At 66.3% G+C, this 54496-nt stretch carries 60 protein-coding genes (2 of these 60 cut by a window edge); 27 read left to right on the top strand and 33 right to left on the bottom strand.

What is annotated here, in order from left to right:
• A protein-coding gene (locus tag WKW77_RS21825; RefSeq protein ID WP_340358981.1) for a SulP family inorganic anion transporter crosses the window boundary here: on the top strand, positions 1–503 show its 3' portion. Its footprint begins 1180 nt before the window's first position; only the last 503 of its 1683 coding nucleotides appear in the window; its start codon lies off the left edge, out of view; its stop codon occupies positions 501–503.
• Between the two features lie 4 nt (positions 504–507).
• Here the strand turns inward: WKW77_RS21825 and WKW77_RS21830 are convergent, their stop codons facing one another.
• The 4 genes from WKW77_RS21830 to WKW77_RS21845 are packed head-to-tail and all read right to left on the bottom strand — an operon-like array spanning position 508 to position 4700.
• Positions 508–1506, bottom strand: coding sequence for a Bug family tripartite tricarboxylate transporter substrate binding protein (locus WKW77_RS21830; RefSeq protein ID WP_340358982.1), 999 nt, complete (start codon positions 1504–1506; stop codon positions 508–510).
• 47 nt (positions 1507–1553) lie between these two features.
• The gene (locus WKW77_RS21835; RefSeq protein WP_340358983.1) at positions 1554–2519 is read right to left on the bottom strand and encodes a tripartite tricarboxylate transporter substrate binding protein; all 966 of its coding nucleotides are present in this window, start codon (positions 2517–2519) and stop codon (positions 1554–1556) included.
• Between the two features lie 52 nt (positions 2520–2571).
• Entirely contained in the window at positions 2572–3495 is a 924-nt protein-coding gene (locus tag WKW77_RS21840; protein ID WP_340358984.1) for a hydroxymethylglutaryl-CoA lyase, read from the bottom strand.
• Positions 3496–3503: 8 nt separating this feature from the next.
• Positions 3504–4700, bottom strand: a complete 1197-nt coding sequence (locus WKW77_RS21845) for a CaiB/BaiF CoA transferase family protein (protein ID WP_340358985.1) — start codon at positions 4698–4700, stop codon at positions 3504–3506.
• A gap of 163 nt (positions 4701–4863) precedes the next feature.
• Between WKW77_RS21845 and prpR the strand changes: the two genes are divergently transcribed.
• Positions 4864–6792, top strand: a complete 1929-nt coding sequence (gene prpR / locus WKW77_RS21850; protein WP_422823242.1) for a propionate catabolism operon regulatory protein PrpR — start codon at positions 4864–4866, stop codon at positions 6790–6792.
• Here the strand turns inward: prpR and WKW77_RS21855 are convergent.
• Positions 6789–7238: an outer membrane protein assembly factor BamE gene (locus WKW77_RS21855; RefSeq protein WP_340359196.1), complete on the bottom strand. Its 450-nt coding sequence runs from the start codon at positions 7236–7238 to the stop codon at positions 6789–6791. The genes prpR and WKW77_RS21855 overlap by 4 nt on opposite strands.
• A 99-nt stretch (positions 7239–7337) precedes the next feature.
• The gene (locus tag WKW77_RS21860; RefSeq protein WP_340358986.1) at positions 7338–8012 is read right to left on the bottom strand and encodes a hypothetical protein; all 675 of its coding nucleotides are present in this window, start codon (positions 8010–8012) and stop codon (positions 7338–7340) included.
• 105 nt (positions 8013–8117) lie between these two features.
• Here WKW77_RS21860 and WKW77_RS21865 point away from each other — a divergent pair, with 105 nt between their 5' ends.
• Positions 8118–8324: a DUF3460 family protein gene (locus WKW77_RS21865; protein ID WP_340358987.1), complete on the top strand. Its 207-nt coding sequence runs from the start codon at positions 8118–8120 to the stop codon at positions 8322–8324.
• A gap of 126 nt (positions 8325–8450) precedes the next feature.
• Positions 8451–9248, top strand: a complete 798-nt coding sequence (locus tag WKW77_RS21870; RefSeq protein ID WP_340359197.1) for a segregation and condensation protein A — start codon at positions 8451–8453, stop codon at positions 9246–9248.
• Positions 9249–9317: 69 nt separating this feature from the next.
• On the opposite strand, the gene WKW77_RS21875 is transcribed toward WKW77_RS21870, so the two are convergent.
• The 4 genes from WKW77_RS21875 to WKW77_RS21890 all read right to left on the bottom strand — a co-directional run bounded on the left by WKW77_RS21875 (position 9318) and on the right by WKW77_RS21890 (position 11597).
• Positions 9318–10319 (bottom strand): NAD(P)H-dependent glycerol-3-phosphate dehydrogenase, encoded by a 1002-nt coding sequence (locus tag WKW77_RS21875; RefSeq protein ID WP_340358988.1) that lies wholly within the window; start codon positions 10317–10319, stop codon positions 9318–9320.
• A gap of 24 nt (positions 10320–10343) precedes the next feature.
• Positions 10344–10811, bottom strand: coding sequence for a protein-export chaperone SecB (gene secB, locus WKW77_RS21880; RefSeq protein WP_093163698.1), 468 nt, complete (start codon positions 10809–10811; stop codon positions 10344–10346).
• 97 nt (positions 10812–10908) lie between these two features.
• Complete coding sequence (gene grxC / locus WKW77_RS21885) at positions 10909–11169, bottom strand: glutaredoxin 3 (protein ID WP_340358989.1); 261 nt, start codon at positions 11167–11169, stop codon at positions 10909–10911.
• Positions 11170–11189: 20 nt separating this feature from the next.
• Positions 11190–11597 carry a rhodanese-like domain-containing protein gene (locus WKW77_RS21890; RefSeq protein ID WP_340358990.1) on the bottom strand — a complete coding sequence of 136 codons (408 nt, stop codon included), beginning with the start codon at positions 11595–11597 and terminating at the stop codon, positions 11190–11192.
• Positions 11598–11669: 72 nt separating this feature from the next.
• Between WKW77_RS21890 and gpmA the strand changes: the two genes are divergently transcribed.
• The 3 genes from gpmA to WKW77_RS21905 all read left to right on the top strand — a co-directional run bounded on the left by gpmA (position 11670) and on the right by WKW77_RS21905 (position 14769).
• Complete coding sequence (gene gpmA / locus WKW77_RS21895) at positions 11670–12416, top strand: 2,3-diphosphoglycerate-dependent phosphoglycerate mutase (protein ID WP_340358991.1); 747 nt, start codon at positions 11670–11672, stop codon at positions 12414–12416.
• A 99-nt stretch (positions 12417–12515) separates the two neighbouring features.
• Positions 12516–13958 (top strand): S41 family peptidase, encoded by a 1443-nt coding sequence (locus WKW77_RS21900; protein WP_340358992.1) that lies wholly within the window; start codon positions 12516–12518, stop codon positions 13956–13958.
• Positions 13959–14010: 52 nt separating this feature from the next.
• On the top strand, positions 14011–14769 hold the full coding sequence (locus WKW77_RS21905) for a HesA/MoeB/ThiF family protein (RefSeq protein ID WP_340358993.1): 759 nt from the start codon (positions 14011–14013) through the stop codon (positions 14767–14769).
• A gap of 8 nt (positions 14770–14777) precedes the next feature.
• Here the strand turns inward: WKW77_RS21905 and WKW77_RS21910 are convergent, their stop codons facing one another.
• Positions 14778–14978 (bottom strand): hypothetical protein, encoded by a 201-nt coding sequence (locus WKW77_RS21910; protein WP_340358994.1) that lies wholly within the window; start codon positions 14976–14978, stop codon positions 14778–14780.
• A 284-nt stretch (positions 14979–15262) separates the two neighbouring features.
• On the opposite strand from WKW77_RS21910, the gene WKW77_RS21915 reads away from it, so the two are divergent.
• Complete coding sequence (locus WKW77_RS21915) at positions 15263–15667, top strand: response regulator (RefSeq protein WP_340358995.1); 405 nt, start codon at positions 15263–15265, stop codon at positions 15665–15667.
• Positions 15668–15687: 20 nt separating this feature from the next.
• On the opposite strand, the gene WKW77_RS21920 is transcribed toward WKW77_RS21915, so the two are convergent.
• On the bottom strand, positions 15688–16320 hold the full coding sequence (locus WKW77_RS21920) for a response regulator (RefSeq protein WP_028249172.1): 633 nt from the start codon (positions 16318–16320) through the stop codon (positions 15688–15690).
• Positions 16321–16427: 107 nt separating this feature from the next.
• Here WKW77_RS21920 and WKW77_RS21925 point away from each other — a divergent pair, with 107 nt between their 5' ends.
• The 6 genes from WKW77_RS21925 (at position 16428) to WKW77_RS21950 (ending at position 19967) form a co-directional block, all read left to right on the top strand.
• Positions 16428–17786 (top strand): CHASE3 domain-containing protein, encoded by a 1359-nt coding sequence (locus WKW77_RS21925; RefSeq protein ID WP_340358996.1) that lies wholly within the window; start codon positions 16428–16430, stop codon positions 17784–17786.
• A 167-nt stretch (positions 17787–17953) separates the two neighbouring features.
• Positions 17954–18118: a DUF1328 domain-containing protein gene (locus WKW77_RS21930; RefSeq protein WP_093163713.1), complete on the top strand. Its 165-nt coding sequence runs from the start codon at positions 17954–17956 to the stop codon at positions 18116–18118.
• Positions 18119–18171: 53 nt separating this feature from the next.
• Positions 18172–18546: a hypothetical protein gene (locus tag WKW77_RS21935; RefSeq protein WP_340358997.1), complete on the top strand. Its 375-nt coding sequence runs from the start codon at positions 18172–18174 to the stop codon at positions 18544–18546.
• Positions 18547–18602: 56 nt separating this feature from the next.
• A complete protein-coding gene (locus tag WKW77_RS21940) occupies positions 18603–18983 on the top strand; it encodes a hypothetical protein (RefSeq protein WP_340358998.1) in 381 nt (126 codons plus the stop codon).
• Entirely contained in the window at positions 18973–19422 is a 450-nt protein-coding gene (locus WKW77_RS21945; RefSeq protein WP_340358999.1) for a hypothetical protein, read from the top strand. Before WKW77_RS21940 ends, WKW77_RS21945 begins: the two co-directional genes overlap by 11 nt.
• Positions 19419–19967: a ferritin-like domain-containing protein gene (locus WKW77_RS21950; RefSeq protein WP_340359000.1), complete on the top strand. Its 549-nt coding sequence runs from the start codon at positions 19419–19421 to the stop codon at positions 19965–19967. The genes WKW77_RS21945 and WKW77_RS21950 overlap by 4 nt, the downstream gene beginning before the upstream one ends.
• Before the next feature lie 70 nt (positions 19968–20037).
• On the opposite strand, the gene WKW77_RS21955 is transcribed toward WKW77_RS21950, so the two are convergent.
• The 18 genes from WKW77_RS21955 to serA form a co-directional block, all read right to left on the bottom strand.
• Positions 20038–20232, bottom strand: coding sequence for a CsbD family protein (locus WKW77_RS21955; RefSeq protein WP_340359001.1), 195 nt, complete (start codon positions 20230–20232; stop codon positions 20038–20040).
• A gap of 123 nt (positions 20233–20355) precedes the next feature.
• Entirely contained in the window at positions 20356–21222 is an 867-nt protein-coding gene (locus tag WKW77_RS21960; protein ID WP_340359002.1) for a DUF429 domain-containing protein, read from the bottom strand.
• A gap of 7 nt (positions 21223–21229) precedes the next feature.
• Positions 21230–21652 carry a BLUF domain-containing protein gene (locus tag WKW77_RS21965; protein WP_340359003.1) on the bottom strand — a complete coding sequence of 141 codons (423 nt, stop codon included), beginning with the start codon at positions 21650–21652 and terminating at the stop codon, positions 21230–21232.
• 5 nt (positions 21653–21657) lie between these two features.
• Complete coding sequence (folE, locus tag WKW77_RS21970) at positions 21658–22389, bottom strand: GTP cyclohydrolase I (protein WP_340359004.1); 732 nt, start codon at positions 22387–22389, stop codon at positions 21658–21660.
• Between the two features lie 70 nt (positions 22390–22459).
• The gene (locus tag WKW77_RS21975; protein ID WP_340359005.1) at positions 22460–23218 is read right to left on the bottom strand and encodes an endonuclease/exonuclease/phosphatase family protein; all 759 of its coding nucleotides are present in this window, start codon (positions 23216–23218) and stop codon (positions 22460–22462) included.
• On the bottom strand, positions 23215–23676 hold the full coding sequence (gene nudB, locus WKW77_RS21980) for a dihydroneopterin triphosphate diphosphatase (RefSeq protein WP_340359006.1): 462 nt from the start codon (positions 23674–23676) through the stop codon (positions 23215–23217). The genes WKW77_RS21975 and nudB overlap by 4 nt, the downstream gene beginning before the upstream one ends.
• A 175-nt stretch (positions 23677–23851) precedes the next feature.
• Positions 23852–25657, bottom strand: coding sequence for an aspartate--tRNA ligase (aspS, locus tag WKW77_RS21985; RefSeq protein WP_340359007.1), 1806 nt, complete (start codon positions 25655–25657; stop codon positions 23852–23854).
• Positions 25658–25685: 28 nt separating this feature from the next.
• Entirely contained in the window at positions 25686–26306 is a 621-nt protein-coding gene (locus WKW77_RS21990) for a DUF502 domain-containing protein (protein WP_340359008.1), read from the bottom strand.
• 14 nt (positions 26307–26320) lie between these two features.
• On the bottom strand, positions 26321–26653 hold the full coding sequence (locus WKW77_RS21995) for an FmdB family zinc ribbon protein (RefSeq protein WP_340359009.1): 333 nt from the start codon (positions 26651–26653) through the stop codon (positions 26321–26323).
• 95 nt (positions 26654–26748) lie between these two features.
• A complete protein-coding gene (locus WKW77_RS22000) occupies positions 26749–28197 on the bottom strand; it encodes a high affinity choline transporter 1 (RefSeq protein WP_340359010.1) in 1449 nt (482 codons plus the stop codon).
• Positions 28198–28215: 18 nt separating this feature from the next.
• Positions 28216–29781 (bottom strand): ubiquinone biosynthesis regulatory protein kinase UbiB, encoded by a 1566-nt coding sequence (gene ubiB / locus WKW77_RS22005; protein WP_340359011.1) that lies wholly within the window; start codon positions 29779–29781, stop codon positions 28216–28218.
• Positions 29778–30332, bottom strand: coding sequence for a ubiquinone biosynthesis accessory factor UbiJ (locus WKW77_RS22010; protein ID WP_340359198.1), 555 nt, complete (start codon positions 30330–30332; stop codon positions 29778–29780). The genes ubiB and WKW77_RS22010 overlap by 4 nt, the downstream gene beginning before the upstream one ends.
• Positions 30333–30369: 37 nt before the next feature.
• The gene (locus WKW77_RS22015; protein ID WP_340359012.1) at positions 30370–31407 is read right to left on the bottom strand and encodes a Tim44 domain-containing protein; all 1038 of its coding nucleotides are present in this window, start codon (positions 31405–31407) and stop codon (positions 30370–30372) included.
• Between the two features lie 34 nt (positions 31408–31441).
• Positions 31442–32173: a bifunctional demethylmenaquinone methyltransferase/2-methoxy-6-polyprenyl-1,4-benzoquinol methylase UbiE gene (gene ubiE, locus WKW77_RS22020; RefSeq protein WP_340359013.1), complete on the bottom strand. Its 732-nt coding sequence runs from the start codon at positions 32171–32173 to the stop codon at positions 31442–31444.
• A gap of 138 nt (positions 32174–32311) precedes the next feature.
• On the bottom strand, positions 32312–32725 hold the full coding sequence (locus WKW77_RS22025; RefSeq protein WP_340359014.1) for a gamma-butyrobetaine hydroxylase family protein: 414 nt from the start codon (positions 32723–32725) through the stop codon (positions 32312–32314).
• Positions 32725–33171, bottom strand: a complete 447-nt coding sequence (locus tag WKW77_RS22030) for an HIT family protein (protein WP_340359015.1) — start codon at positions 33169–33171, stop codon at positions 32725–32727. Before WKW77_RS22030 ends, WKW77_RS22025 begins: the two co-directional genes overlap by 1 nt.
• The gene (locus WKW77_RS22035) at positions 33168–37058 is read right to left on the bottom strand and encodes a DUF3683 domain-containing protein (RefSeq protein WP_340359016.1); all 3891 of its coding nucleotides are present in this window, start codon (positions 37056–37058) and stop codon (positions 33168–33170) included. Before WKW77_RS22035 ends, WKW77_RS22030 begins: the two co-directional genes overlap by 4 nt.
• 213 nt (positions 37059–37271) lie before the next feature.
• Complete coding sequence (gene serA, locus WKW77_RS22040; protein ID WP_340359017.1) at positions 37272–38501, bottom strand: phosphoglycerate dehydrogenase; 1230 nt, start codon at positions 38499–38501, stop codon at positions 37272–37274.
• Between the two features lie 228 nt (positions 38502–38729).
• Between serA and ugpB the strand changes: the two genes are divergently transcribed.
• The 6 genes from ugpB to WKW77_RS22070 all read left to right on the top strand — a co-directional run bounded on the left by ugpB (position 38730) and on the right by WKW77_RS22070 (position 46324).
• A complete protein-coding gene (gene ugpB / locus WKW77_RS22045) occupies positions 38730–40040 on the top strand; it encodes a sn-glycerol-3-phosphate ABC transporter substrate-binding protein UgpB (protein WP_340359018.1) in 1311 nt (436 codons plus the stop codon).
• Between the two features lie 68 nt (positions 40041–40108).
• Positions 40109–40990, top strand: a complete 882-nt coding sequence (gene ugpA / locus WKW77_RS22050; RefSeq protein ID WP_340359019.1) for a sn-glycerol-3-phosphate ABC transporter permease UgpA — start codon at positions 40109–40111, stop codon at positions 40988–40990.
• Between the two features lies 1 nt (position 40991).
• The gene (gene ugpE, locus WKW77_RS22055; protein WP_340359020.1) at positions 40992–41843 is read left to right on the top strand and encodes a sn-glycerol-3-phosphate ABC transporter permease UgpE; all 852 of its coding nucleotides are present in this window, start codon (positions 40992–40994) and stop codon (positions 41841–41843) included.
• A gap of 143 nt (positions 41844–41986) precedes the next feature.
• The gene (locus WKW77_RS22060; protein WP_340359021.1) at positions 41987–42994 is read left to right on the top strand and encodes a sn-glycerol-3-phosphate import ATP-binding protein UgpC; all 1008 of its coding nucleotides are present in this window, start codon (positions 41987–41989) and stop codon (positions 42992–42994) included.
• Between the two features lie 123 nt (positions 42995–43117).
• Positions 43118–43864: a glycerophosphodiester phosphodiesterase gene (gene ugpQ / locus WKW77_RS22065; protein WP_340359022.1), complete on the top strand. Its 747-nt coding sequence runs from the start codon at positions 43118–43120 to the stop codon at positions 43862–43864.
• Between the two features lie 39 nt (positions 43865–43903).
• Complete coding sequence (locus tag WKW77_RS22070) at positions 43904–46324, top strand: DUF3772 domain-containing protein (RefSeq protein ID WP_340359023.1); 2421 nt, start codon at positions 43904–43906, stop codon at positions 46322–46324.
• Positions 46325–46328: 4 nt separating this feature from the next.
• Here WKW77_RS22070 and WKW77_RS22075 read toward each other — a convergent pair whose 3' ends face one another.
• Positions 46329–46607, bottom strand: coding sequence for a hypothetical protein (locus tag WKW77_RS22075; protein WP_340359024.1), 279 nt, complete (start codon positions 46605–46607; stop codon positions 46329–46331).
• A gap of 72 nt (positions 46608–46679) precedes the next feature.
• Between WKW77_RS22075 and hemA the strand changes: the two genes are divergently transcribed.
• The 7 genes from hemA to paeA all read left to right on the top strand — a co-directional run bounded on the left by hemA (position 46680) and on the right by paeA (position 53421).
• Positions 46680–47966, top strand: coding sequence for a glutamyl-tRNA reductase (gene hemA / locus WKW77_RS22080; RefSeq protein ID WP_340359025.1), 1287 nt, complete (start codon positions 46680–46682; stop codon positions 47964–47966).
• A gap of 90 nt (positions 47967–48056) precedes the next feature.
• Positions 48057–49145, top strand: a complete 1089-nt coding sequence (gene prfA / locus WKW77_RS22085) for a peptide chain release factor 1 (protein WP_340359026.1) — start codon at positions 48057–48059, stop codon at positions 49143–49145.
• 38 nt (positions 49146–49183) lie between these two features.
• Positions 49184–49996, top strand: a complete 813-nt coding sequence (gene prmC, locus WKW77_RS22090; RefSeq protein ID WP_340359199.1) for a peptide chain release factor N(5)-glutamine methyltransferase — start codon at positions 49184–49186, stop codon at positions 49994–49996.
• 30 nt (positions 49997–50026) lie between these two features.
• Complete coding sequence (grxD, locus tag WKW77_RS22095) at positions 50027–50350, top strand: Grx4 family monothiol glutaredoxin (RefSeq protein WP_340359027.1); 324 nt, start codon at positions 50027–50029, stop codon at positions 50348–50350.
• Between the two features lie 60 nt (positions 50351–50410).
• Positions 50411–50911, top strand: a complete 501-nt coding sequence (locus tag WKW77_RS22100; protein WP_340359028.1) for a cupin domain-containing protein — start codon at positions 50411–50413, stop codon at positions 50909–50911.
• Between the two features lie 98 nt (positions 50912–51009).
• Positions 51010–52002 (top strand): AAA family ATPase, encoded by a 993-nt coding sequence (locus tag WKW77_RS22105; RefSeq protein ID WP_340359029.1) that lies wholly within the window; start codon positions 51010–51012, stop codon positions 52000–52002.
• Between the two features lie 72 nt (positions 52003–52074).
• Positions 52075–53421, top strand: coding sequence for a polyamine export protein PaeA (gene paeA / locus WKW77_RS22110; RefSeq protein WP_340359030.1), 1347 nt, complete (start codon positions 52075–52077; stop codon positions 53419–53421).
• Here paeA and WKW77_RS22115 read toward each other — a convergent pair.
• A complete protein-coding gene (locus tag WKW77_RS22115; RefSeq protein ID WP_340359031.1) occupies positions 53399–54058 on the bottom strand; it encodes a lytic transglycosylase domain-containing protein in 660 nt (219 codons plus the stop codon). The genes paeA and WKW77_RS22115 overlap by 23 nt on opposite strands.
• Positions 54055–54496, bottom strand: partial view of a proline--tRNA ligase gene (locus tag WKW77_RS22120; protein ID WP_340359032.1) — the 3' portion only. 1307 nt of this gene lie beyond the right edge of the window; only the last 442 of its 1749 coding nucleotides appear in the window; its start codon lies beyond the right edge, outside the window; its stop codon occupies positions 54055–54057. The genes WKW77_RS22115 and WKW77_RS22120 overlap by 4 nt, the downstream gene beginning before the upstream one ends.

Below are 54496 nucleotides of genomic sequence, written 5' to 3' on the forward strand. Positions count from 1 at the left end.
GCGAATGGCGCGAGTTCTCGCCCTACATGCTGCGGCGCTTCAGCCGCCACTACCGCCTGTTGATGCTGGGCACCTTCTTCCTCACGGTGGTGTTCGATCTCACCGTCGCCGTGCAAGCGGGGATTGTGCTCGCCTGCGCGCTCTTCATCCGGCGCATGAGCGGGCTGTTCAACGTCGAGATGGTCTCGCTGGAGCCGCCGGTCCTCACCTTCAGGCTCTACGGCGCGCTGTTCTTCGGCGCCGCCGCGAAGCTGGACGAGACGGTCCAGGCGGTCGAGCGCGCACCGCGCGGCATGACGGTGGTGCTCGACGCGATGCACCTGATCTTGCTCGACGCCACCGGCCTCGACGCGCTGCGGCAGTTGCACAAGGCGGTGCTCGCGCGCGGTGGTGCGCTCAGCATCGAGTCGCTGCAGCCGCAGCCGCTGGAGACGATCGTCCGCTCCGGCTTCGCGGACGAACTCGCGTCCGGCATGCCGCGCGACGAGGCGGACGACGCCTGAACGCTCAGTCCACCTTGATGTTCGCCGTCTTCACGATCTCGGCGTAACGCTTCAGGTCGGACTGGATCTGCTGCCCGAACTCGGCGGAGGTGTTGCCCGATGCGGTGATGCCCAGCGCCGCCAGCCGCTCCTTGACTTCAGGTGTATGGACGACCGCATGGATCTCTCGCTGCAGCCTGTCGACGATCGACTGCGGCGTCCTCGCCGGCGCGAGGATGCCGATCCAAGAGCTGGATTCGAAGCCCGGAACACCCGACTCCGCGACGGTCGGCACCTTGGGCAGTGACGCGAGGCGCTGGGTGCTCGACACCGCGATGGCATTGACCTGCCCCTTCTGCACGAAGGGATAGGCCCCGGCCACCGCGGTGTAGAGCATCGGCAGCGTGCCACCCACCACATCCGCCATCGCCTGGCCGCCGCCCTTGTAGGGCACGTGAACGAAGTTGGCGCCGGTGCGCACCTTGAGGAGTTCGCCCGCAAGATGCGGCGTGCTGCCGGTGCCGGCGCTGCCGTACGACACGCCGGCCGGGTTCGACTTCGAATAGGCCACCAGCTCCTCGAAGGTCTTCGCGGGCACCGAGGGATGCGTCACGATGATGAGCGCCGCATCCCCGATCTTGCTGACGGGCACGAAGTCCTTCACCGGATCGAAGGGCACCTTGCCGTAGACATGCGGATTGATGACCAGCGTGCCGTCGAAGCCCACCACCAGCGTGTAGCCGTCCGGCGGCGCGACGGCGGCCATCTGCGTGCCGATGTTGCCGGACGCGCCGGGCCGGTTGTCGACCACCACCTGCTGCCCCAGCCGCTGGCCGAGACGGTCGGCGACCAGGCGCGCGCCCGTGTCGGTCACGCCGCCGGGCGCGAAGGGAACGATCAGGCGGATCGGCTTGGTCGGATAGTCGTCCGCCGACGCGGGCGCGGCGACGCTCGCGACGGTTGCGAACACGACCAGGGCCCGCAGGGCGAATCGCAGGGGCGTCCGTAGGTAGTGGGTTGTCATGGTTCTCTTGTCTCCGTTGTCATTGTGAAATTCGTGCGGGCCATGCGCTATTCGGGCTGGATGCCGCCGCGCTGCGCCACCAGCGACCATTTTTCGGTCTCGCCCGCGAGGAACTTGCGGAACTCGGCCGGCGGCGTGAGCACCAGTTGCGCGCCCTGCGCATCCATCTGCTTGACGACGGCCGGATCGGCAGCGACCTTGCGCAAGTCCTCGTTGATGCGGGTGACGATGGCCGCCGGCATGTTCGCCGGCCCGAACATGCCGTACCAGTTGAGCGACTCGACCTCCTTCAGCCCGGCCTCCTTGAAGGTCATCGCGTCGGGAAAGATCGCCATGCGCTGGTCTGCCGCCACGCCGACCACGCGCAGCGCGCCCGAGCGCACGTGCGGCAGTGCCGTCAGCACGCTGGTGACGCCCAGCGGCAGATGGCCACCGATGATGTCGACCATGATCGGCGCACCCCCTTTGTACGGAACGCCGCTCAGCTTCAAATGGCCGGACTGCCGGATGAGCTCGCCGGTCAGGCGCGTCTGCCCTTCGGAATAGCCGACGGCCAGTTCCTCCGAGCGGGCGGCCTTCACGACATCGTTCAGCGTCTTGTACGGGCCGTTCGCCGCCGCGACCAGCACCATCGGCGAGCTCGCGATGTTGGTCACGGGCGTGAAGGCATGCGCGGTGTCGTAGGGCATGCTCTTCATCAGCACCGGATTGATCGCATGCGAGCCGACCACCAGCAGCAGGGTGTGGCCGTCGGGCGCGGCCTTGGCGACGTAGCTCGATCCGATGACGCCGTTGGCGCCGGTGCGGTTCTCGACCACCACCGACTGGCCCCAGAGCTCGGTCAGCTTCTGCGCCATGAGCCGGCCGACGATGTCGGTGCCGCCGCCCGCCGCATAGGGCACGACGAGCGTGACGGGCTTGTGCGGGAACTTCGCGTCGTTGCCTTGCGCCCATCCGGCGGTGGCGACAAGGGCGGCGAGCGCCGCGATCGTGGCGCGGCGGGTGGAAGTCATGGGGCTGTGCATCTTGGCTTGTCTCTTTCTGTTCATGGGATGAGGTGCGTGTTCAGGCTTCCTTCGGCTGGCGCGCCTTCTCGCGCTGCCGTCGCAGCCAGGGGATGGCGCGCCCGCCGAGCGGACGCTGGAGCTGCGACTCGGCGAAGTCCACCGCGTCGATCAGGCGGTCGGTCGAGATGCCGGTCTCGAAGCCGCTCTGCGCGGCCATCAGCACGAGGTCTTCGGTGGCGACGTTGCCGGCTGCGCCCGGCGCGAAGGGACAGCCGCCGATGCCGCCCACGCTCGCATCGAAGCGGCGCACGCCGGCTTCCAGCGCCGCCCAGGCGTTGGCGACCGCCATGCCGCGCGTGTCGTGGAGATGCACCGCGAGTTTCGCCAAGGGCACCGCCTCGCGCAGCGCGGCGAAACGCGCCTTCACCTGGGCCGGCGATGCCGAGCCGATGGTGTCGGCGATCACGATCTCGTCCGCGCCGGCCTGATGCATGCGCGCGGCGAGGCGCACCACCTCGGCAAGCGGCGTCGTGCCTTCGAAGGGACAGTCGAACGCGACCGCCACGTAGGCGCGGGTGCGCAGGCCGAGGCGGTGCGCGGCGGCCAGCGTCTGCTCGCTGACCTCGGTGGCTTGCGCCAGTCCCATGTTGATGTTCTTGAGGTTCATCGTCTCGGTGGCGGAGAGCACCACCGCGATCTCCTGCGCGCCGGCCGCGTGCGCGCGCTCCAGCCCCTTGAGGTTGGGCACGAGCACCGAGCAACGCAGATCGGGCAATGCCGCCGTCAGGCGCGGCACCAGTTCGGCAGCATCGGCCATCTGCGGCACCGCCTTGGGCGAGACGAAGCTGGTCGCCTCCACGCTCTGCACGCCGGCTTCGGCGAGCAGGCGGACGAGCGCCAGCTTGGCGTCGGTCGACACCGGCACGCGCTGGTTCTGCAAGCCGTCGCGCGGTGCAACGTCGGTGATGTGGATTCGCTCCATGGCCGGCCTCAGGCGATCACGCGATCGCGGCCGAGCGCATCGATCTGTTCGGCCGAATAGCCGGCCACCTCGGCCAGCACGCTGCGCGTGTGCTCGCCGAGCGCGGGCGGCGTGGTGAAGGCCGCCGGCTTCGCTGCGGACAGCTTGATCGGGTTGCCCGGCATGCGCAGCTTCTCGCCCGACTGAAGCGGCACTTCGACCACCATGTCGCGCGCGCGCACCTGCACGTCATCGAGCGCCTGCGCGAAGTTGTTGACCGGGCCGCACGGAATGCGCGCCGCACGCAGGCGTTCCAGCCAATGGGCAGTGGAATGCTTGCGCAGTTCGGCGCCGACGATCTCGTCGATCTCGGCCTTCGCCGCCAAGCGCACCGGCTGCTGCCGGTACTCGGGCTTGCGCAGCGCGGGCAGGTCGATGAAGTCGACGAAGCGCTCGAAGAAGGCATCGCCGATGCACGCGATGATGATGTGCCCGTCCGCCGTCGGATAGCTGTTGTAGGGCACATGCACGAAGTGCCCGTTGCCGATGCCCGCCGGCACATGGCCGGACATCAGGTGCATGGTGGCCATGTAGTTGAGCAGCGAGATCTGCGCGTCGAGCATCGAGATGTCCACATGCTGGCCTCGCCCGGTGCGCTCGCGCTCGGCGAGCGCCGCCAGCACGCCCATCGCGCCGAACATGCCGCCCCCGAGGTCGCCGATCGGGATGCCGCTGCGCGTGGGGCCGGTCTCGGGCGTGCCGGTGATCGACATGCCGCCGCCCATGGCCTGTACCACCTGGTCGAAGGCGGGACGCTGGGTTTCCGGGCCGGTCTGGCCGAAGCCGGTGACGGAGCAGGTGACGATGCGCGGATTCACCTGCACGAGCGATGCGTGGTCGATGCCCAGCCGCCCGGTGACGCCGACGCTGAAATTGTCGAACACCACGTCGGCATGGCGTACGAGATCGAGGAACACCGCCTTGCCCGCCTCGCTCTTGAGATCGACGCAGACGCTCTGCTTGTTGCGATTCAGCGTGAGGTAGTAGGCGCCCATGCCGTCCCGCGCGTAGTCCGGGTCGTTTTCGAGCAGCCTGCGCGTGCCCTCACCGGTGCCGGGCGGCTCGACCTTGATGGTTCGCGCGCCGAGGTCTGCCAGGAGCATGGTGCCGTAGGGACCCGAGAGCATGTGGGTCAGGTCCAGCACGGTGATGTGTTCGAGTGCCAAGTTCGGGGTCTCCATAGAACGGTTTGACACCTATATTGCAGCGGCCGTGCCAACCTGGCTGATGGTTCGCAAACCCTTGATTTACAACGACTTTTCTATTTTGACCACGACATAATGGCGTCTTGTGAGACACTTTTGAAACATAACTCTGTTTCATTGAGACATGACCATTCCTCAAAACAGCCGCGCCCGCCTGCCGCGCCTGTGCTTCCTGAGCTACCGGCAGATCCGCGAATTCGCGATGCCCGTGGTCGCGGAGTACACCGGCCGCGCGGAGATCGAGGTGGTCGACGGCACCTTCGGCGGCGCGCTCGCGATCGCGCGCGACCGACTGGAGCGCGGCATGGTCGATGCCTTCGTCAGCGCGGGGTCGAACGCGAGCATCCTGCGCGCGGGGCTGGAGGCGCCGGTGGCGACCATCCAGCTGGGCGGCTTCGACCTGCTGCAGGCGCTCATCAAGGCGCGGCGCATCTCCAGCCGCGTGGGCGTGGTGATGTACGGGCAGACCATTCCCGAACTCGACGCTGTGAAGGACCTGCTCAACATCGAGATCACGCAATACGCCTACCAGACGCCCGACGATGCGCGGCAGCGTTTCGAGCAACTGCGGCGCGATGGGTTCGAGGTCATCGTCGGCTCCAGCCTCGTGGTCGAACTGGCCGAGGAAGCCGGGCTGCACGCCCTCCTCGCCTATTCGCTCGACAGCATCCGCAAGGGCTTCGAGGACGCGATCGAGCTTGCGCGCGTGGCACGACTGGAAGCCGGGCGCTACGAGCAGCTCAACGGCGTGCTGCACAACCTGCAGGAAGCGGTGCTGGCGGTGAACCGCGATCACCGCATCATCGCGGTCAACCCGGCGATGCAGCGGGTGCTCGACAAGCAGCGGCGCCTGCTGGGCCAGCAGCTTGAACTGGTGGAGCCCGAGCTGTCGCTGCAAGCCACGCTCGACGGCGGCGCCGAGGAGCGATCGGTCGTGCTGCGCTATGCCCGGCGCGACTGGATTGCCAATCGCACGCCGATCCGCGAACACGGCGAACTCGTGGGCGCCGCGCTCACGCTGTACGACGCGCGCCGGATCCAGGAAGCCGACACCAGTCTTCGCATGCAGCAACGCCGCCAGCAGAACAGCGCCAGGCACGGATTTGCGAGCCTCATCGGCGAGAGCCCTGGCTTCGTGCGCGCGATGGACACGGCGCGCCGGTACGCGAAGACAGACCTCGGCGTGCTGATCGCCGGCGAAAGCGGCGTCGGCAAGGAGCTTTTCGCGCAGGCCATCCACAACGACAGCACGCGGGCTGACCGCCCGTTCGTCGTGGTCAATTGCGCGTCCTTTCCCGAAACGCTGCTGGAAAGCGAGCTGTTTGGCTACGAGGAAGGCGCGTTCACCGGTTCACGGCGCGGCGGCAAGCGCGGCCTGTTCGAGGCGGCGCACACCGGCACGCTGTTCCTGGACGAGATCGGCGACATGCCGCTGTCGCTGCAGACGCGCCTGCTGCGGGTGCTGCAGGAGCGCGAGATCACCCGGCTGGGCGCGACCGCGCCCGTGCCGGTCGACGTGCGCGTGATCGCGGCCACCCACCAGCCGCTGGAAGAGATGATCGCGGCCAGGCGCTTTCGCCAGGACCTGTACTACCGCGTGAACACGCTGCGGCTCACCGTCCCGCCGCTGCGCGAACGCGGACAGGACATCGCGCTGCTCGCGCAGGCGCACGCCACGCGCTGCCTCCAGCGGCTCGGGTCCCGGCTCGACGCGGCCCGCGCACTTGCCCCGCTCCTGCCGCACTTCCTGGCCGGCGAGTGGCCCGGCAACGTCCGCGAACTGGAAAACATCTGCGAGCGCGTGGCGGTGTTCCTGCTGCAGTTCGACCGCGTGGAGGACATCCGCTACGACGACCTGCGGCATGACTGCCCCGAGCTGTTCGAACGGCATCCCGCGGGCACGCCGCCGGTGCGGGACCACGTGCTCGAAGCGATGCGGCTCGCGGGCGGCAACCGCCAGCGCGCGGCGCGGCAGCTCGGCGTCAGCCGGTCCACGCTGTGGCGCTGGCTGCGCGACCTGAACATCGCGGGAGAACGCGCGGATCCGTCCTAGTTCGCCTCGACGCCGCGGTCGGGCGAAGAGCCGGCGCTCACCACGCGCTGCGCATCATCGACGGTCACGGTGAACACCATTGGCGAATTCGGCGGCTGGACCCAGCGCCAGTCCCATTCGGTCTGCTGCTTGAGCGGATACGGCGTGCGCCTGGCGGGCTTGCCGAGCATCCGCCGCACCTCTTCCACCGGCATGCCGGGCGTGACCTTGGCGAAGTTCTCCGGCGTGAGCACCTGCCGCAGCGCGCTCATCTTGCCGTCGGCGCCGATGGTGATCATGTAGTTCTTCTGGCCCTGCGGCTGGCGGTTGTATTCGAAGACGCGGCCGGCGGGCGTGTCCCACACGTTCTCGGGCTCGCCGAATCGCGACCGCACGTCGGCCTCGGTGGAGACGCCCTCCTCCAGTTCGCTGATGCGCTTCGGGTCACAACCAAAAAGCCAGAACATGGTGGTCAGCAGCAGAAGGGGCGCGAGGCCCCGGCGGATTCTCGATGGCGCCATACCGTCCCAGGATATTGCACGGGGCGGTCAGTCTAGCCGTCGCGCTCAGTTCGCCGCGAAGCAGTACATCAGCCCTGCGCCGCCGGTCTTCCTGAACGCTTCCAGGCTGCAGCCCGGTGTGGCGTGCGAGGAGTTCCAGGACATCGCCGCCGGCGGCGCGTTCGTGCCCATGCGGTTGTGGTGGCCGACGATGGCGGAGCCCTCGCCGCTCTTGGTCCAGTTGCCGCAGGTGGTGTCCTTGCTGGTATCGGTGGAGGCACGGCCATCCGGCATCGAGCCCGTCAGGATGTCGTGGTTGTTGACGGGGTCGCCGCTCGCACTGACGATCTCGCCCTTTTCCGTCAGGCCCGTCTGCTTGTCGAGGTTGTTGGTGCCGTGCAGTTCGTCGAGGTTCTTGGCGATCGTCACGCCTTTCACGTTGACCCATGGCCCGTTGCCGATGCGATCGCGGGCATTCACCGCCGGACTGCCGGCCGTGGCGGTCGTGCTCAGGTACGCGCGCCAACTGCGACCGCCCGCGCCGACGCTTTCGGCCAGGCTCTGGCAATACCGGTCGGCGCCCGCAAGTCCGCCGAAGTCCCCGCCCTTGCCCGGGTTCGCGCTCGTGATGAAAAAGCTCATCTTGTTCTGCGGCGCGGACGAGCCGCCGGTCGTGCAGGCGGCCACCAGCGCGGCGGCGGCAAACGTCGAAGCAAGGAAGATCGTGTAGCGGCGTTTCATCGACTAGGCTCCTTGGTTGTTGGGAGCCGCCACGCTAGCGCATGCCACAGCCGGCTTCAAGGCGGAATCCACCCGGTAAAATCCGCCGCCAAAGGTTCAATCGCCATGCCCATCTTCGCCCGCCCGCACTACACCTCCGAGATCACCAACTTCATCGAAGAGATGAAGGAGAAGAAGCCGACCCTCGAAGCCGAGCAGCGCGCCGGCCGTGCGCTGCTGTGGGACAAGCACCTCGACGCCGGCCTGCAGGAAGAATTCAGCGAAGCGCGGGTGGCGCAGCAGCCCTACGTCTACCAGACCCAAGCCAAGTAAGTGACCATCCGGGCCGTACCGGCTACCGGGGGCCGCCGCCAAGGCGACGGCGCCGAAGCGGATGAGCACGCCCTTTCGACGCCCGACGCGGTCACCGCGGACGAGGGCACGGCTCCCGTGCCGCCGATGCCCGAGGTGGTCGACCAGGTCGCGCTCGCCCGCTTGTACGGCGAGCCGCTCTTCGCGCTGCCGAACGACCTGTACATCCCCCCCGAGGCGCTGCAGGTCTTCCTCGAGGCCTTCGAGGGCCCGCTGGACCTGCTGCTCTACCTGATCCGCAAGCAGAACTTCAACATCCTCGACATCCCGATGGCGGGGTTGACGCGGCAGTACCTGAGCTACGTCGACGAAATCCGCCAGACCAACCTCGAGTTGGCCGCCGAGTACCTGCTGATGGCGGCGATGCTGATCGAGATCAAGTCGCGGATGCTGCTGCCGCCCAAGAAGACGGCCGACGGCGAGGAAGCCGAGGATCCGCGCGCGGAACTGGTCCGCCGGCTGCTCGAATACGAGCAGACCAAGCTCCAGGCCGCCTCGCTGAGCGCGCTGCCGCAGGCGGGCCGCGACTTCTGGAAGGGCCAGGTCTACATCGAACAATCGCTGAAGCCGCGCTTCCCGGACGTCAACGTCGTCGACCTGCGCGAAGCCTGGGCCGACATCCTCAAGCGTGCGAAGCTGGTGCAGCACCACAAGATCTCGCGCGAGGAACTGAGCGTGCGCGAGCACATGAGCATCGTGCTGCGCCACTTGCAGGGGCGGCAGTTCGTCGAGTTCGAAAAGCTCTTCGACGTGTCGCGCGGCACGCCCGTGATGATCGTCACCTTCATCGCGATGCTCGAGCTCGCGAAGGAAACGCTGATCGACATCACCCAGGCCGAAGCCTTCGCGCCGATCTACGTGCGGCTGGCGTATACGCCGGCCTGAGCCCTCGCCGGGGCTCATTGGGTAAGCGCCGCACTGTGGTGCAAGCGCCTTCGGGCGGCCGGGCGGCGCTCAGGCAGATTCGCTGCCGGGCTCGCGCGCCATGAGTTCGGCGACGGCTTCCGCGGGCCGCACACGTCCATCGAGCAGCGCGACCACGCCGGCCGAAATCGGCATCTCGACACCCAGATGGCGCGCACGCTGCACCACGGTGCGAGCGCAATAGACGCCTTCGGCCACGTGACCGAGCGAATCGACCGCCTGGGAAAGCGTGTAGCCCTGCGCCAGCAAAAGGCCGACCTTGCGGTTACGCGACAGGTCGCCGGTGGCGGTCAGGACGAGATCGCCGAGACCGGAAAGCCCCATGAAGGTCTCGGCACGGGCGCCGAGCGCCACACCGAAGCGCGTCATCTCGGCAAGGCCCCGCGTGATGAGCGCCGCCCGGGCATTCAGGCCCAGCGACAGCCCGTCGGCCAGCCCCGTCGCGATCGCAAGGACGTTCTTGACCGCACCACCCACCTCGACGCCGACGATGTCGTCGTTCGCGTAGACCCGCAAGGCCGGGCCGTGAAAAGCGTCCACCAGCGCCTTGCGCACATCGGCATGGGGGCTCGCGGCGACAAGCGCCGTGGGCCGGCCCTGTGCCACTTCCAGCGCAAAACTGGGCCCGCTCAGGACGCCGGCGGCGAGCCGGGGCGCAACCTGGGCCTGGATTTCGTGGGCCAGCAGGCCTTCGCCCCCGGACCCGGCAAGCGCGGGCTCGACGCCCTTGCAGAGCCAGGCGACTGGACAGGACACCCCGTCGAGCAGGCCGAGTTGCTCGCGCAACGCGGCCATCGGCGTGGCGATGATGACGAGATCGGCAGACTTCGCCGCAGCGAGCGGGTCGCCGGACGTGATGGCGATGGAGGGAGGAAGTGCGACACCGGGCAGGTAGCGCGCGTTCTCGCGCGCCGCCGACATGGCCTGCACCTGGACGGCATCACGGGCCCATAGCGAGACCGCGTGACGTCCGGAAGCGTTGACCGCCAGCGCCGTACCCCAGGCGCCGGCGCCGAGCACGCAGACTTTCATCGGCGGCGCAAGCGCAGTTGCGGATTACTGCGTGATGATCGGCGAAGCCTGGTTGGCCGCTGCCTGCGCCTGCTGCTGCTCGAACATCGCCTGGAAGTTGATCTCGGCGAGGTGCACCGGCGGGAAGCCGCCGCGCTGGATCACGTCGGCGACGTTGCCGCGCAGGTAGGGATACACGATCTGCGGGCAGGCGATGCCGAGGATCGGGCCCATCTGCTCTTCGGGCAGGTTGCGGATCTCGAAAATGCCGGCCTGCTTGGCCTCGACCAGGAACACGGTCTTCTCGCCGATCTTGGTCTGCACGGTGGCCGACACGGTGATCTCGAAGATGCCGTCGGTCACGGGCTGGGCGTCTACGCCGAGCTGGATGTCGACGGTCGGCTGCTGTTGTTCGAGCAGGATGGCCGGCGAATTGGGTTGTTCGAGCGAGAGATCCTTCAGGTAGACGCGCTGGATCTGAAAGACGGGATCTTGTGCTTGCTGGTCGGCCATGGCTGAACTTTCTAGGGTCAAAACAACGCCCGCCCGGGAAAATCCCAGAGCGGGCTTCTGGATGTAGCGGGCGATTATCGCCCGTGGAAACGACGGCTCAGGCGCCGTGGAGCAACGGCATCAGTCCGCCGCGGCCATCGAGCGCAATCAGGTCGTCGCAACCGCCGACGTGCGTGTCACCGATGAAGATCTGCGGCACGGTGCGGCGCTGGGTAACGTCCATCATCGTGGCGCGCGCGTGGGGGTCGCTGTCGATGCGGATCTCTTCGATCTGCTCCACGCCTTTGGACTTGAGGATTTGCTTCGCGCGAATGCAGTATGGGCAAACGGCGGTGGTGTACATCTTGACGGCTTGCATGGGTCGTAAGTCTGGGGAGTTCAGGCTTTTTCAACCGGCAGGTTAGCCTCTTTCCAGGACTTGAGTCCGCCAGAGACCGCTTGGGCCTGCTCGTAGCCCAGCTTCTTGGCCGTTGCCACTGCGCGCTGCGCCCGTGCGCCGGAGGCACAGATCAGCAACAAAGGCAACGATTTGTTCTTCACCGCGCCGGGGAGCTTCTGTTCGAGTTCACTGAGCGGCACATTCTTGGCGCCGGTCACATGGCCTGCGGCAAACTCCTCCGGCTCCCGGACATCGACCACCACGGCACGCTCGCGATTGATCAACTGCACCGCCCCCTGCGCCGTCAGCGAGCCGCTGCTGGCCCCGCGCAGCATCGGCCAGAAGAGCATGCCTCCCGAGGCCAGTGCGATCAGGATGAGCATCCAGTTGTCGACGATGAATTTCACGGTGTTCCTTGAGTGGCAAACCCTGGATTTTAGAATGTCGGGTTTCCGACCGCGTTCCCAAAGGCTTCCCTCATGCACAAACTGGTATTGATCCGCCATGGCGAATCGACCTGGAATCTCGAAAACCGCTTTACCGGCTGGACCGACGTCGACCTGACCGCCACCGGCGTCGAACAGGCCAAACAGGCCGGCCGACTGCTCAAGGCGGAGGGCTACGACTTCGACGTGGCCTACACCAGCGTCCTGAAGCGTGCCACCCGCACCCTTTGGCACACGCTCGACGAGCTCGATCGCACCTGGCTCCCGGTCGTGCATTCATGGCGCCTGAACGAACGCCACTACGGCGCCCTCCAGGGCCTGAACAAGGCGGAAACGGCCAAGAAATACGGGGACGAGCAGGTCCTGGTCTGGCGCCGCAGCTACGGCACGCCGCCGCCACCGCTCGAGTCCAACGACCCGCGCAGCGAGCGGACGGACGTGCGCTACGCCAAGCTGTCGCCGGAACAGATTCCGCTGACGGAGTGCCTGAAGGACACGGTCGCGCGCGTGCTGCCCTTCTGGAACGAGTCCATGGCGCCGGCAATCCGCGCCGGCCGCCGCCTGGTGGTCGCCGCGCACGGCAACTCCATCCGCGCGCTCGTCAAGTACCTGGACGGGATCTCCGACGACGCGATCGTGGGCCTGAACATTCCCAACGGAATTCCTCTGGTCTACGAACTGGACGATGATCTCAAGCCGCTGCGCCACTATTACCTCGGTGATGCGGATGCCGCCGAAAAGGCCGCAGCAGCGGTCGCGGCGCAAGGCAAAAAAGGTTGAGCAAATTCCTCCAGAGTTCGAGTCATTCACGGAACCCGGACAGACAAGTAGCTTCCAAGCTGTGTATATTGATTTGACAGGCGACAAGGACTCTTACACATGGGCCAGAAACTGAAAATTGGCGGCTGGATCGCCGCAGGCGCCGTTGCCGGCGCGCTGACCACGGTGTCATTGCAAACCGTCGCGCGCGGTTCGCTGGCCCCCCTGCCTCTGGAGGAACTGCAGCAGCTCGCCGCGGTGTTCGGCATGGTCAAGACCGACTATGTCGAGCCGGTCGACGAGAAGAAGCTCATCTCGGACGCCATCTCGGGCATGGTCGCCGGACTCGATCCGCATTCTCAGTACTTCGACAAGAAGTCGTTCAAGGAATTTCGCGAAGGCACGACCGGCCGCTTCGTCGGCGTCGGCATCGAGATCTCTCAGGAAGACGGCCTCGTCAAGGTCGTCTCGCCGATCGAAGGTTCCCCGGCCTTCCGCGCCGGCCTGAAGCCGAACGATCTGATCACCAAGATCGACGACACCGCCGTGCGGGGCCTCACGCTCAACGAAGCCGTCAAGCGCATGCGCGGCGAGGCCAATACCAAGGTGCTGCTGACCATCTACCGCAAGGACGAGAACCGCACCTTCCCGGTGACGATCACGCGCGAGGAAATCCGCACCCAATCGGTGCGCGGCAAGGTCTTCGAGCCGGGCTATGCGTGGATTCGCCTGTCGCAGTTCCAGGAACGCACGGTCGACGACTTCGTCAAGAAGGTCGAGGAAATCTACAAGCAGGAGCCCAACCTCAAGGGCCTCGTGCTCGACCTGCGCAACGATCCGGGCGGCCTGCTCGACGCTGCGGTCGCGATTTCCGCCGCCTTCCTGCCCGAGAACGTGACCGTCGTTTCGACCGATGGCCAGTTGGCGGAGAGCAAGGCCGTCTACAAGGCCGCGCCCGAGTTCTACCAGCGCCGCGCCGGCAGCGACCCGCTGCGCGGCCTGCCGGCAGCGCTCAAGACCGTGCCGCTCGTGGTGCTCGTCAACGAAGGCTCCGCCTCCGCCAGCGAAATCGTCGCCGGGGCGCTGCAGGACCACAAGCGCGCCACGGTGATGGGCAGCCAGACCTTCGGCAAGGGCTCCGTGCAGACGGTTCGACCGCTCGGCCCCGACACTGGCCTCAAGATCACGACCGCCCGCTATTACACGCCGAGCGGCGCCTCGATCCAGGCCAAGGGCATCGTGCCCAATGTGCTGGTCGACGAAAGCGCCGAAGGCAGCCCGTACGCCGCCCTGCGCATGCGCGAAGCCGACCTCGAAAAGCATCTGGCCAGTGGCCAGGGCCCCGAGGTCAAGGATTCCGAGCGCGAGAAGGCACGCGACGAAGCCCGCAAGCGCCTCGAGGAAGAGGCCAAGAAGCCGCCGCAGGACCGCAAGGTTCCGGAGTTCGGCTCCGACCAGGACTTCCCGCTGGTCCAGGCGTTCAACCGCCTCAAGGGCCAGCCGGTGCTCGTGAGCAAGACGCAGGTGATCGTCGACAACAAGGAAGAGAAGAAGGAAAACTGACCCTCGGGCGGCCCGGCACCGGGCCGGGCCCCCGGGGCGTCTCGCACGGCGCATGGAAGACCAACACCTCCTGCGCTATTCGCGCCACATCCTCCTCGAAGAGTTCGGCATCGACGGGCAGGCGCGCGTCAGTGCGGCGCACGCGCTCGTCATCGGCGCCGGCGGCCTGGGATCGCCGGTCGCGCTCTATCTCGCCGCGGCGGGTGTCGGCCGCATCACGCTGGTCGACCATGACGAGCTCGACCTGACCAATCTCCAGCGGCAGATCGCACACACCACCGCGCGCGTGGGCATGTCCAAGGTCGATTCGGCGGCAGACGCGATGCGCGCCATCAACCCGGACATCGTGATCGAAGCCGTCAAGCTGCGGGCCGATGACGAACTTCTTTCCAGGCTTGTCGCCGAAGCGGACGTGGTCGTCGATTGCAGCGACAACTTCCAGACCCGCCATGCGGTCAATCGCGCCTGCGTGGCCCATGCCAAACCCCTGGTCGCGGGCGCGGCGATCCGCTTTGACGGACAGCTGAGCGTCTACGACACGCGCGATGCGGCCTCCCCCTGCTACGCCTGCATCTTTCCGCCCGACGCCGATTTCGAGGAGACGCGATGTGCGGTGCTCGGCGTTTTCGCGCCGGTGGTCGGCACCATCGGCACCTTGCAGGCCAACGAGGCGCTCAAGCTACTGGCGGGAATCGGCCCCTCTCTCGCCGGCAGCCTGCTGATGTTCGATGGCCGGCGTTCGGCTTTCGACAGCCTGCGTGTCGCGCGCGATCCGGGATGCAGCGTGTGCGGTCATCGGCCGGCCGGCTGAGCTGAACCTCAGTCGACGCCCATCGCGGCGCTCGCCGACGACAGGGCGGCTTCAGGCCCGGATAGAAGGCAGACCGCCCCGGCGACAGCGGCCCTGGTCGCGGCTTCCGCCAGCTTCAACTCCGCAGCGGCCGCCTCGCCTCCCGCGACAGTGACCGCAGCCATCAGCATCAGCACACCGAAGGCGACGTAGCTCCACAGAATCTGCATTTCAGGGCTCCCCCACACGCTCTGGTTGAATCAACGCCGCATGCGCGGCCCGTAGGAGCAGGTTATGAGGGCAGGCGCCACTGCCGCGTCGGGATCGCGCCGCAAAGCCCTGTGAGGACAGGCCTACGAATGCGGCTTCCAAGCAACACTCGTAAGAACAAGCCTACAGCGGCTGGACGCGGTTCCCTGCATCATGAGGCCCAATATTCCGTAGCATTTGCAACGGCAGCTTTCCTTGGGGCAAGCAAGTTCGTAGCCAGGCTCGCAAGGGGCAAGCGGTTCTCATGGACCCCAGATTGAAAACCTACATCGTCGAAGACAACGTCACGATCCGAGAGAATCTCGTCGGCACTCTGGAAGAGCTCACGTGCATTTCGACGATCGGCTTCGCAGAGACGGAAGCCGAGGCGACGCAATGGCTGAGCGAAAACACCGACGAGTGGGAACTTGCCATCATCGACCTGTTCCTCAAGCAGGGAAGCGGACTGGGAGTCCTCCAGGCCTGCATGTCGCGGCGCCCCGGTCAGAAGGTGGTGGTGCTGAGCAACTATGCGACGCCGGACATCCGCAAGCGGTGCGCGCAATTCGGGGTCGATGCGGTCTTCGACAAGTCGAACGAAATCGACGGGTTGATCGATTTCTGCATTGCCCAGTCCACTGCGCTGCGGCAGACGGCCAGCCGAAACTGACCGCGCCGCAAGCGGCCGATTCAGTCGATCAGCTTGTTCTTCAGCGCGTAGTAGGTGAGGTCGCTGTTGGACGAGAGATTCATCTTCTCCATCAACCGCGTGCGATACGTGCTGACGGTCTTCACCGACAGGGACAAGGTCTTCGCGATGTCCCCGGCGGTCTCTCCCTTGGCGAGCTTGAGGAACACCTGGAACTCCCGCTCCGAAAGCTGTTCGTGCGGTGCGGCGTCATCCTTGCGATCGAGCTGGCGCGCGAGCAGCTCAGCAACGGCGGGGGTGATGTAGCGGCGACCCAGCGAGATGGTGCGGATCGCGTTCACGATCTCGATCGGATCGCACTCCTTGTTGAGATACCCGCTCGCACCCTGGCGGATGAGGTTCATCGCGTAGTGCTCTTCGGGATAGCCACTGAGGATGAGGATCCCGACATCTGGTGCCTTCGCGCGGATCATCGCAAGCGCATCGATGCCGCTTTGCCCCGGCATGGAAAGGTCCATCACGAGCACATCGAGTTCGGTGGTGCGAACCAGTTCGATCGCCTCGCGCCCGCTCGCGGCTTCACCCACCACGCGCAAGTCGACATGCTCGGAAAAGAACTGCCGCAACCCGGAGCGAACGATGGCATGGTCGTCCACAATTCCAATCTTGATCATCTGTTACCTTCACTGTTGAATCGCGGCTTTTTGCGTCGCAACATGCCGGTCCCTGGCCTGTTTCGATTATTCCCGAATTTGATTTCTCGGCACCGCTCGGAGACCCCATGCGCTGGCTAGCTTTCCCGAAGATGGCGCTGAGCCTCACGCTGGCGACCCTCGCCGCGCTCGTGCTCGTGGGCATCAACGAAGCCGGCTATCGCCAATCCCGCCAGGCCCTCGAGGAAGTGAGCGATGCGCAGCGTGCACGCGTCGTGCTCAACCTCATGCTTCAGAACATCCTCGATGCAGAAACGGGCCAGCGCGGTTATCTGCTGACAGGCGAGCCCCGATATCGCGAACCTTACGACGCCGCGGTGAAGCAGGTCGACGGGCATCTTGCCGCATTGCAACTGCTCTACGCGAAACGGCCGACGCAGCTCGCGCAGCTGAATCAGCTCGCCAAGCACGTCTCGAAGAAGCTTTCCGAGATGGACGTGAGCGTGCGGCTGCGGCAGAGCGGGAACGAGGATGCCTGGAAGTTCGTCATCACGACCGATGTCGGCCGCGAAGAGATGGACGCCATCCGCAACGAGGTCGGCGACCTCGTCGCGCTCAGCAGTGACGAACTCACGCGTGGACAGCTCCAGGTCGTGAAGTCGCTGCGCTTCGCGCGCATCGGCATCGCCATCGTCGCGCTCGCCGCGCTCGTCGCGTTCTACCTCTACCTGAGACAGACCCACGCGTTGCGACAGGTCGGAGAGCGGCAGCAGCAGGCCCTCGAACTCGAGCGCAATGCGCTGGAAGACGAAGTGCGCGAGCGCACCGCGACGCTCGCCGAACTCGCGACCCACCTGCAGCAGGTGCGCGAGACCGAACGCGGCTTTCTCGCGCGCGAACTGCATGACGAGCTGGGCTCGCTGCTCACCGCCGCCAAGCTCGATGTGGCGCGGCTGAAGTCGCGCATGACCGAACTGCCCGATGCGATCCAGCGGCTACAGCACCTCAACGACCTTCTCAACAGCGGCATTGCGCTCAAGCGCCGCATCATCGAGGACCTGCGGCCTTCGTCGCTGTCCAACCTCGGGCTGGTCGCGTCGCTGGAGATCCTGGGCCGCGAATTCGCGGAGCGCTCGAACATCGAGATCGAGATGGTGCTCGAGCCGGTGGAGTTGAACGAGGCCAACCAGCTCACTGTCTACCGGATGGTGCAGGAGGGCCTGACGAACATCGTCAAGTATGCGCAGGCGACCGAGGCCAGCATCGTCATGAAGAACTACGGCAATCACGTGGTCGTCGAAGTGACCGACAACGGCAAGGGCTTCGACCCGCAGCACCATCGGCCTTCGAGCCATGGCCTTGCCGGCATGCGCCATCGCGTGGAAGCGGCCAAGGGCCGGCTCACCGTCACATCCAAGCAGGGCCAGGGCACTCGATTGAGTGCGGTCCTCCCGGCCAACCCGGTTCCATCTGCCGCCGTCGCGTGAGCCCATGGCAAGCTGCCCGCACGGGCCGCCAAGGCATTCGGCCGTCTCCTACGCCTCGCGCACGCCACTGCTGACAGGTTCGACGCGGAGCGACTCTTAACGTTGATGCAAGCGTGTTCCCGAGAGCGCGCTTTCACATCAACGCGGCCACATCAAAGGAGTCAAGCATGTTGCATTACGCAGTCGTGTTCCTGGTCATAGCCCTGATCGCAGCCATTTTCGGATTCGGCGGCATCGCAGCAAGTGCCGTGGGCATCGCCAAGATCCTCTTCATCATCTTCCTGGTCCTCGCGCTGGCAAGTTTCATCGCGGGCTTGATACGACGCGGGTAGCGTCGGTACGATGAGCAGGTCCTCGCAACCCATTTCCCGGAAGGATTTTTTTCATGAACACGACCATCAAGACTCCCCAGCAACTGGCCGATGACGCGCGCCAGACCGCAACCGATGCGATCGACACGACGCGAGCCTATGCGCAGAACGCCGTAAACGCGGCGGGAGAAAAGGTGCGCGAACTCCGCCATGACGCAGAGCCTGCCGTGGAACAGCTCGCGGCCCGTGTCCAGCAGGCCGTCCAGCGCGGTCTGGATGCGGCATCGACCACCAGTGCCCGCGCGCAGCGCCGCCTCGAACAGGCGGCCGACGTGACCGGCAAGTACATCGCCGATCAGCCGATGCGCTCGGTGCTCATCGCTGCCGCAGCCGGCGCAGCCATCACGGCGCTCATCGTGCTCGCAAGCCGCCGCGGGGACGACTATTGATCTCCAGTCCCTGACGTTCATCGGCGGCTCGCAGCGAGCCTCAACTGCCCGGCACCATGCTTCATCCCATCTATTCCACGGTGCTCGGGCATCCCGAGCTGATCGCCGATCATCTGGCCAACTATGGCGCGCTCCTTCGCGAAGAAGCGCACGAGGCCAGCCGCAGCCTGATCGCCCGAATGGTCGCGGGCGTCCTGGCCGTGGTGAGCGTCATGCTGGCGCTCGGCCTCATCGGCGTGGCGGTCATGCTCGGGGCGATGCACGAGCGATTCCACTGGACCCTCGTGGCGGTTCCCGGCGCGGCGATGCTGATCGCACTTCTCTGCGCGCTCTACGCATCCCGCCAGCGCGATCTCCATGGCTTCGCGGAGCTGCGGGCACAGGTCGAGGCCGACATCCATGCGCTCCATCTCGCCGGAGAACGCCATGAGCACTGAGCACGAACAGCTCACGCCGCAGCAGCGCCTCTCGCTGTCGCGCCGGGCGTTGATCGCGCAACTCCAGGGGGACAAGGACGATCCGTCCGCGGACTGGCTCGATGCGGCGCCCGACGAGTCGCCGCAACGCGTGAACGGGCGACCGGGCATTGCATGGAGCGAAGTGGCCGGGCGTGTGGTGCGGCGGTGGTGGCGCCGCCACCCGGCCAACGCGGCGGGCCAGCTTGCCTTGCCGGTGCTCGAACGCTACGCGCGCGAGGAGCCGGCGAAGCTCATGGCGGCAGCGGCTGCAACGGGGGCGCTCGTCGTGCTGATCAGGCCCTGGCGGCTGTTGTCGATCACCGCGATCCTCGCCGCCGTGCTCAAGACATCGGACGTGGCCGACCTCGTGACCACGTTGATGAAGAAAACCGCCAACCCACGAAAGGATGCCCCATGAATACCGCCGTCAAAGAACGCCCCGACCGCCTCGTGCTGGATCAAACAGCCATCGACGCCGCGGCCTCCAAGGACCTCGACGAGGGCGCGGTGACGCCCAGCTACGGCCCCTGGCGCGACGACATCGTCAAACTCCTGAACGATGCGCTCGCCACCGAGCTCGTGTGCGTGCTGCGCTACAAGCGCCACTACTTCACGGCCAATGGGGAGGCCTCGCCGGCCATCGCCGACGAGTTCCTGGTCCATGCGAACGAAGAATCCGCGCACGCGGACAAGATTGCCGAGCGCATCGTGCAACTCGGCGGCGAGCCGGATTTCAGCCCGAAGACGCTGCTCGACCGCAGTCACGCGGAATACGATGAATCGATGGATCTGCAGGCCATGGTGCGCGCCAATCTCGTCGCCGAGCGCATCGCGGTGGAGACCTACCGCCAGATGATCGCGCTGATCGGCGACAAGGACCCGACTACACGCCGAATGCTCGAGGAAATCCTCACCGACGAGGAAGAGCACGCGGACGAACTCAGGGACTGGCTCGGTCACTGAAGCGCCCAGTTGGCATCCTGCACGCCACACAAGAAAGCCCGGCATGCCGGGCTTTCTTGTGTGCGGCCGGTCAGGGCTTGTCCGCGTCACGGAGCGCGTCCTTGGCCTGCTCCTTGGCGTCGCCGTAGGTCTTCTGCACCTTGCCGGCGGCCTGGTCCACCTGGCCTTCGGCCTTCAGCTTTTCGCTGCCGACCACCTTGCCCGCCGCTTCCTTCAGCTTGCCCTTGGCTTCTTCCGCGCGGCCTGAGACTTGATCCTTGTTCATGATGCTTCCTTTGCGAGTTGATGGAGGTTCACAGATGGTTCGCTCGAACCACGTTTCCCAATCTACTCAGCAGAAGCGCGGCCGAGCGCCGGCATGAGCGCGAACCGGTGTAGGAGCGCACCCTCAGGCCGTGACGATCCAGCCTTCGAGCGGATCGACGGTGGATGGCAGCCCGTAGCCCGGGCCTTCGCTCGTTCGGCGAGCCGCAGCCCAGGCGGCTTGGACGAGGCATTGCACGGCATCGATGTGGTCCCCCTTGGCATCGGCCAGGAGACGCTCCCGCAGATCGCCGGGCACCACCAGCCGAAGTTCAAGGCGCGACGATCCCCTCTCCAGGGCTGCGAGCAGGTCGTTGCGGACGAGCCGGCGCTGCGCCGTCTGTGCGGCAACCTGGTCGCTCTTGTAGCTGCGGCGGCCGACCAGTTCGCGCGCCAGCAGACCCGGATAGCCTTCCAGTGCGATCCGGCTGCCGCCTTCGGCCGCCACATGCAGGCCGGGCAGCGAGGCGCCCGCGGCGATCAGGCGCGACACGCCGGCATGGAGCATGAACGCCACCGGCGGATTGACCCACTTCATCGACGGGCTGGAACCCGCGGGACGATCCGTCGCGCGATGCGCGAATTTGCTGCCCGACGGACGGGCAGCGCAGAAGGCTGCGAAGGTGTCGCGGATCGTCGATCGATCGATGGCGGCATAGTGCTCGATGAGCAACTTCCACTCCGAAGGCCAGCCCAGATCGACCACCAGTTCGCGCGGCAGACCGAACGGAAAGTCGAAGGCGCCGATCCACTGCGGCGTCTCGGCGAGCCAGCAACCCCACGCATCGAGCGACGCGAAGCACTCGAAGCCGTGAAGCGCGACCCGCCCGTCGCTCGCGGAGCCGAGGGCGACCACGATGGGCTTGCGCGAGGTGGGCGCGCTCGAAAAATCGCAGCCGATCAGAAGCACGTGGCGCCCTCGAGACGCCGCGGCCTGTGCGGCGTTGGACACGGGAGATTCAGTGCCGCCCGACGATGGCAGCGGTGGCCATCAGCTCTTCGAGCAGCGCCAGCGAGACCTTGCCCGAGACCGAGTACGGATCGAGCTCCGGCCGCTCGGAATACTTCAGCAGCGTCGAGGCATTGAGCTTCGACAGGTTGACCTGCCCCATGGTCCAGCCACCGAAGCGGCGCTCCGAGATTTCTTCGTAGTGCAGCAGCACGACGTCCTTGTGGCGCGGGTCCCGCTGGATGTGGCCGTAGAGCTCGCTGATCGCCATGCGGCCGCCTTCGATGGCCTGCAGGAACACGCCGCCGCCGTAGCAGAGGATGCCGGTGATGCCGCATGCCGTGTTGTGCGAACGCGATTGGGCCAGGATCGCGTCGATGGCCTCCTGGCTGGTATCCACAGCGCGGCTGACGTAGAGAAGACGTACGAGCATGATGATCAGCGCTGGCGCGGAAGGAGGGAAAGGAATTCGCGGCGCAGGTTGGGGTCCTTGAGGAACACGCCGCGCATCACGGAGTTGATCATCTTGCTGTCCATCTCCTTGACGCCGCGCCACTGCATGCAGAAGTGCTCCGCCTCTACGACCAGCGCGAGTCCGTCCGGCTGGGTCTTTTCCTGGATCAGGTCGGCGAGTTGGACGACGGCCTCTTCCTGGATCTGCGGACGGCCCATCACCCATTCGGCGAGGCGTGCGTACTTCGACAGGCCGATCACGTTCGTCTGCTCGTTGGGCATGACGCCGATCCACAGCTTGCCGATGATCGGGCAGAAATGGTGCGAGCACGCGCTGCGCACCGTGATCGGCCCGACGATCATCAGCTCGTTGAGATGCTCCGCGTTCGGGAACTCGGTGAGCGAGGGCTGGTTCACGTAGCGGCCCTTGAACACCTCCTGCAGGTACATCTTGGCCACGCGCCGGGCGGTGTTGTCCGTGTTGTGGTCGTTCTCGATGTCGATCACGAGGCTGCGGAGCACGTCCTTCATCTTGTGCTCGACTTCGTCGAGCAGATGCTCGAGCTCGCCCGGCTCGATGAATTCGGCGATGTTGTCGTTGGCGTTGAAGCGTCGTCGCGCGGCCAGCAGGCGCTCGCGAATCTTCATGGACACGGGTGTGCCCTCGTCTTCATCCCCTTCCACGGGGCGCCGTGCGGCGTCGATGGTCCTAAGCATTCAAGCATCCTAACAGCGAATGGTCGCCGGCCAATTAGCCCTACAGCGCCCTACCCGCCGATGGTTGTTGCTACTGTTTCGATAGCAAAAAGTCCGTCACCAGCGGGAGGTGGTCGGACATCCGCGCCCAGATCGGACCGCGCGGCACCGAGCAGGCAACCGGTGCGAGCCGCCGTCCGTAGATGAAATCGAGCTGGGTCACGGGCAGCCGCGACGGATAGGTCAGGATGCGCGGGCCGCGCAGGTCGCTCGAATCCCGCATGCCCATCGCGTTCATCGCGTAGCGCATGCGCGCGCCCCAGTCATTGAAGTCGCCAGCCACCACCAATGCCTCATCTGGGGGAATCTCGCGCTCGACGAACTCCCGCAGCTGGGCCACCTGCCGGATACGGCTGCCCTTGATCAGCCCCAGGTGCACCACGATGGCGTGCACCGGCCGGCCGTCGACTTCGATCACGACATGCAGCAGTCCGCGCTGCTCGAAGCGATGGTCCGAAATGTCCTGGTGCGTCTTGCGGAGCACCGGCCAGCGCGTCAGGAGCGCGTTGCCGTGCTCGCCGTGCTTGGTGATCGCATTGGTTTCATAGACGGCCGTATAGCCTTCAGGCGCCAGGAAGTCGGCCTGAGGCAACTCGGGCCAATGACGAAACCGCATCGCGGCCTGGCGGTTCATCTTGCGGACTTCCTGCAGGCACACGATGTCCGCGTCGAGCTGCTCGATGGCGTGGCCGAGGTTGTGGATTTCGAGGCGACGCGCCGGCCCGATGCCTTGCACACCCTTGTGGATGTTGTAGGTGGCCACGCGGAGGGTGTTCGCCTGCGGATTCATCGCGCAAATTGTGGCAGGAGCAGGATCGCCTCGGCGTTCGATGGCGAAAAACAGGCGTCGGCCGCCTCGCGATAAGGCAGCCAGCGCCAGTCCGTGTGCTCGCGCGGGTCGAGCCGCGGCGTCAGGCGATCTGGAACGCACAGGCCGAAGAGGTGCTCCGTGTTGTGCGTCACGCCCGGCGCGTAGCGGGAGAGCCAGCGCGGGTAGATCTCGTAGATGTTCTCGAGCCCCCAGTCGACCAGCTGCGCAGCCAGTGCGGAGCCTTCGCCGCAGTCGATGCCCGTTTCTTCGGCCACCTCGCGGGCGGCGGTGATGGCCAGCGGCTCGTGTTCGGAATTCCTGCTGCCGGTGACCGACTGCCAGAAATCCTCTGCGTCGGCACGGCGGATCAGGAGTACGTCGAGTGCCGGCGTGTGGATCACGACCAGCACCGACTCGGGGATCTTCCAGGCGCGCATGGTCAAGCCCCGTCGGTCTCTCGCCGCGCCTTATGCGGCCCGCGAGCCATGAGAGCCAAGGCCGCGCAGCAGGCCCCTTCGCGGGCACCCGCGGAACCGGCTTCGCCGGGCCGCTGGGTGCGCCCCCTTTAAGGGGGTGCAGAGCCACACGAAGTGGGCGAGGCTGGGGGTCACTTTATGCCGCAGGTTGCGGGTTGCGCAGCTTGATGTGCAGTTCGCGCAGCTGCTTCTCGTCGACCGGGCTCGGCGCCTGCGTAAGCAGGTCCTGCGCGCGCTGGGTCTTCGGGAAGGCGATCACGTCGCGGATCGATTCGGCGCCGCTCAGGAGCATCACGAGCCGGTCGAGGCCGATCGCGATGCCGCCGTGCGGCGGGGCGCCGTACTGCAGCGCGTCCAGCAGGAAGCCGAACTTGTTCTGGGCGTCCTCGGCGCTGATCTTGAGCGCACGGAAGACCTTGCTCTGCACTTCCTCGCGGTGGATACGGACCGAGCCGCCGCCCATCTCGATGCCGTTGAGCACCATGTCGTAGGCCTTGGCGATGCACTTCTCGGGGGCCGAATCCATGAGGTCTTCGTGACCATCCTTCGGCGCGGTGAACGGGTGGTGCACCGCCGACCAGCGCTGGCCTTCCTCGTCGAACTCGAACATCGGGAAGTCGACGACCCACAGCGGCGCCCAGCGGTCGTCGAACAGGCCGGCCTTCTTGCCGAAGGCGCTGTGGCCGATCTTGACGCGCAGCGCGCCGATTGCGTCGTTGACGACCTTGGCCTTGTCGGCGCCGAAGAACAGGATGTCGCCATTGCGCGCACCCGTGCGGGCAATGATCTCGGCCAGCGACGCGTCATCGAGGTTCTTGACGATCGGGCTCTGCAGACCGTCGCGGCCCTTGCCGGCATCGTTGACCTTGATGTAGGCCAGACCCTTGGCGCCATAGATCTTGACGAATTCGGTGTAGGCGTCGATATCGCCGCGCGAGAGGCCACCCTCTCCGCCGCCGCCCGGCACCCGCAGGGCCACGACGCGGCCGCCGGCCATGCTGGCCGCCTGAGCGAACACCTTGAATTCGACGTTGCGCATCACCTCGGTGAGTTCGGTGAACTCGAGCTTGACGCGCAGGTCGGGCTTGTCGGAGCCGTACTTGAACATGGCGTCGCCATAGCTCATGACCGGGAACGGCGGCAGCTCGACTTCGGCCGCGGCACGGAACACCCTGCGGATCATGCCTTCGAACATCTCGCGGATCTCTTCCTCGGCCATGAACGAGGTCTCGATGTCGATCTGCGTGAATTCGGGCTGGCGGTCCGCGCGGAGGTCTTCGTCGCGGAAGCACTTGACGATCTGGTAGTAGCGGTCGAAGCCCGACACCATCAGCAGCTGCTTGAAGAGCTGCGGCGACTGCGGCAGCGCGAAGAAGCTGCCGTCGTGCACGCGGCTGGGCACGAGGTAGTCGCGCGCGCCTTCGGGCGTGGACTTGCCGAGCATCGGGGTCTCGATGTCGATGAAGCCGTTGGCGTCCAGGAACTTGCGCGTCTCCATCGTCACCTTGTAGCGCAGCATCAGGTTGCGCTGCATCGCGGGACGGCGCAGGTCGAGCACGCGGTGCGTGAGGCGGGTGGTTTCGGACAGGTTGTCGTCGTCGAGCAGGAACGGCGGCGTCACGGAAGGATTGAGCACCTTCATCTCGTGGCACAGCACTTCGATCTTGCCGCTCTTGAGGTTGTCGTTGGTCGTGCCCTCGGGGCGCGCGCGAACGAGGCCGGTGATCTGCAGGCAGTACTCGTTGCGCAGGCCCTCGGCCGTTGCGAAGGTGGAGGCGCGATCCGGGTCGCACACCACCTGCACATAGCCCTCGCGGTCGCGCAGATCGATGAAGATCACGCCCCCATGGTCGCGGCGGCGATTCACCCAGCCGCAAAGGGTGACGGTTTGCCCCAGGTGGGCTTCGGTCACGAGACCGCAATAGTTTGTACGCATGGCCATAGATGAATTCCGGCGCCCGTGGGCGCGTTTATTTGATCGCGATCGCTGCAGGGCCGCCGGGAACGACGACCCCCATCGAGACGATGTACTTGAGCGCGTCGTCCACGCTCATCCTGAGTTCGATGCAGTCGCTGCGCTTGAGCATCACGAAATAGCCGCCCGTCGGGTTGGGCGTCGTCGGCACGTACACGCCGAGATACTCGCCGCCGCCCAGCTGCTCGACGACCTCCTGGCCGGGGGTGCCGGTCACGAAGGCGATCGTCCAGACACCCTCACGCGGCCACTGGACCAGCACGGCGGTACGGAATGCATTGCCGTTCTCGGAGAACAGCGTGTCGGAGACCTGCTTGACGCTGGAGTAGATCGACCGCACCACGGGGATGCGGCGAACCACCGCGTCACCCCAGCCCAGCAGGCGCTTGCCGACGAAATTGCTCGCAACCGCGCCGACGCTGAGCAGGATGGCGAGCGTCAGCAGCACGCCGAGGCCGCGCACCTTGTGCTCGCTGAGGTACTTCTGCCAGTCCTCCGGCAACAGCCACAGCGTCTGGTCGAGCGTGCCGATGATCCAGTTCAGCACGGCCAGCGTGATGGCCAGCGGAACGATGACCAGCAAGCCGGACAGCAGCCATTTGCGCAGGGCGAGCATGGCGGGGTGCAGCCTCAGTCCGCGCTGGGCGCGGGCGCCGCGGCAGGCGCAGGCGCGGCCGCTGGTGCGCTCGCGGGAGCCTCGGCCGGCTTGGCGGAAGCGCCGTCGGAGGGAGAGCTGACGGAGGGCTTGTCGCCGCCGGACTTGCCGCCGCCAGACTTGCCGCCATCGCGGAAATCGGTGACGTACCAACCGGAGCCCTTGAGCTGGAATCCGGCAGCGGTCACTTGCTTGCTGAACGCATCAGCGCCGCAAGTCGGGCACTCCGTCAGGGGAGCATCGGACATTTTCTGCAGCACATCCTTGGCAAAGCCGCAGGCGCTGCACTTGTATGCGTAGATAGGCATGGGGTGGGGAACGAAAGAAGCGGCCGGCGGCCGCTTGCAAAGCCCTCGATTATAGAGGCGCCACCCCCTTGGCCGGGCGCCGGGCGCCGGATGGATCAGGCGGGGTCGGCCGCCAGAGGCCGGTGCGGCGTGCGCGTGTTGGCCACCCATTGCGGCGCCAGCGACCCCACCACCATCCCGGTGAAGGAAGCCAGCAGGCCCGCCAGCTGCGCCGGGAACACACCGCTCCACGACGTCGCGAGGAACAGCAGCCACACGCCGATGCCCAGCACCACCGCGGCAACGGCGCCCTGCGTGGAGGCGCGCTGCCAGTAGAGCCCGCACACGAGCGGCACGAACGCCCCCACGAGCGGCACCTGGTAGGCGCCGGACACGAGTTCGTAGATCGGCGTCCCCTGCATGCGGATCGCGTAGGCGAGCACGCAGACGCTGAACACCAGCACGGTCAGGCGCATCGTCATGAGATTCGAGCGGTCGCTGCCGGCCGGGCGGAATTGGCGCCAGATGTTCTCGGTGAAGGTGACGCTCGGCGCCAGGAGCGTTGCCGAAGCGGTCGACTTGATCGCCGAGAGCAGCGCCCCGAAGAAGAACACCTGCATCACGAAGGGCATCTTCTCGAGCACCAGCGTGGGCAGGACCTTCTGCGGATCTTCCTTGAGCAGCGTCGCGGTCTCGGTCGGCATGATCAGCAGCGCGCTCGCCACCAGGAACATGGGCACGAACGCGAACAGGATGTAGGCCACGCCGCCGATCACCGGCCCGAGCGTCGCCGCCCGGGTGCTGTTGGCCGACATCACGCGCTGGAACACGTCCTGCTGGGGGATCGAGCCCAGCATCATCGTGATCGCGGCCGCGAAGAAGAAGATCATGTCCTTGAGCGTCGGCTCGGGCCAGAACTTGAAGAGGTCCTTGCTGACCGCGAACTCGACCACCTTTTCCGCGCCCCCGGCCATGTTGCCCGCGAACGTCGCGATCACGGCGAGGCCCAGCACCAGGATGATCATCTGGATGAAGTCGGTCACCGCCACCGACCACATGCCGCCGAAGAGCGTATAGGCCAGGATCGAGACCACGCCGATCACCATGCCCATCGGCACCCCGATGGCACCGCCAGACAGCACGTTGAACACCAGCCCCAGCGCGGTGACCTGGGCGGACACCCAGCCCAGATAGCTCAGCATGATGATCAGCGAGCACGCGATCTCGATGAATCGCCCGTAGCGCTCGCGGTAGTAGTCGCTGATGGTGAGCAGCGTCATGCGATAGAGCTTGCCGGCGAAGAAAAGCCCGACCAGGATCAGGCAGGTGCCGGCGCCGAAGGGGTCCTCGATGACCCCGTTCAGGCCGCCCTCGATGAACTTGGCCGGGATGCCCAGCACCGTCTCCGACCCGAACCACGTCGCGAAGGTCGTGGTCACGATCATGTAGAGCGGCAGGTGGCGCCCCGCGATCGCGAAGTCCGTGGTGTTCTTGACTCGCCTGGCCGCGTACAGGCCGATGGCGATGGTGACGAGCAGGTAGGCGATGACCAGGGTCAACAGCACAGCGAGTTCTCCAATAGATCAGAAAAGACGCACGCGCACCAGCACCTGCATCGCAAGCAATCCCAATACAAAACCTATGCCACCGTAGATGATCGCCTGCAGGAGGCGGTTGGTCCGCTTCTGGGCGGCCAGGAGCTCCAGCAGTTCGCGCCGGTGGTCGGCGGGGCGATTTTCCAGGAAATCGTGCATGAGGCGCGGCAGCTGGGGCAGCAATTTGGCGTAGCGTGGTGCTTCGGCCTTCAGCTGCTCCAACAGCTTGCGCGGGCCGATCTGCTCGCTCATCCACTTCTCGAGGAAGGGCTTGGCGGTATTCCAGAGGTCCAGCTCGGGGTCGAGCTGCCGGCCCAGCCCCTCGATATTGAGGAGCGTCTTCTGCAGCAATACCAGTTGCGGCTGGATCTCGACATGGAAGCGGCGCGAGGTCTGGAAGAGCCGCATGAGCACCATGCCGAGGGAGATTTCCTTGAGCGGCCGGTCGAAGTAGGGCTCGCAGACCGTGCGGATCGCGGCTTCGAGCTCGTCGATGCGGGTGCCCAGCGGCACCCAGCCGCTTTCCAGGTGCAGCTCGGCCACGCGCTTGTAGTCGCGGCGGAAGAAGGCCACGAAGTTCTGTGCGAGGTACTCCTTGTCGGACTCGGTCAGCGTGCCGATGATCCCGAAGTCCAGCGACACGTAGCGGCCGAAGGTCTGGGGCGCCAGGCTCACCTGGATGTTGCCCGGATGCATGTCGGCGTGGAAGAAGCCGTCGCGGAAGACCTGCGTGAAGAAGATCGTGACGCCGTCGCGCGCAAGCTTCGGGATGTCCACGCCGGCCGCGCGCAGGCGGTCGAGCTGCGCGATCGGCACGCCCTTCATGCGCTCCATCACGATCACTTCCGGGTGGCAGAAGTCCCAGAACATCTCCGGGATCAGCACCAGGTTGAGCTTGTCCATGTTGCGGCGGAGCTGGGCCGCATTGGCCGCCTCGCGCACCAGATCGAGCTCGTCGTGCAGGTACTTGTCGAATTCGCCGACCACCTCGCGCGGCTTCAGCCGCTTGCCGTCGGACGAGAGGTTCTCGACCCACCCGGCCATCACGGCCATGAGCGCGAGGTCCTTCTCGATGACGTCGCGCATGCCCGGACGCAGCACCTTGACCGCGACTTCGCGCACGGAGCCGTCGGGCACGCGCAGGGTCGCGAAGTGCACCTGCGCGATCGAGGCGCTGGCCACCGGCGTTTCGTCGAACTCCTCGAAGATCTCGCCCACGGGCCGCCGGAAGGCGCGCTCGATGGTCGCGATGGCCACCTTCGACGGGAACGGCGGCACCCGGTCCTGCAGCCAGGCAAGTTCGTCGGCGATGTCGGGCGGCAGCAGGTCGCGGCGGGTCGACAGCACCTGGCCGAACTTCACGAAGATCGGCCCGAGCCGCTCCAGGGCTTCCCTCAGGCGCTGGCCGCGCGGGGCATCGAGATTGCGCCCGACCGAGACGATCCGCGCCACCACGCGCAGCCAGGGCTTCTGGAAGCTGGTGAGAACGAGTTCGTCGAGGCCGTAGCGAAGCGCGACCCAGACGATGAAGATGCCGCGATAGATACGCCTCATTCGGCGCCCGCGGAGCCGCCGGCCTTGCCGGAACGCTCGCCGACAAAGCGGCGCAGCGCGTCCACCGCCCGACGCGCGCCGGTCGCGATCGTGTGTGCCGGCACGTCGCCGATCAGGCGTGCCAGGTCGTCCTCGACATCCCAACGCACGTGGTCGACGAGCCAGTTGACCTCCGCGGCCAGCTGCACGTCGCCTTCGATGCGAACCGCCGGCTTCTCGCCGCTGAACGCGGCCCGCGCCAGGCCGAAAGGGGATTCCTCGGTGACGCTCAATGTGAGTTCGGGCTCGGCGCCTTCGGGTGCGAGATCCAGCAGGCCGGCGGGCGTCGCGACGAACTTCATCGTCACGAAGCGCCACTGGAACAGTGCCACCCTGCCCTGCTGGCGCATCAGCCGCTGTTGGGCCTCGGGCTCCTGTTGAAGCACGTGGTTCAGGAAAAGCACCGTCCGGTGCTGGATTTCGCGAATCGCCCAATCCGGCGGCTGCATGCGGCTGCCGACGCGATTGAACAGGTCGTCAAGAAAAGAAAAAGGGGACGATGGTGTAACCATGTCCCCATTATCGGGCTCGAAGCCCCCGGAAAAGGGCTTACTGCAGCGCTTGAACGCCCGCCACGAGCCAGCCCCCGCCATTGGTGGGCTTGGTCATGTTCCAGACTTCGCGGAACGGGCTCGGGCCGGCGGAGACGTCTTCGCGAATCATTCCGGAGAACTCGACGCTCGCCAGATAGGCATCCGGCAGCTCTTCGATGCCCAGCAGCTTCGCGTCGAGCATCACGACCTCGGTCTTGTTCGACTGGCCACCGGTGTGGCTCTCGCGCTCGGCCAGCTGCTGGCGGATCTCGCCGATCATCTCGTCGGTCATCATCGAACGCAGCGAGCTGATGTCGGCGCGGTCCCAGGCGTCCTGCAGGGTCACGAAGTTGCGCTTGGCGGCCGCAAGAAAACCGTCGATATCGAAGCCCGCCGGAATACCCCAGGACTGCGAACCGGCGAGGGCCGAACCGATCATGCTGCCCCCGGCTGCGGCCGCACCTGCCATCGACGAACCGGCCGGATGCTCCGGCTTCGCCGGCGTGGGTTCGAAGGCCACGTGATTCCGCTCCCAGGGACGGGCCGATGCATCGTTGCCGACGTTCTTGGGGCTGTACTGCGCAGGTGCCGTAGCTTCCGACGGGCTTCCCGCGCCCTGGAATGCAAAACCGCCGGCGCGCGGGGCCGATGCGCCTCGCGACCGCGACGCGAAGATGCGCCACACGACCACCCCCGCAACCACCAGAAGAAGGATCAGCAGGAAGTTGCCGAAGGCCGCGCCAAGGCCCAGGGAGTTGGCGAGCCAGGCGAGGCCCAGGCCGGCGGCGAGGCCGCCGAGGATGCCGGCCCACGGCCGCTTCGGCGCGGCGGGTGCGGTCTGCGGCGCCGCTGGTGCCGGCTTGGCCGCGGCATTGTTCGCGTTCTGGGCGGGCGCACCGGACTGTGCCGGTGCTGCCGGCGGCGTCGCTTCGCGCTGGGTCACATTGCTCGACTGCTTGCCGAACGATTTGCCGCCGCCCATGCGTGCAGCGTCGGCATCGATGCTCACAACGGCCAGCGCACACACCAGCATGACGGACCACAAATTCTTCATGACGTCTCCTCTACGGCAAACAAACAACTCAGGTTCAACACTTGATTCCAACATGCAGGGCAACGACACCGCCAGTCAGGTTGTGATAGTCCACATGCCCGAAACCGCCCTCCTTCATGAGGGTCTTGAGTTCTTCCTGGCCGGGATGAATGCGGATCGACTCGGCGAGGTAGCGATAGCTGGCATCGTCGCCCGCGACGACCTTGCCCAGGCGGGGCAGCACGCTGAACGAATACCAGTCGTAGGCCTTCTGCAGCGGCTTGGCGACCTTCGAGAACTCGAGCACCAGGAGCTTGCCGCGCGGCTTCAGCACGCGGTTCATTTCCTTCAGCGCGAGGTCCTTGTGGGTCATGTTGCGCAGGCCGAACGCGACGGTGACGACGTCGAAGTGGTTGTCGGGAAAAGGCAGCTTCTCGGCATCGCAGACCGTCGTGGGTAGCACGACGCCGGCATCCAGCAGACGGTCGCGCCCGGTGCGCAGCATGGCCTCGTTGATGTCGGTGTGGACCACCTGTCCGGTGGCGCCGACCTTCTTGGCAAAAGCCAGGGCGAGGTCGCCGGTGCCGCCCGCGATGTCGAGCACCTTCGAGCCTTCACTCACATTGGCCACCATGACGGTGTAGGCCTTCCATGCCCGGTGAAGGCCCATGGACATGAGGTCGTTCATGAGGTCGTAGCGCGAGGCAACCGAGTCGAACACGCCGCGCACGCGGCGTGCCTTGTCGCTCTCTTCGACCGATTCGAATCCGAAGTGGGTGGTAGTCATTCAATAGCCTTCGTGCTGCGCACTGCGGCGCGGGCTTGCTTGGGGCGGCCCGGCGCAGCGCCATGCCTCCGATGTTAGGCCGGAAGCGTTCACCCTGCGCCGACGACCCCGTGGGGACACCGGGCATTTCCCACCGTCTCAGTGGCTGCCGCAGGCGTGTCCGCCCTTCTCGGGCATCGGTGCATCGCGATCGACGCCGGCGGCGGCCAAGCGCTTCTCGTACTCGGTCCACAGTTCGTCCTGACGGGCGCCGAGGTCGTACAGCAGGTCCCAGGAATAGATGCCGGTGTCGTGGCCGTCGCTGAAGGAGGGCTGGACCGCGTAGTTGCCGACCGGCTGAAGGTCCAGCAGGTCGACATTGCGTTTGCCCGTCTGCAGGATTTCCTGGCCCGGGCCGTGGCCCTGCACTTCCGCCGATGGCGAATAGATGCGCATCAGCTCGAAGGGGATCCTGAAGACCGCGCCGTCGGAAAAGCCGATCTCCAGCACGCGCGAGCGGTTGTGCACGGTGATCGATTGCGGCGTCGGCGCGCCTGCCTGCAAACCTGCCATCAGAAACTCCTGCTCGAAAGGCGCTGGACCATGTCGCGCTCCACCGCGGGCAGCGCGGCCTCGACGGACGCTTCGCGCGCGGCATCGCGTTCGCGCTGCGCTGGCGCCCACACCGGCGCGGGAAAGCGCGTGTCCCAGTCGAAGCGCGCGATCACATGCCAATGAAGATGCGCAACCATGTTGCCGAGTGCTGCGAGATTGATCTTGGTCGGCGCCAGCGCATCGCGCAGGCACTGCTCGACGACCGCGACGGCCTCCATGCAGAGGCTCCGATCCGCCGAAGAGAGATCGGACCACTCCACGACATGCTCCTTCCACACGACGCGATAGAACGCGGGAAAGCCCGCTTCCGCTGCATGGATCACGCGGAACTTCGCCGCTTCGTGGACCAGCCTCCCGCCGGTCTCGTCGCACAACGGGCAACCTTCGACGCGCTTCATCGTCATACCAGCACGCGCTCGATGCCGCCCTGGTTCGCGGCGGCCACGTAGTCGGGCATCCAGTTCTCGCCGAGGAGCCTGTTGGCCATCTCGACCACGATGTAGTCGGCTTCGAGCAGGCCGTTGTTCAGGTCGTTGCCGTAGCGGCTCAGGCCCTGCAGGCAGCTCGGGCAGCTCGTGAGGATCTTCACGTTGCCTTCCGGTGCGATCTTGCCGGACGCACGCAACGCCGACTCGCCCTTCTGCAGCTCTTCTTCCTTGCGGAAGCGGATCTGCGTCGAGATGTCCGGCCGCGTCACGCCAAGGGTGCCCGATTCGCCGCAGCAGCGGTCGCTCTTGAGCACGTTGTCGCCGACCAGCGCCTTCACCGTCTTCATCGGCTCCTGCAGCTTCATCGGCGTGTGGCACGGGTCGTGATAGAGATAACCCGCGCCACCCGCATCGCCGAGCGTGATTCCCTTTTCGAGCAGGTACTCGTGGATGTCGACGATGCGGCAGCCCGGGAAGATCTTGTCGAACTGGTAGCCCTGGAGCTGGTCGTAGCAGGTCCCGCAGCTCACCACCACCGTCTTGATGTCGAGATAGTTGAGCGTGTTCGCGACGCGATGGAAGAGCACCCGGTTGTCGGTGATCATCTTCTCGGCCTTGTCGTACTGTCCGCTGCCGCGCTGCGGATAACCGCAGCACAGGTAGCCCGGCGGCAGCACCGTCTGCACGCCGGCGTGCCACAGCATCGCCTGCGTCGCGAGGCCCACCTGCGAGAACAGGCGCTCCGAGCCGCAGCCCGGGAAATAGAACACCGCCTCCGTGTCGGGCGTGGTCGCCTTCGGGTCGCGGATGATCGGCACGTAGTCGGCGTCCTCGATGTCGAGCAAGGCGCGCGCGGTCTTCTTGGGCAATCCACCGGGCATCTTCTTGTTGATGAAGTGGATCACCTGTTCCTTGATGGGCGCCGGGCCGAGGGTGGCCGGCGGCGCCGCGGTCTGCTTCTTCGCGAGGCCGCGCAGCACGTCGTTGGCCAGGCGCTGCGCCTTGAAGCCGATGTCGACCATGCCGGTGCGCATCGCCTTGATGGTCTGCGGGTTCGTGGCGTTGAGGAAGAACATCGCCGCCGCGTTGCCGGGCCGGAAGGACTTCTGCCCCATCTTGCGCAGCAGGTTGCGCATGTTCATCGACACGTCGCCGAAGTCGATCTTCACCGGGCACGGCGTCAGGCACTTGTGGCAGACCGTGCAGTGGTCGGCCACGTCCTCGAACTCTTCCCAGTGCTTGATGCTCACGCCGCGCCGCGTCTGCTCTTCATAGAGGAAGGCCTCGACCAGCAGCGAGGTCGCCAGGATCTTGTTGCGCGGCGAATAGAGCAGGTTGGCGCGCGGCACATGCGTCGCGCACACCGGCTTGCACTTGCCGCAGCGCAGGCAGTCCTTCACGCTGTCGGCGATCGCGCCGATGTCGCTCTGCTGCATGATGATCGACTCGTGCCCCATCAGGCCGAAGCTCGGCGTGTAGGCATTGGTCAGGTCGGCATGCAGCGCACGTCCGCCCTGCGCGAAACCTGCGTTGTCGCGCAGCAGCTTGCCCTTGTTGAAGCGGCCTTCCGGATCGACCCGGCGCTTGTAGTCCGCAAAGGGCGCCAGCTCGTCTTCGCTCAGGAATTCGAGCTTGGTGATGCCGATGCCGTGCTCGCCCGAGATCACGCCGTCGAGGCTGCGCGCCAGCACCATGATGCGGGCGACGGCCTCGTGCGCGGTCTGCAGCATCTCGTAGTTGTCGCTGTTGACCGGGATGTTCGTGTGCACGTTGCCGTCGCCGGCATGCATGTGCAGCGCGACCCACACGCGGCCCTTCAGCACGCGCTTGTGGATGGCCTGGCATTCGGCCAGGATCGGTGCGAACTCGGCGCCGGTGAAGATCGACGCCAGCGGCTCACGAATCTGCGTCTTCCAGCTCGCGCGCAGCGAATGGTCCTGCAACTGCGGAAACAGCGAGTCGACGTTGTCGAGCCAGCCTTGCCACAGCGCACGCACCTCGGCCACCAGCGCGATGGCCTGCGCCACGCGGTCTTCCAGCAGCTCGGCCGTGGGGATGTCGTTCGCGTCGTCGCTCTTGCCGAGCGGCAGGTTGCCGCGCGCCAGGAACGCTTCGAGCTCGTCGGCGAGCGCGATCTTGTTGCGCAGCGAGAGTTCGATGTTGATCCGCTCGATGCCGTCGGTGTACTCGGCCATGCGCGGCAGCGGGATCACCACGTCTTCGTTGATCTTGAAGGCGTTGGTGTGGCGGCTGATCGCGGCGGTGCGCTTGCGGTCGAGCCAGAACTTCTTGCGCGCCTCTGGGCTGATGGCAATGAAGCCTTCGCCGCTGCGCGAGTTGGCGATGCGCACCACTTCGGACGTCACGCGCGCCACGGCATCGGCGTCGTCGCCGGCGATGTCGCCGAAGAGCACCATCTTCGGCAGTCCGCCGCCATGGCGCTTCGACTTGGTCGCATAGCCGACCGCCTTCAGGTAGCGGTCGTCCAGATGCTCCAGGCCCGCGAGCAGCACGCCGGAGCGGTCCTGTTCGGCGAACATGAAGTCCTTGATTTCGACGATGCTCGGCACCGCGTCCTTGGCGTTGCCGAAGAATTCGAGACAGACGGTGCGGGTGTGCGCCGGCATGCGATGCACCACCCAGCGCGCGCTGGTGATCAGGCCGTCGCAGCCTTCCTTCTGGATGCCAGGCAGTCCCGAGAGGAACTTGTCGGTCACGTCCTTGCCGAGGCCTTCCTTGCGGAAGGTCTTGCCGGGGATTTCCAGCCGCTCGGCGCGCAACGCGGTCTTGCCATCGGCTGCGAAGTACTGCAGCTCGAAGATCGCGCTTTCGGCGTCGTGGATCTTGCCGAGGTTGTGGCCGACGCGCGTGACTTCGAGCCACTCGGCCTGCGGCGTCACCATGCGCCACGAGGCGAGGTTGTCGAGCGCCGTGCCCCAGAGCACCGCCTTCTTGCCGCCGGCGTTCATCGCCACGTTGCCGCCCACGCACGAGGCTTCGGCGGAGGTGGGATCGACCGCGAAGACGAAGCCCGCGCGCTCGGCCGCATCGGCCACCCGCTGCGTGACGACGCCAGCCTCGGTCCAGATCGTCGGCACCGGTGCTTCGAGGCCTGGCAGCGAGACCATCTCGACCTCGGTCATCGATTCGAGCTTCTCGGTGTTGATGACCACGCTGTTCCACGTCAGCGGAATCGCGCCGCCGGTGTAGCCGGTGCCGCCGCCACGCGGGATGATGGTCAGGCCCAGCTCGATGCAGCCCTTGACCAGGCCGGCCATCTCGGCCTCGGTATCGGGCGTGAGCACGACGAAGGGGTACTCGACCCGCCAGTCGGTCGCATCGGTCACATGCGAGACGCGGGACAGCGCGTCGAACTTGATGTTGTCCTTGGCGGTCAGCCGGCGGAGCTGGCGCGTGGCCTTGCGGCGCAGGGCCGCGACGTCTCGAAACAGGGCGTCGAAGGCGGCGATGGCGCGGACGGCGAGGTCGACCAGCTCGCCCACGAGCGCGTCGCGCTGCGGATCGCTGTCGGGCGTGCGGCGCTTCTGGACCTCGGAAAGACGGTGGTTGAGCGCGTCCACGAGCTGGCCGCGCCGGCGCGGGTTGTCCAGCAGGTCATCGACCAGGTAGGGATTGCGCTGCACCACCCAGATGTCGCCGAGCACCTCGTAGAGCATGCGGGCCGAGCGGCCAGTGCGGCGTTCGGACCGGAGGGTTTGCAGCAGTTCCCAGCCCCGCTCGCCGAGCAGGCGGATCACGATCTCGCGATCGGAGAAGCTGGTGTAGTTGTAGGGGATCTCACGCAATCGCGCGGGCTCTGCGGCCTGCGACAACAACGCCGTCAACGCGGTCGGAGCATTCATCGGGGAGTTGGCCTCGGTCGGGCGCTGCGCGCCCCTGAACCAGGGGCGCAGATTTTAAAGCCAGTGGCCACGCCGCGCTTTGCCCGGGTTTTGAGGCCGGAGACCGGCACATCGGAGACCAGGAACCCCGCGGAACCGGCTTTGCCGGGCCACAGGGGTCGCCCCCTGAAAGGGGTTGTCAGAGCCACACGAAGTGGGCGAGGCTGGGGGTGATCAAAACAAGACCCGGCTGCGGATGGTCCCGGGCACCTTCGCGAGCTTTTCCAGCGCGAGGTCGGACGAGGCTGCATCGATGTCCGTCACCACGTAGCCGACCTTCTCGTTGGTCTGCAGGTACTGCGAGGCGATGTTGATGTTGTTGTCCGAGAAGATCCGGTTGATCTCCGACAGCACGCCCGGCACGTTGCGGTGGATGTGCAGCAGCCGGTGCTTGCCCGGATGCGCCGGCAGCGCCACTTCCGGGAAGTTGACCGACGAGGTCGACGTGCCGTTGTCGCTGTACTTGACCAGCTTCTCGGCAACTTCGAGCCCGATGTTGGCCTGCGCCTCCATGGTCGAGCCGCCGATGTGCGGCGTGAGGATCACGTTGTCCAGACCGCGCAGCGGCGACTGGAACTCATCCTTGTTGGTTCGCGGCTCGACCGGAAAGACATCGATCGCCGCGCCCAGCAGCTTCCTGTCCTTGAGCGCCGCAGCCAGCGGCTCGATTTCGACCACGGTGCCGCGCGAGGCGTTGATCAGGATGGCCCCGGGCTTCATGGCGGCGATCTCGGCGGCGCCGATCATCCACTGCGTCGCCGGTGTCTCGGGAACGTGCAGGCTCACGATGTCGCTCTGGGCGAGCAGTTCGTTCAGATCCCGCACCTGCCTTGCATTGCCCAGCGGCAGCTTGGTCACGACATCGAAGAAGGCGACCTGCATGCCCAGCGCCTCCGCCAGCACCGAAAGCTGCGCGCCGATCGAACCGTAGCCCACGATGCCCAGCGTCTTGCCGCGGATCTCGAACGCGTTGTCCGCCGACTTGAGCCAGCCGCCGCGGTGCGCGACGGCGCTCTTCTCGGGCACGCCGCGCAGGAGCAGGATGGCCTCCGCCAGGACCAGCTCGGCCACGGAGCGGGTATTCGAGAAAGGCGCGTTGAAGACGACGACACCATGCTCGCGCGCCGCATCGAGGTCGATCTGGTTCGTGCCGATGCAGAAGGCACCCACGGCCACGAGCTTCTGGGCGACGGCGAATACCTCGGCGGTCAACTGCGTGCGCGACCGGATGCCGAGGAAGTGCACGTCGGCGATGCGCGCCTTGAGCTCGGCGTCCGGCAAGGCGCCGGACAGGGTTTCGACGTTGGTGTAGCCAGCGGCCTTCAGCACCTCGACCGCCGAAGGATGGATGCCTTCGAGCAGGAGGAACTTGATCTTGCTTTTGCCCAGGGAAGTCTTGCTCATGCGCGTCGAGAAAGGCCCGCCCGGAACCCAAGAGCCAAGGAGGCAGAGCCGAAAAAAGGGAGGGCGATGCTAGCATGGTGCGCTGCAGCATGCCGCCGTCATGGCTGTTGCACCAAAAAAGGGTTTCCCCGCTTGGTGCACACTCCGGGACTTGTCAAAAATTGTGACGCCGTCGTGTCATAAGCACGACCTAGCATCCGCGCTTTCATTCCCCCCAGAGGAGTCTTCATGCGATTCAAAACGCTCGCCTTGGCCTCGGCGCTCGCCGCAACGCTTTCCACTTCCGCGTTGGCGCAGACCGAAATCCAATGGTGGCATTCCATGACCGCCGTCAACAACGAATGGGTCAACGATCTGGCCAGGCAGTTCAACGAGAGCCAGAAGGAATACAAGATCGTCCCCACCTACAAGGGCCAATACGACGAATCGATGACCGCTGCCATCGCGGCATTCCGTGCCGGCAACGCGCCGCACATCCTGCAGGTGTTCGAAGTGGGCACCGCGACCATGATGGCGAGCAAGGGAGCCATCGTCCCGGTGGCCCAGGTCATGAAGGACGCCGGGCAGAAGTTCGACCCGGGCGTGTACATCCCCGCCGTGGCCGCCTACTACACCGCGCCGAACGGGCAGATGCTGAGCTTCCCGTTCAACAGCTCGACCACCGTTTTCTATTACAACAAGGACGCGTTCAAGGCGGCCGGCCTGGACCCCAACAAGGCGCCGTCGACTTGGCCCGAAGTGGTCGCGGCAGCGGCCAAGCTGAAGGCGAGCGGCCACAAGTGCCCGTTCACGACGGCATGGCAGAACTGGACCCAGCTCGAGAGCTTCTCGGCCTGGCACAACGTCGAGTTCGCGACGAAAAACAACGGCCTGTCGGGCACGGATGCCCGCCTCAAGGTGAACTCGCCGCTGCACCTGCGCCATATCGAGAACCTGGCCAGCATGTCCAAGCAAGGCTTGTTCATCTACAAGGGCCGCGGCAATGTGCCCGAGGCGTCGTTCGTCTCCGGCGAGTGCGCCATGATCAACACCTCGTCGGGCTTCTACGGCAACGTGGCGAAGAACGCCAAGTTCGCCTACGGCCTGGCGCCTCTGCCCTACTACCCCGACGTGCCGGGCGCTCCGCAGAACACCGTGATCGGCGGCGCCAGCCTCTGGGTCATGTCGGGCAAGAAGCCGGCCGAATACAAGGGCGTTGCCGAGTTCTTCAAGTTCATCTCGACGCCTGAAGTCCAATCCGCCAGCCACAAGCGCACGGGCTACCTGCCCATCACGACCGCGGCCTACCAGCTCACCGACCAGTCGGGCTTCTACAAGCAGAACCCCGGCACGGACGTCGCGGTGACGCAGATGATCCGCAAGGTGACCGACAAGAGCCGCGGCATCCGCCTGGGCAACTATGTCCAGATCCGCGCGATCGAGGATGAGGAACTGGAACAGGTCTGGAGCGGAAAGAAGACCGCCAAGGAAGCACTGGACGCCATCGTGACCCGCGGCAACGAACAGCTCGAGCGCTTCCAAAAAGCCAACAAGAGCTGAGCCGGACGGTAGACTCGCAGCCCCGCCGGCGCGCAAGAAGCCGGCGGGGTTTCTTTTTTGAGGGATTCATGGAAAAACGCGTTGTCTTCCGCTCGGGCTGGCTGCCCTGGGCGCTGCTCGCGCCACAGCTGATCGTCATCGGCGTGTTCTTTTTCTGGCCGGCCAGCCAGGCGCTCACCCAGTCGATGCAGATGCAGGACGCTTTCGGCACTTCGACCGAATGGGTGGGTTTGCAGAACTTCCGGGAGCTGTTCAACGACCCGGGGTACGTCGAGTCGTTCGAGACGACGGCGCTCTTCTCGATCCTGGTGGCGGGCATCGGCATCGCGCTGTCGCTGCTGCTGGCAGTGTTCGTGGATCGCATCGTGCGCGGCGCAATGATCTACAAGACGCTGCTGATCCTGCCCTACGCCGTCGCGCCGGCCGTGGCCGCCGTGCTGTGGGTCTTCATGTTCTCGCCGTCGCTGGGCGTGGTCGCCTACGCGCTCGGCAGGATCGGGTTGGACTGGAACCACCTGCTCAACGGATCGCACGCCATGACGCTGATCGTGATGGCCGCCGTCTGGAAGCAGATCTCCTACAACTTCCTGTTCTTCCTGGCGGGGCTGCAGTCGATCCCGAAGTCGCTGATCGAGGCAGCCGCCATCGACGGCGCGCGGCCGTGGCGGCGCTTCTGGACGGTGCAGTTCCCGCTGCTGTCGCCGACCACCTTCTTCCTCCTGGTGATCAACGTCGTCTACGCCTTCTTCGATACCTTCGCGATCGTCGATACGGCGACCCAGGGCGGCCCCGGCACCGCGACCCGCATCCTCGTCTACAAGGTCTATCACGACGGCTTCAAGGCCATGGACCTGGGCAGTTCGGCGGCGCAGTCGGTGGTGCTGATGGCCATCGTCATCGTGCTCACGGTGCTGCAGTTCCGCTACGTCGAGAAGAAGGTGAATTACTGAAATGGTCGAGCGCAAACCCACCCTCGGCATCCTCGCGCACGTGGTCGCGATCTTCGGCGTGCTCATCGTCGCCTTTCCGATCTACCTGGCCTTCGTCGCGTCGACCCACACGGCGCAGGAAATCGTCCAGCGGCCAATGCCGCTGCTGCCGGGCAGCCATATGTGGGAAAGCTACAAGTCCGCGTTGTTCGGCCGCAGTTCGGGCGCCGGCTCGGTGGCGCCGGTCGCCCGCATGATGTGGGTGAGCCTCGTGACCGCGCTGGTCATCACCTTCGGCAAGATCGCGATCTCGCTGTTGTCGGCCTTCGCGGTGGTGTACTTCCGCTTCCCGCTCAAGGGCCTGTGCTTCTGGGCGATCTTCATCACGCTGATGCTGCCGGTGGAGGTGCGCATCGGCCCGACCTACCAGGTGGTGTCCGACCTCGGCATGCTCAACAGCTACGCGGGCCTGACGATTCCGCTGATCGCCTCGGCGACGGCGACCTTCCTGTTCCGCCAGTTCTTCCTCACGGTGCCTGACGAACTGATCGAAGCCGCCCGCATGGATGGCGCCGGCCCGATGCGCTTCTTCTGGGACGTGCTGGTGCCGCTGTCGAAAACCTCGATCGCGGCCCTCTTCGTGATCCAGTTCATCTACGGCTGGAACCAGTACCTCTGGCCGCTGCTCGCGACGACGACCGAGGACATGTACCCGATCGTGATCGGCATCAAGCGGATGATCGCCGGCGGCGACGGGCAGAACGAATGGAACATCGTGATGGCGACCGCGCTGCTCGCCATGCTGCCGCCAGCGCTGGTGGTGGTCCTCATGCAGAAATGGTTCGTCAAAGGCTTGGTCGACACGGAAAAATGACTCGCCCCCAGGCTCGCTCACTTCGTGTAGCCGCCAACCCCCGGCCGGGGGCGATACCGGCGGCCCGGCGAAGCCGGTTCCGCGGTATCCCTGGCTTGGGATCTGGTATCCCTGGCTTCGGCTCTGAATAGACAAAAAACATCATGGCATCCCTCTCGCTTCGCAACGTCATCAAACGCTACGGTCACGGGCCGAAGGCGAACCAGGTCATCCACGGAGTCAGCGCCGAGATTGGGGACCACGAGTTCATCGTCATCGTCGGGCCCTCGGGCTGCGGCAAGTCCACGCTGCTGCGCATGGTCGCGGGCCTTGAGGACATCAGCGCGGGCGACATCCTCATCGGCGACCGCGTGGTGAACAACCTCGAACCGGCCGAGCGGGACATCGCGATGGTGTTCCAGAACTACGCGCTCTATCCGCACATGTCGGTGTTCGACAACATGGCCTACGGCCTGAAGATCGCCAAGGTGCCATCCGCCGAGATCAAGGTCCGCGTGGACAAGGCCGCCAGGATTCTGGAACTCGGCCACCTGCTCGACCGCAAGCCGCGCCAGCTCTCGGGCGGCCAGCGGCAGCGCGTCGCGATGGGCCGCGCGATCGTGCGGCAGCCGAAGGTGTTCCTCTTCGACGAACCGCTGTCGAACCTCGATGCCAAGCTGCGTGCGCAAACCCGCCTCGAAATCCAGAAACTGCACCGCGAGCTCGGCATCACCTCGCTCTTCGTGACGCATGACCAGGTGGAGGCGATGACGCTGGCCCAGCGCATCATCGTGATGAACGGCGGCGTCATGGACCAGTTCGCGACGCCCGAAGAGGTGTACTCGCGCCCCGCGACGACCTTCGTCGCCAGCTTCATCGGTTCGCCGCCGATGAACCTCCTCAAGCACGCGCCGGGCGTTCGGCCGGGCACGATCCTCGGCATCCGCCCGGAACACCTGATGCTCGATCCGAACGGCTGGTCGGTGCAGGTGGAACAGGTGGAGCTTCTTGGTGCCGAGCGCCTGATCTACGGGCGCATCGGCGAGGAGCAACTCGTCATGCGCGTGGACGAAAGCCAGCCGGCAGCCGTGGCGGGCGACACGATGCGCATCGCTGCACGGCCCGAGAAGCTGCACTGGTTCGATGCCGGTTCCGGGAAGCGAATGAAATGACAACCACCCCCCAAGCCGCTTCGCGGCTCCCCCCTCTCTCGCCTGCGGCGCGAGGGGGGCTCACCCGGCGGCCCGGCGGAGCCGGTTCCGCGGGTGCCTTGGCCTTTTCTGCGACGGGTTCATATGCCGCTGACTGATTGGCCTTATCCGCGCTGGGTAGCGCATCGCGGGGCCGGGAAGCTCGCGCCGGAGAACACGCTGGCGGCCTTTCGGCTCGGTGCGGAGCACGGCTTTCGCATGTTCGAGTGCGATGCCAAGCTCAGCGCCGACGACGTGCCCTTCCTGCTGCACGACGCCACGCTCGATCGCACCAGCAACGCACGAGGCGTCGCCGGCGATCAGCCATGGTCCGTGCTGTCGCAGCTCGATGCCGGCAGCTGGCATTCGCGCCGCTACGCCGGCGAACCGCTCGCCACCCTCGAGGCCCTCATCCGCTTCTGCCTGGCGAACCGACACGCCCTCAACATCGAGATCAAGCCGACGCCCGGCGGCGAATACAGGACCGGCGAGGTCGTCGCGCGCCAGGCCGCGCTGTGGTGGTCCGACCCGGCACTCCCGCCGCCGCTGCTCACCTCCTTCCAACCCGACTCGCTGCGCGGCGCGATGGCAGCGCAGCCCGAGTTGCCGCGCGGCCTGCTGCTCGACACCCTGTGGGACGGCTGGTTCGACACGGCGCTGCAACTCGGATGCAAGGCGATCGTCTGCAACTACGCGCTCTGGGATGCCGCAACGGTCGCCCGGGTTCATGCCGCCGGCCTGCGCGCCCTGAGCTACACGGTCAACGACGAATGGGCGGCCGAGCGGCTCATCGCGCTGGGCACGGACGGCATCATCACGGACCGGGTCGACCGGTTCAGCCCGACCAGGTAGCCCTTCCGGCGGCCGGCGGATGCCTTCTATGATGAAGTCATGAGCTGGTTCCCACGCCTCGCGGCCCTGCTGCTGGCCGCCATGTTTTGCTGCGCCTCGCTCGCGCAGGCCACCCCGGAGCCGGTCGAGCCCACGATCGCCGCGCTGCGCGCCGAGCTCGAGAAGATGCCGAAGACGGTCGAGAGCTCGGACGATGTGAGCGCCCTGATCACGCAGCTCAACAGCATCACCGCCGCGACCGAGAAGTTCATCGCCTCGCGCACCAGCGAACTCAACGACCTGAACGCGCGGCTCGGAGAGCTCGGCCCCGTGCCCGCCGGCGGCGCCGCGGCGGAGACGCCCGACATCACCGGACGACGCGCCACGCTCACGAAGGAGCGCAACGCGGTCGACGCCGATATCCGGCTTGCCCGACTCGTGGCGGTCGATGCGCGGCAGCGCGCGACCGACTTGCTCGCCAAGCGCCGGGCGATCTTCGAAGCCCAGCTCACCGAGCGCGCTCCCACGCCGCTGGGACGGGAGTTCTGGGGGGATCTCGCCGATGCGTGGTCCGGCGACATCGACCGGCTCCAGGCGCTCGGGTCGGAACTCAAGGCCAGCGTGGACACCGCGACGGAGCCCGAACACATCACGGCGGTGATCTTCAGCCTGATCTTCGCCGTCCTGATCGCCCTGCCCGGCAACTGGCTTGCAGAACGCACACTCACCCAGCTCGCGGCGCGCGTCCTTCCCTCAGGTCGATTGAGACGCTCCCTGCTCGTGATTGCCATCGTCGCGACCAACGTCCTGCTGGTCTTCCTGGCCGTGCGGGGTGTGTACACGACCTTCGAATTGCACGGGGTATGGGGCGACCAGACGCGAAGGCTCGGCGATGCGATGGTGCAGTCGAGCATCTTCATCGCCTTCGTGGTGGGTCTCGGGCGGGCGCTGCTGTCCAACGGCCAGCCTTCGTGGCGGCTGCCGCCGATACCCGACGCCATGGCGGCGCGGCTGGCGCCCTTTCCCTGGCTGATGGCCCTGGTCGCGGCGCTGGTCTGGCTGCCGACGCAAGTGAATGCCGTGGTGGAAGCCAGTTTCGCGGCGGTGGTCGCGGCTCATGTCGTGGTGGCACTGGCACTCACGGGCATGATCGGCGCCATGCTCCTGCGGCTGCGCGCCGTGCAGGCGGCGCCGCAGGAGGCAACAGCCGCGGCCGCAGCGCCCGCGGAAGAGGCGGAGCGCCCACTCTGGGTGGGCATCGTGCTGGGCCTCGTCGCGCTGATCCTGGTCGTGATCTGGGTGCTGGTGGCCGTCGGCTACGTCGCGATGGCCAGCTTCCTGGCGCTGCAGCTGAACTGGTTGTGCATCGTGCTTGCGGCGTTCTACGTGCTGTTCAAGTTCGCGGACGACCTTTTCATGGCGGTGGTGTCGTCGCACAGCAGCTTCGGGCAGCGGTTGCAGGCGAGCTTCGGGCTCGCGTCCCGGACGCTCGATCAGACGGCGGTCGCGCTCTCGGGCCTGAGCCGCGTCGCGCTCTTCTTCTACATGCTCATCGCGATCGCGCAGCCGCTGGGCACCGGTCCGGGCGAGGTGCTCCAGCGCAGCGGCAAGTTCGGCTCCGGCGTGAAGGTCGGCGAGATCGAGCTCGTGCCGGGGGCGATCTTCAGCGCGGTGGCGGTGCTGGTCGCCGGCTTCATCGCCCTGCGCATCCTCAAGAACTGGCTGGACAGCCGCTTCCTGCCGACCACGGCACTCGAGCCGGGCATGCAGAGCTCGATCACGACGCTGCTCGGCTACGTGGGCGGCATCACGGTGATCGCCTTCGCGCTGTCGGCGCTGGGCATCGGCATCGAGCGCATCGCCTGGGTGGCGAGCGCGCTGTCCGTCGGTATCGGCTTCGGCCTGCAGGCGATCGTGCAGAACTTCATCTCGGGGCTGATCCTGCTGGCGGAGCGGCCGGTCAAGGTCGGGGACTGGGTGGTGCTGGGCAATGCCGAAGGCGACATCCGCCGGATCAACGTGCGCGCCACCGAGATCCAGCTGGGCGACCGCTCGACGATGATCGTGCCGAACTCGGAGTTCATCACCAAGACCGTGCGCAACATGACGCTGTCGAACGCCGAGGGCCGCGTGCTGATCCGGCTGCCGATGCCGCTGACCACCGATGCGTCGCGCGCGAGGGACGTGATCCTGGCGGCGTTCGGCCAACATCCGGGCGTGCTGTCGACACCGGCGCCGAGCGTCACGCTGGAGGGGATCGAGGTCGGGTTCCTGATCTTCCAGGCTGTGGCCTATGTGCAGAGCCCGCGGGTCGCCGGTTCGGTCCGCAGCGACGTGCTGTTCTCGATCCTCGACGGCCTGCGCGACGCCGATCTGCCGATGGCGGCCTATCCGGGGATTCCGTCACCGCCCGGCGCCCCGGCGCCGCCGCCGACCGTAGCGGCCCCGCCACCGGGCATTCTCCCCGGCACCACCGCGTAGCTTTCTAGCGACGCCAGCCGCCGGAAACGAGCCACTGGCTGGTGCCGCACGCGACCACCAGCGCGGCGTAGGTCGCCATCCGGGCGTCCTGGCCGAAGACGACCAGGCCCGCCGCCAGCACGGCCACGCCGACGACGAAATTGACCGCGCCGTGCACCCACCAGGCCATCCGCTTGCCGGCCGGCCGCTGGCCGACCCGCCCGAGCAACGCGCACAGGAAGCCGACGGCGAAGGCCGGCGCGATGAAGTTGAGGAGGTGGTCGATGAAGTCCAGCGGGGCCATTCGGGTCGCCCTGCAACGGCCATTTCTGGATGCCGGAGCGTTTGCGGGCCGCGGATTTTATAATCCCGGGCTATGTCAGTCTGGGCCTTGGGCTTGAACCACACGACCGCGCCACTCGATCTGCGCGGTCGTTTTGCGTTCGCCATCGATCAGATCGCCCCCACGCTGCAGAGTCTGCGTCACTCATTCGGCTCCAGCCGGCATCCGGACGTCGAAGCGGCCATCATCTCGACCTGCAACCGCACCGAGATCTACTGCGCGGCCGAACACCTCGCACTCGACCACACCGTCGACTGGCTGGCCCACAGCGGCGGCGTTTCGCCGGCCCTGCTTCGTTCGCACGCCTACACCCTGCATGACGATCAGGCGGCGCGCCATGCCTTCCGCGTCGCGAGCGGGCTGGATTCGATGGTGCTCGGCGAGGCGCAGATCCTCGGCCAGATGAAGGATGCCGTCCGCGCCGCCGAAACCGCCGGAGCGCTCGGCAGCACGCTGAACCAGCTCTTCCAGCGCTCCTTCGCGGTGGCGAAGGAAGTCCGCACCGCGACCGAGATCGGCGCCCACTCCATCAGCATGGCCGCCGCCGCGGTCCGGCTCGCCGGCCAGCTGTTCGAGGATCTCCAGCGCACGCGCGTCCTCTTCGTCGGCGCGGGGGAGATGATCGACCTTGCCGTGACCCACTTCGCGGCCAAGCAGCCCAAGTCCATCGTCATCGCCAACCGCACGCTGGAGCGCGGCGAAAAGCTGGCGTCGCGCTTCGGCGGCGAAGCCATGCGGCTGGCCGACCTGCCGGCCCGCCTCGCCGAATTCGACATCGTCGTGAGCTGCACCGCGAGCACCCTGCCGCTGATCGGCCTGGGCGCCGTCGAGCGCGCGCTCAAGGTGCGCCGGCACCGGCCGATGTTCATGGTCGACCTGGCCGTGCCGCGCGACATCGAGCCCGAGGTGAAGGCGCTCGAAGACATCTATCTCTACACCGTCGACGATCTCGCGCAGGTCGTGCAGCAGGGCCAGGCCAACCGTCAGGCCGCCGTGGCGCAGGCCGAAGTCATCATCGACGCGGGCGTGCAGAGCTTCATGCACTGGCTCGACCAGCGCGGAACCGTGCCGCTGATCCGCCAGCTCAATGCGCAGACCGACGAATGGCGCGCGATCGAATTGGCGCGGGCGCGCAAGCTGCTCGCCAAGGGCGAAAGCGTCGACGTGGTGCTGGAGGCGCTGTCGCGCGCGCTCACCCAGAAGATGCTCCACGGCGCGATGGCCGAATTGCACGCCGGCGATTCCGCCGCGCGCGAACACACGGCGCAGACGATCTCCCGCCTCTTCCTGCGCAACGACTTGCGCAACAAAGAGCGTTAGCGACGCCCGTTGCTTCCGGCGCCGCGCGCCAAACTCGCCGTTGCCGCACCGCCTGCGGTCAACCCCTCCCGCCATCCGCCCCGATCTCCCGTGAAATCCTTCTTGCGTCACCAGCTCGAGCGCTATGTGCAACGTCTCGGCGAACTCGACTTCCTGCTTTCGCGCGAGGACATCATGTCCGACATGGCGCAGTACCGAACCATCTCTCGCGAGCACGCGGACGTGACGCAGATCGCCGGCCGCTACAGCCGCTACAAGCAGCGCGAAGCCGACCTGGCCGCCGCGCGCGAGATGCTCGAAGACCCCGACATGGCCGAGATGGCCGAGGAGGAAATCACGAGCGCCGAAGCGGAGCTGGTGCAGCTCGAGGATGAGCTCCAACGCCTGCTGCTGCCCAAGGACCCGGACGATGCGCGCAATGCCTTCCTCGAAATCCGCGCGGGCACCGGCGGCGACGAATCCGCGCTCTTCGCGGGCGACCTGCTGCGCATGTACACCCGCTACGCCGACCGCGCCGGCTGGCGGTGCGAGATCGTGAGCGAAAGCGAGAGCGAACTCGGCGGCTACAAGGAAGTGGTGGTTCGCATCGTCGGCGACGACGTCTTCGGCCGGCTGCGCTTCGAGTCGGGCGGCCACCGCGTGCAGCGCGTGCCGGCCACCGAAACGCAGGGGCGAATCCACACCAGCGCCTGCACGGTCGCCGTGCTGGCGGAGCCCGACGAAGCGCAGGCGGTGCAGATCAACCCGGCCGACCTGCGCATCGACACCTTCCGTGCAAGCGGCGCCGGCGGACAGCACATCAACAAGACCGATTCGGCGGTGCGCATCACGCACATCCCGACCGGCATCGTGGCCGAGTGCCAGGACGACCGCAGCCAGCACCGCAACAAGGCGAAGGCGCTGCAGGTTCTGTCCGCGCGCATCCAGGAAAAGGAACGCAGCGAACGCGCCGCCAAGGACGCCGCGCTGCGCAAGGGGCTCGTCGGCAGCGGCGATCGCAGCGACCGCATCCGCACCTACAACTTCCCGCAGGGCCGGCTCACCGACCACCGGATCAACCTCACGCTTTACAAGCTGCTGACCATCATGGAAGGCGATCTCGGGGAAGTGCTCGATGCGCTGAAGGCCGCCCGCGAGGCCGAGCAGCTTGCAGAACTCGAAGCCAGCCTGCCGGCGTGACCACGACCTACCCGCTCTCTCCCGCGACGCCGGCCGCGATGCTGGCGGCGGCGGCAGCCATGGGCATCGACCGGCTCGATGCCCAGCTGCTCCTGCTTCACGTGCTCGGACGCCCATCGACCGACCGCGCCTGGCTGCTGGTGCATGACACCGACACGCTGGACGACGCGATCTGGCCCGACTACGCCAGGCTTTGCGCCCGCCGCAAGTCCGGCGAGCCGGTGGCCTATCTGATCGGAGAGAAGGAGTTTCACGGGCTCAGCCTGCAGGTGGACGCCCGCGTGCTCGTCCCGCGCCCGGATACCGAGACCCTGGTCGAATGGGCGCTGGAATGTCTGCAAGGGCGCGACGCGCCGGCCGTGATCGATCTCGGCACCGGCAGCGGGGCCATCGCGTTGGCCATCCAGCACGCACGGCGCGACGCGAAAGTCTCCGCCGTCGATGCCAGCGCCGATGCACTGGCGGTCGCGCGCGCCAACGCCGAACGCCTCGGCCTGGCAGTGCGCTTCCAGCAGGCGGACTGGCTGGGCGGCGCCGGGACGGGCTACGACCTGATCGTCTCGAACCCGCCCTACATCGCCCGCAACGACGTCCATCTTGCGGCACTGCAGCATGAGCCCCAGGGCGCCCTCGTCTCGGGCGACGACGGGCTCGACGACATCCGCCGCATCGTCGATGCCGCGCCCGAGCACTTGGCGGACGGCGGCTGGCTCCTGCTCGAACACGGCTACGACCAGAGCGAAGCCGTCCGGCAACTGCTCCGGGAGCGCGGCTTCTCCGAATCCCAAAGCCGCGACGACCTCGCCGGCATCGCAAGATGTTCCGGCGGGATCTGGCGTGCGGTGAAATAATCCGCCCAGCCCAATTTCAGGAGTGCTCCCATGTCCGACGCCCAGCAACGCATCGACGATCTCGTCAAGACCAACGACCTTGTGCTCTTCATGAAGGGCAACGCCAGCTTTCCGATGTGCGGCTTCTCCGGCCGTGCCATCCAGATCCTCAAGGCCGTCGGCGTGGACACCAAGGCAATGAAGACCGTCAACGTGCTGGAAGACGATGCCATCCGCCAGGGCATCAAGGAATACAGCAACTGGCCGACGATTCCGCAGCTCTACGTGAAGGGCGAGTTCGTCGGCGGTTCGGACATCATGATGGAGATGTACGAGTCCGGCGAACTGCAGCAGATGCTGAACGCCAACGTCTGACATGAGCCTCACGGCCGCTCCGAAGGCGAAGCCCGAAGCACTGCTGCGCGAAGGTACTCCGTGAGCCACGACCCCGCCGATCATGGCCACGCGCACCACGACGGCGCCTGGAAACACGACGGCGTGCGCGTCATCCCCGGCAACCAGCTCGACACGAACACGGCCCAGACGCCGGGCATGAACCGCGCGGCCGCGATCAACTTCGCGCGCGTCGGTGCGCAGAAGCTCTGGGCCGGCACCGTCACCATCCACGCCAATGCCAAGACGGGCGCGCACCACCACGGCCATCTCGAATCGGTGATCTACGTGGTTCGGGGCCGCGCCCGCATGCGATGGGGCGAGCACCTCGAATACACGGCAGAAGCCGGTCCCGGCGATTTCATCTACGTGCCGCCCTACGTGCCGCACCAGGAAATCAACGCCAGCGAGACCGAGGCCCTCGAATGCGTGCTGTGCCGCAGCGACGGCGAGGCGGTCGCGATCAACCTCGATATCGAGCCGGTGGAGAAACCCGAATCGGTGCTCTGGGTCGATCCCACGCACCCTCAAGGTGGTATTTGACCGACACGCGACGATTCCGCAAATCCGAGGAAACATAGACACCCGCCGACATTGGGCACGGCTTATGCTGTGTTCAAGTGTCCGAAACGGAGGTGTCCATGGATTCCCGGAGTCTCGTTCCAGCGTCGTCGTTCCAGTTGCCGGTCGCCAGCCTGCGCAGCGTTTTCCAGACGCAGGATGTCGAGCGCAGGCTCGCCAAGCTGCCGGGTCACGACCACGAACACCTGCGCACCACCTACGAACGCATGCTGGAGCGCGGCCCCGACCGCTTCCAGGTCAAGCCCAGCGGCGTGCCGGAGATGTCCGGCCTCTACGCGCAACTTCCCAATTTCACCGAGGTGCTCGACGACGTGCGGCGCCATGTCGCGCTCTCGCAGGACAGCCGCGACGGACTCGAAGTCACGCCCATGCTGCTGCTGGGTCCGCCGGGCATCGGCAAGACCCACTTCGCGCGAAAGCTGGCCGAACTGCTCGGAACCGGCATGTCGCTGGTGCCGATGAACTCGATGACTGCCGGCTGGCTGCTCTCCGGCGCCTCGTCGCAATGGAAGGGCGCGAAACCCGGCAAGGTGTTCGAGGCGCTGGTGGATGGGCAATACGCAAATCCGGTGATGGTCATCGACGAGATCGACAAGGCCGGCGCGGACAGCCAGTACGACCCTCTGGGTGCGCTCTACAACCTGCTGGAGCACGACACCGCGCACGCGTTCGTCGACGAATTCGCCGAAGTGCCGATCGACGCCAGCCAGGTCATCTGGATCACGACCGCGAACGATGAGCGCGGCATTCCCGAGCCGATCCTCAACCGCATGAACGTGTTCGAGATCGACGCGCCCTCGCCCGAGGCCTCACGGCAGATCGCGCGCCAGCTCTACGCATCGATCCGCAGCGAGCATGACTGGGGCCGCCTGCTGTCGCCCGAACCGTCGAGCGACGTGCTGGACCAGCTCGCGACGCTCGCCCCGCGTGAGATGCGCCGCGCGCTGATGACCGGTTTTGGCAATGCCCGGCTCGAGGGCCGCGACGAAGTTCGCCCGGAGGATCTTCCGCGTGGCGGCGTGCAGCGCGGACGCATGGGATTCGTGCAGTAGCTCGTCTGGAGCCGGTTTCACGGCTGAGCATCCGCTGCTCGTGGCACCATGTCGGTCTTCGACGACCGACTTATGACCCTGACCCAAAGCCTGCTGGTCATCGTCGCGCTGATCGCGACGAGCGCCTTCTTCTCCTTGGCCGAGATCTCCCTCGCGGCCTCGCGCCGCCTGCGTCTGCGCCAGATGGCCGACGAGGGTGATCTGCGCGCCGAACGGGTGATGCGCATTCAGGAACAACCCGGCCACTACTTCACAGTGGTCCAGATCGGCCTCAACGCGGTCGCGATCCTCGGCGGCGTCGTCGGCGAAGGCTCGCTGAGCCCCTATTTCCAGGAGCTGTTCGATCTGTGGCTCAGCCCGACGGCATCGCAGACCGCGGCCTTCCTGGCCTCGTTCATCACCATCATCGCGATCTTCCTCATCTTCGCCGATCTCTTTCCGAAGCGGCTGGGCATGAGCAATCCCGAGCGGCTGGCCGTTCGCATGGTCGGCCCGATGCAGGTGCTGATCACCGCGTTCAAGCCGCTGGTCTGGCTCTTCACGGTCAGCACGGACCTGCTTTTCAAGCTGCTCCGGATGCCGGCCGAGCGCGACGAGAAGATCACCTCGGCCGACATCCTGGCCATGACCGAGGCGGGCGCGCGCGCAGGGGTGCTCGCCCAGCGCGAACAGCAGGTGATCGCGAACGTGTTCGAACTCGACACGCGCCCCGTCAGCAGCGTGATGACCTCGCGCGACCGCATCGCCTGGTTTCTCAGGGATGACGCCGAGTCGGTGCTGCGAGCCCGCATCGTGGCGGAGCCCTTTTCCGCCTACCCGGTATGCGACGGCGACATCGACCATGTGCTCGGCTACGTGGATGCCAAGGACATGTTCCAGCGCGTGCTGAGCGGACAGCCGCTGTCCTTCGATCATGGGTTGACGCTGCACAAGGCGCTGGTCATCCCTGACCGGCTTTCGCTGACCGAGGTGCTCGAACAGTTCCAGCAGGCTCACGAGGATTTCGCGATCGTCGTCAACGAGTACAGCCTCGTGGTCGGCGTCATCACGCTGAACGACGTGATGAGCACCGTGATGGGCGACCTCGTCGGCGTGCAGGACGAAGAACAGCAGATCGTGAAGCGCGACGAGAATTCGTGGCTGATCGACGGCGTCACGCCGATCCAGGACGTGGAACGCGCACTCGACCTCGAAGAACTGCCGCATCGCGACGAATACGAGACCCTCGCCGGTTTCCTGATGGTGATGCTGCGCCGGGTGCCCAAGCGAACCGACAGCGTGACCTGGGCGGGCTACACCTTCGAGGTGATGGACGTGGACAGTTACCGGATCGACCAGGTCATGGTCACGCGCGGCAAACCCGCGGCGACAGCCGATCTGGTTTCAGAGGCCGGCCTCAGTCCGGCCGCGAATCCTTGAACACCCACAGGCGCTGGTTCGCAAAGACGGCGCTCGGGTAGGGCGACTTGCCCCGGCTGCCGTTGTAGCGGCCGAGCGTCATGAAAAGATCGCCGGCCTCACGGTCGAGGTAGTGGCGAAGGATCACGCAGCCGAAGCGCAGATTGGTCTGCATGTGGAAGAGCGTCGACGGATTGCCGTCGCCGATCGACCGCGTCCAGAACGGCATCACCTGCATGTAGCCACGCGCGCCGGCGCTGGAGACCGCGAACTTGCGAAAGTTGCTCTCGACCTGGACCAGGCCGAGCACGAGACTCACATCGAGGCCGGCGCGGCGCGATTCGTACCAGACGGTCTGCAGGAATTCCTTGCGGCTGGGCCAGTCGGGCAGCTTCTTCTTCAGCCGCTCGCTCATCTCGCCGAGCCAGCGCAAGTAGGCCAGGCGCGACTCGGTGTCCTTGAACTCGGGAACCGGTGGCGCGTTGTTCAGGATCGCGGCGCTCAAAGCGGTCCGCACCGAATCGATCAACGGTTCCTCGATCTGCGCGCCGGCCAGCGCGGGCGTCGGGAGCGCCAGGGCCAGCACCCCGGCCGCAGCCCCGCCCAGGCACAGGCGTCGCGAAAGTCCGGGCGCATCCATCGGCGCCACGGGGCTCATGCGGCGGCCAGTTTGCCGGCGATGAATTCCGCGATGCCGGCAGCCGACACCTTGGTCGCGGCGGTGTCGCGGCGATGCTGGTACTCGAGCTGGCCTTCTTTCAGCCCGCGATCGGAAATCACCACGCGATGCGGCACGCCGATCAATTCCCAGTCGGCGAACATCGCGCCCGGCCGCTCGCCGCGGTCGTCGAGCATCACGTCGACGCCGGCCGCGAGGAGTTGCCCATAGAGCGCTTCCGCAGCGGTCTTGACCTCGGCACTGCGGTCCATGCCGATCGGGCAGACGACCACGGTGAAGGGCGCGATCGCGTCGGGCCAGATGATCCCGCGCTCGTCGTTGTTCTGTTCGATCGCGGCGGCCGGCAGCCGCGTGATGCCGATGCCGTAGCAGCCCATTTCGAGGAACTGGGGCTTGCCCGCCTCGTCGAGGAAGGTC

This window comes from Variovorax ureilyticus (genome assembly GCF_037889935.1).
Taxonomy (GTDB): Bacteria; Pseudomonadota; Gammaproteobacteria; order Burkholderiales; family Burkholderiaceae_C; genus Variovorax; species Variovorax ureilyticus.

Excerpts from the sequence above, each read along its gene's own strand:
- WKW77_RS21830 (WP_340358982.1), bottom strand. The coding sequence starts at position 1,506 with ATGACAACCCACTACCTACGGACGCCCCTGCGATTCGCCCTGCGGGCC.
- WKW77_RS21835 (WP_340358983.1), bottom strand. The coding sequence starts at position 2,519 with ATGACTTCCACCCGCCGCGCCACGATCGCGGCGCTCGCCGCCCTTGTC.
- WKW77_RS21840 (WP_340358984.1), bottom strand. The coding sequence starts at position 3,495 with ATGGAGCGAATCCACATCACCGACGTTGCACCGCGCGACGGCTTGCAG.
- prpR (WP_422823242.1), top strand. The coding sequence starts at position 4,864 with ATGACCATTCCTCAAAACAGCCGCGCCCGCCTGCCGCGCCTGTGCTTC.
- WKW77_RS21855 (WP_340359196.1), bottom strand. The coding sequence starts at position 7,238 with ATGTTCTGGCTTTTTGGTTGTGACCCGAAGCGCATCAGCGAACTGGAG.
- WKW77_RS21860 (WP_340358986.1), bottom strand. The coding sequence starts at position 8,012 with ATGAAACGCCGCTACACGATCTTCCTTGCTTCGACGTTTGCCGCCGCC.
- WKW77_RS21865 (WP_340358987.1), top strand. The coding sequence starts at position 8,118 with ATGCCCATCTTCGCCCGCCCGCACTACACCTCCGAGATCACCAACTTC.
- WKW77_RS21870 (WP_340359197.1), top strand. The coding sequence starts at position 8,451 with ATGCCCGAGGTGGTCGACCAGGTCGCGCTCGCCCGCTTGTACGGCGAG.
- WKW77_RS21875 (WP_340358988.1), bottom strand. The coding sequence starts at position 10,319 with ATGAAAGTCTGCGTGCTCGGCGCCGGCGCCTGGGGTACGGCGCTGGCG.
- secB (WP_093163698.1), bottom strand. The coding sequence starts at position 10,811 with ATGGCCGACCAGCAAGCACAAGATCCCGTCTTTCAGATCCAGCGCGTC.
- grxC (WP_340358989.1), bottom strand. The coding sequence starts at position 11,169 with ATGCAAGCCGTCAAGATGTACACCACCGCCGTTTGCCCATACTGCATT.
- gpmA (WP_340358991.1), top strand. The coding sequence starts at position 11,670 with ATGCACAAACTGGTATTGATCCGCCATGGCGAATCGACCTGGAATCTC.
- WKW77_RS21900 (WP_340358992.1), top strand. The coding sequence starts at position 12,516 with ATGGGCCAGAAACTGAAAATTGGCGGCTGGATCGCCGCAGGCGCCGTT.
- WKW77_RS21905 (WP_340358993.1), top strand. The coding sequence starts at position 14,011 with ATGGAAGACCAACACCTCCTGCGCTATTCGCGCCACATCCTCCTCGAA.
- WKW77_RS21910 (WP_340358994.1), bottom strand. The coding sequence starts at position 14,978 with ATGCAGATTCTGTGGAGCTACGTCGCCTTCGGTGTGCTGATGCTGATG.
- WKW77_RS21915 (WP_340358995.1), top strand. The coding sequence starts at position 15,263 with ATGGACCCCAGATTGAAAACCTACATCGTCGAAGACAACGTCACGATC.
- WKW77_RS21920 (WP_028249172.1), bottom strand. The coding sequence starts at position 16,320 with ATGATCAAGATTGGAATTGTGGACGACCATGCCATCGTTCGCTCCGGG.
- WKW77_RS21925 (WP_340358996.1), top strand. The coding sequence starts at position 16,428 with ATGCGCTGGCTAGCTTTCCCGAAGATGGCGCTGAGCCTCACGCTGGCG.
- WKW77_RS21930 (WP_093163713.1), top strand. The coding sequence starts at position 17,954 with ATGTTGCATTACGCAGTCGTGTTCCTGGTCATAGCCCTGATCGCAGCC.
- WKW77_RS21935 (WP_340358997.1), top strand. The coding sequence starts at position 18,172 with ATGAACACGACCATCAAGACTCCCCAGCAACTGGCCGATGACGCGCGC.
- WKW77_RS21940 (WP_340358998.1), top strand. The coding sequence starts at position 18,603 with ATGCTTCATCCCATCTATTCCACGGTGCTCGGGCATCCCGAGCTGATC.
- WKW77_RS21945 (WP_340358999.1), top strand. The coding sequence starts at position 18,973 with ATGAGCACTGAGCACGAACAGCTCACGCCGCAGCAGCGCCTCTCGCTG.
- WKW77_RS21950 (WP_340359000.1), top strand. The coding sequence starts at position 19,419 with ATGAATACCGCCGTCAAAGAACGCCCCGACCGCCTCGTGCTGGATCAA.
- WKW77_RS21955 (WP_340359001.1), bottom strand. The coding sequence starts at position 20,232 with ATGAACAAGGATCAAGTCTCAGGCCGCGCGGAAGAAGCCAAGGGCAAG.
- WKW77_RS21965 (WP_340359003.1), bottom strand. The coding sequence starts at position 21,652 with ATGCTCGTACGTCTTCTCTACGTCAGCCGCGCTGTGGATACCAGCCAG.
- folE (WP_340359004.1), bottom strand. The coding sequence starts at position 22,389 with ATGCTTAGGACCATCGACGCCGCACGGCGCCCCGTGGAAGGGGATGAA.
- WKW77_RS21975 (WP_340359005.1), bottom strand. The coding sequence starts at position 23,218 with ATGAATCCGCAGGCGAACACCCTCCGCGTGGCCACCTACAACATCCAC.
- nudB (WP_340359006.1), bottom strand. The coding sequence starts at position 23,676 with ATGCGCGCCTGGAAGATCCCCGAGTCGGTGCTGGTCGTGATCCACACG.
- aspS (WP_340359007.1), bottom strand. The coding sequence starts at position 25,657 with ATGGCCATGCGTACAAACTATTGCGGTCTCGTGACCGAAGCCCACCTG.
- WKW77_RS21990 (WP_340359008.1), bottom strand. The coding sequence starts at position 26,306 with ATGCTCGCCCTGCGCAAATGGCTGCTGTCCGGCTTGCTGGTCATCGTT.
- WKW77_RS21995 (WP_340359009.1), bottom strand. The coding sequence starts at position 26,653 with ATGCCTATCTACGCATACAAGTGCAGCGCCTGCGGCTTTGCCAAGGAT.
- ubiB (WP_340359011.1), bottom strand. The coding sequence starts at position 29,781 with ATGAGGCGTATCTATCGCGGCATCTTCATCGTCTGGGTCGCGCTTCGC.
- WKW77_RS22010 (WP_340359198.1), bottom strand. The coding sequence starts at position 30,332 with ATGGTTACACCATCGTCCCCTTTTTCTTTTCTTGACGACCTGTTCAAT.
- WKW77_RS22015 (WP_340359012.1), bottom strand. The coding sequence starts at position 31,407 with ATGAAGAATTTGTGGTCCGTCATGCTGGTGTGTGCGCTGGCCGTTGTG.
- ubiE (WP_340359013.1), bottom strand. The coding sequence starts at position 32,173 with ATGACTACCACCCACTTCGGATTCGAATCGGTCGAAGAGAGCGACAAG.
- WKW77_RS22025 (WP_340359014.1), bottom strand. The coding sequence starts at position 32,725 with ATGGCAGGTTTGCAGGCAGGCGCGCCGACGCCGCAATCGATCACCGTG.
- WKW77_RS22030 (WP_340359015.1), bottom strand. The coding sequence starts at position 33,171 with ATGACGATGAAGCGCGTCGAAGGTTGCCCGTTGTGCGACGAGACCGGC.
- WKW77_RS22035 (WP_340359016.1), bottom strand. The coding sequence starts at position 37,058 with ATGAATGCTCCGACCGCGTTGACGGCGTTGTTGTCGCAGGCCGCAGAG.
- serA (WP_340359017.1), bottom strand. The coding sequence starts at position 38,501 with ATGAGCAAGACTTCCCTGGGCAAAAGCAAGATCAAGTTCCTCCTGCTC.
- ugpB (WP_340359018.1), top strand. The coding sequence starts at position 38,730 with ATGCGATTCAAAACGCTCGCCTTGGCCTCGGCGCTCGCCGCAACGCTT.
- ugpA (WP_340359019.1), top strand. The coding sequence starts at position 40,109 with ATGGAAAAACGCGTTGTCTTCCGCTCGGGCTGGCTGCCCTGGGCGCTG.
- ugpE (WP_340359020.1), top strand. The coding sequence starts at position 40,992 with ATGGTCGAGCGCAAACCCACCCTCGGCATCCTCGCGCACGTGGTCGCG.
- WKW77_RS22060 (WP_340359021.1), top strand. The coding sequence starts at position 41,987 with ATGGCATCCCTCTCGCTTCGCAACGTCATCAAACGCTACGGTCACGGG.
- ugpQ (WP_340359022.1), top strand. The coding sequence starts at position 43,118 with ATGCCGCTGACTGATTGGCCTTATCCGCGCTGGGTAGCGCATCGCGGG.
- WKW77_RS22070 (WP_340359023.1), top strand. The coding sequence starts at position 43,904 with ATGAGCTGGTTCCCACGCCTCGCGGCCCTGCTGCTGGCCGCCATGTTT.
- WKW77_RS22075 (WP_340359024.1), bottom strand. The coding sequence starts at position 46,607 with ATGGCCCCGCTGGACTTCATCGACCACCTCCTCAACTTCATCGCGCCG.
- hemA (WP_340359025.1), top strand. The coding sequence starts at position 46,680 with ATGTCAGTCTGGGCCTTGGGCTTGAACCACACGACCGCGCCACTCGAT.
- prmC (WP_340359199.1), top strand. The coding sequence starts at position 49,184 with ATGCTGGCGGCGGCGGCAGCCATGGGCATCGACCGGCTCGATGCCCAG.
- grxD (WP_340359027.1), top strand. The coding sequence starts at position 50,027 with ATGTCCGACGCCCAGCAACGCATCGACGATCTCGTCAAGACCAACGAC.
- WKW77_RS22105 (WP_340359029.1), top strand. The coding sequence starts at position 51,010 with ATGGATTCCCGGAGTCTCGTTCCAGCGTCGTCGTTCCAGTTGCCGGTC.
- paeA (WP_340359030.1), top strand. The coding sequence starts at position 52,075 with ATGACCCTGACCCAAAGCCTGCTGGTCATCGTCGCGCTGATCGCGACG.
- WKW77_RS22115 (WP_340359031.1), bottom strand. The coding sequence starts at position 54,058 with ATGAGCCCCGTGGCGCCGATGGATGCGCCCGGACTTTCGCGACGCCTG.